Genomic DNA, 57671 nt, shown 5'->3' on the forward strand with positions numbered 1-57671 from the left:
TGAGAACACCCATACACCAAAAGGCTATGAAGTGCTAAATAGCAAACTTTGGACGCAATTTTCTACCAATATCAAAAACGAATTGGGCTTTTTAGACCGTGCCGAGTTTTTGGCTGACCAAACAGACCTATACCCTGATATCAACGAGCCTGTCAGTGATAAATTATTTATGCAAGAAGGGCGAAAAGTATTCCGTGAAGTTTGCCCTGCTGTGTCAAATCTGATTAACGAGCATTTGACCGAAAATCACATTGAACCACAATCGATAAAAAAATTGTGGCTACATCAAGCCAATATCAATATGATTGATTTAATTTTGCGTTCCGTCATTGGCAAAGATGCGGATAAATCACTCGCTCCAACCGTGATTGCTGAATTTGGTAATACCAGTTCTGCCAGTCCAATGATTGCCTTTCATCGCCACCAAGAAAATGTGCAAGCAGGCGATATCGGCGTGATTTGCTCATTTGGGGCGGGTTATTCTATTGGCTCGGTCTTGGTTAAAAAATGCTAAGCCTTACTAATCCCTATCAGCCCAGTATTCGCCATGCGATTTACAAACAACTGCCACAAGATTTTGTGGTTAACGAACAGCTAAACGTGGCTTTTGCTCAGCATGGCGAACACTTGTGGCTACACCTGCAAAAAACTAACTTGAACACGGCTTATCTTGTGAAATTATTGGCAAAATGGGCAAACATTAGCGAAAAAGACGTGGGCTTTTCAGGTTTAAAAGACCGTCATGCGGTAACGAGCCAATGGTTTAGCTTACGTTTACCCAAAAAAATTGCCCCAACCCAACCGCTCAATGATTTTTTTGCCGAACAATTATCAACCGATGAAAAAGTTGCGGTGTTAGATCTGGTTTGGCATGATAAAAAACTAAGCCGTGGTACGCATCATAGCAACCAATTTATCATCACCCTTAAACAAGTCCATGCCGATAAAATAGCGGTAGAAAATCAACTATTGTTAATCAAAAAACAAGGTTTTCCCAATTATTTTGGCGAACAGCGTTTTGGAAAAGAACAACAAAATTTAGAAAAATTTAACCAATTTTTGCAAAATTCTCAACAAAAATCCATTATTAAGCATAACAACAAAGACAAACAAAAGTTTAGTTTATATTTATCGTCGGCTCGTAGTGAACTGTTTAATGCGATTTTGGCAGAACGTGTCCGCCAGAACACGTGGCAAACCGCCCAACTCGGTGATGTGATGAATTTGGCAGGCAGTCAAAGTATTTTTGTACCTGACACGATTGATGATGCGTTACAGCAACGCTTAGCAAGCGGTGATATTCATGTGACAGGGGCGATGTGGGGTGCAGGCGAGCTAAAAAGTTTTGCAAGCATAGCACAGCTTGAGCAAGCGGTGATTAATGCAAATCCAGCCCATCAAACTTTAGCCAAAGGTTTAGCGAGCTTTGGCTTAAAACAACAACGCCGAGCGTTGCGAGTTATTCCACAAAATTTTACTTGGCAATGGCTTGAAGATGATAAGTTGGTGCTAGATTTTGTGTTGCCGACAGGTAGCTTTGCCACTGCATTGCTAGCATGTTTGGCAGAAGAATTGTTTATTTTTACTAAAAAAATTGATAAGTGAAATCAACCAACTCAATTTGCTGATGACGTTGCTCAATACCAATTACCGCTTGCACTTGGTTGTTGAATAATCGCCAATCGCCCAAAACCACCCTTTTCTTATCATCATAATTATGAACAAAAGGACGGTGCGTATGTCCGTGAATTAACACATCAAAGTCTTTTAACGCATTTTTGACCGCATTTTCATTTACGTCCATGATAAAAGGTAACTTTTTTTGATTGTCCGATTTGCTTTTTTGCCGAAGATTTTGGGCAATTTTTTCACGTTTTGTCATAGGCAATGCGGTTAAAAACTGTTTTGTCAAAGGGTTTTGAATTACCCTGCGAAAACGTTGATAGCTTTTATCATCAGTACATAGCTTATCACCATGCTCAAGGCGGATTTTTTGTTGGTTACATTCAATCCAAAACGGCTGTTTTAACAATTTTCCGCCAAACTTATCACAGAAACCTTGCCCCAATAAAAAATCCCGATTGCCGTGCATGACAAAAATTTCACAACCATTTTGCCGAATATTGTCAAGTTTTGCTAATATCGGTTGTAACCAATTTGCAAAATTTGGCGTATCTGCGATATCATCACCCAACCAAGCATCAAACCAATCCCCCAAAATAAACAGCGATGATAACTGCGGTAATGTGGCGATTTTATCCAAAAAAACCAAAAAAGCCTGCGTTAGAGCAGGCTCGTTTTGTGATAAATGCAGGTCGCTTATCAAAATATTTTGGATATCGTTGGGCTGATAAGCGATGATATCATCAAAATTTTGCATGATTTTTTGGATTATTTTTCAATCACTTTGGCATTTAAAATGACCACAGGGGTGGTTGGTACATCAGCATGAAAACCATATTTACCAGTGGGCACGCCTTTGATTTTGTTGACCACGTCCATGCCTTCGGTTACTTTACCAAACACGGCATAGCCCCAGCCTTGCATGGTTGGGCTTGAGTAGTTCAAAAAGCTGTTGTCTTTGACATTGATAAAAAATTGTGCGGTCGCTGAATGTGGGTCTGACGTGCGAGCCATGGCGATGGTGCCGACTTCATTTTTTAAGCCATTGTCCGCTTCGTTTTGGATTGGGGCTTTGGTGGCTTTTTCGTTCATGTTTGCGTCCATGCCACCGCCTTGAATCATAAAGCCGTCAATGACGCGGTGAAAAATCGTACCGTCATAATGCCCTGATTTGACATAGCTGATAAAGTTTTCTACAGTTTTTGGGGCTTTGTCAATGTTAAGTTCAATGACGATATTGCCCATCGTGGTTTCAAATTCAACGTATGGCATATCCATAACTTTCTCCGATTGTATTTACAAACTGTTTGTAAAATGGGTTTAACAAAATAATTTTATCTATAATAACGACAATTTTTTATTTATCAAGTTAGATTACAAAATTTTTATAAAAAAAAAGGCATTTTGATGATTTTTGCTTGTGAATATTTGACAAAAACTGCTAAAATACAGGGTTCAATCTTGATTTTGATAACGGAAAAATTTATGACCCACCCAACTGAAAACAGCGAAAAAAATGACTTTATCCGTGCTATTGTGCGTGAAGATTTAGCCGAGCAAAAATACCAACAAATCGTTACCCGTTTTCCACCAGAGCCAAACGGTTATTTGCATTTGGGACATGTGAAATCCATTTGCCTAAATTTTGGCTTAGCCAACGAATTTAACGGACTTTGTAACCTGCGTTTTGACGACACCAACCCAAGTGCCGAAGAGCAAGAATATGTGGACAACATCAAAGGAGATGTTAAATGGCTTGGCTTTGACTGGTCAGGCGATGTGCGTTATGCGTCAAGCTATTTTGAGCAACTATACCGTTGGGCGATTCAGCTGATTGAACAAGGCGATGCTTATGTGGATTTGCAAACGCCTGAACAAATCCGTGAAAATCGTGGGAATTTTGGACAAGCAGGCAAAAATTCGCCTTATCGTGATACGTCTGTTGCCGAAAATCTACAACGTTTTGATGAGATGAAAAATGGCAAATTTCAAGAAGGCGAAGCGGTTTTGCGTGCTAAAATTGACATGGCAAGCCCAAATATGAATTTACGCGACCCCGTCATTTACCGTGTCATGCACAAAGCGCACCACCAAACGGGCGATACTTGGTACATTTATCCAATGTACGACTATGCTCACCCATTGTCAGATGCCATTGAAAATATTACCCACTCGGTTTGCACACTTGAGTTTGAAGACCATCGCCCATTTTATGATTGGGTCGTGGAAAAAATTGGCTTTGAAAAACCGCCACATCAATACGAATTTGCTCGCCTAAATGTTAATCACATTTTAACCAGTAAAAGAAAATTAAAAAAACTAGTAGAAGATAAGCTAGTAACAGGTTGGGACGACCCAAGAATGCCAACCATCGCAGGAATGCGACGTCGTGGCTACACGCCTGAAGGCTTGCAAGATTTTTGCGACCGTGTTGGCGTGAGTAAGGCAGACGGCGTGGTGGATTTTGGCTTGTTAGAATTTAGCATTCGTAACTCGCTTGAAGATACCGCAAATCGTGCCATGGCGGTGTTAAATCCTTTAAAAATAACCATTACCAACTTTGATGAAGCGATAAAAGATGTAGAAACTCTGAAAAAACCAACTGTAAAAACAAAACTGGAAAATGGCGTTTTATGGTTAATCCAATCCAAAAACAGCCATGACGAATCGCAAGGCGTGCGTGATATTCCGTTTACCAAACAGATTTTTATTGATAAAAGCGATTTTGCAATCAATCCACCAGACGGTTACAAACGTTTGTCGCCACAAAATACCGAAATTCGTCTAAGAAATAGCTACATTTTAAAAGTGGCAGAGCATATCACAGACGAAAACGGTGAAGTTGTGGAACTAAAAGCCACAATTGACCCAAAAACACTGGGTAATAATCCAGAAGGTCGTAAAGTCAAAGGCGTGATTCATTGGGTATCGGCAAGTCATGGCGTACCTGCAGAAGTGCGTTTGTATGAACAACTGTTTACCCAAGAAGACCCTGCCAAAATTGATATTGACAATTTAGCCAATGAAATTAATCCAAATTCATTGGTGGTGGTGAATGCGATGGTTGAGCCGTCATTGGCAAAAGCCGAAAAGGGTGAACGTTTTCAGTTTGAACGAGAAGGCTTTTTTGTCGCTGATGAAAAAGACCATTCAACCGAAAAAGCGGTGTTTAATCGTATTGTCGGTTTAAAAGATGGTTTTAAATAATTGAATTTTAAACTTTTGTTATTTATCAATCATTTCTCAAAAGGTGGGCGAAATGTCCGCTTTTTTTATTGGCTTTTTAGATAGTTTTTTTTGTCAAAATTGGGTAAAATAGACAACCAAAAATTGTAATGTCTAACCCAAGGTCTATACCATTAATTTTTTAATACAATAAAATCAACAAAAAAAGAGAATACCATGCAAATCACCGTCATTGACCACCCACTTATCCAACACAAACTTACCCTAATGCGAGAAGCCGACTGTAGCACTTACAAATTCCGCACACTCACCAAAGAACTCGCCCGCCTAATGGCATACGAAGCAAGCCGTGATTTTGAAACCGAAATTTTTGCCATGCAAGGTTGGGAAGGCAACAAAATTGAAGGTATCCAAATCAAAGGCAAAACCGTAACCGTCGTACCCATTTTGCGAGCAGGACTTGGTATGTTAGACGGCGTGCTAGACATGATACCGACTGCCAAAATCTCGATAGTGGGGCTACAGCGTGATGAAGAAACCCTTGAACCTGTGCCATTTTTTGAAAAATTTGTCAAAGATATTCACCGTCGCCCTGCCTTAATCCTTGACCCAATGCTGGCGACAGGTGGTAGCATGGTGGCGACCATTGATATGCTTAAAAAACATGGTTGTAAAAATATCAAAGCCTTGGTGCTAGTCGCCGCCCCTGAAGGCGTGAAAATGGTTAATGATGCTCACCCTGATGTCACGATTTTTACCGCTGCTTTAGACAGTCATTTAAACGAACACGGTTACATCGTACCAGGTTTGGGCGATGCAGGTGATAAAATTTTTGGGACAAAACAAATTTAATCTTTACCATTTTTGGCAAAAAAATTGACAAAATAAAAGGGCTTTTTCACAAAGCCCCTTTTTTACAATCAACAATTTTGACAAAAACTTAAACCAATTCAGGCTCAACACCCACCATGTCCACAGGTGTATCAGCAATTACTTGCACGCCTGCTTTTTTCTGTTTTGCCATATCACTGCGTTTTTTCTGCAAAGCGTTCAGATAATTTTCATCAATGCCACCTGCGATATATTTCCCGTCAAATACAGAACAGTCAAACTGTTTGACATTGCTATATTCGGTGTCGCTTACCGCTTCAATCAAATCATCCAAGTCCTGAAAAATCAAACGGTCAGCACCGATAATTTGACGCACTTCTTCCACCGAATGCCCCGATGCAATCAGCTCACTTTTGGCAGGCATATCAATACCGTACACATTCGGGAATTTTACAGGTGGGGCAGCACTGGCAAAGAACACATTTTTCGCCCCTGCATCACGAGCCATCTGGATAATTTCGTTACAAGTTGTACCACGCACGATAGAGTCGTCCACAAGCAACACATTTTTATTTCTAAATTCTAATGGTACGGCAGAGAGTTTTTGACGCACTGATTTTTTACGTTGCTGTTGCCCTGGCATGATAAATGTACGCCCAATATAGCGATTTTTCATAAAACCTTCACGGTATTTTACACCCAGATGCTGAGCCAATTCCATTGCCGATGTACGCGATGTGTCAGGAATTGGAATTACCACGTCAATATCGTGGTTTTCACCCCATTCACGCAAGATTTTTTGTGCCAAAGTTTCACCCATTCGCATCCGAGCCTTATACACCGAAATATTGTCCATAATGGAGTCTGGACGAGCAAAATACACATATTCAAAAATACACGGCGTGAAATCTTTCGATTCAATACATTGATGCGTGAATAACTCATTGTTTTGATTAATAAAAATCGCTTCACCGGGATTAACATCCCGCACAATAGTAAAGCCTAATGCGGTCAACGCCACCGACTCCGATGCCACCATATACTCAAAACCACCGTCTTCGGCAAGGCGTTGCCCATAAATCAATGGACGAATGCCATTTGGGTCACGAAATGCCAAAATACCGTAGCCTGTAATCATCACAACCACGGCGTAAGCCCCTTCAATGCGTTGATAAACTTCGCTTACCGCCGAAAAAATATCGTCTGGCGTGGGATATTGTTTGCCGATTTTTTGCATTTCATGTGCCAACACATTGAGCAACACTTCTGAATCCGAATCGGTGTTAATATGACGCATATCTTCGCTAAATAACGAGTTGGCAATCGCTTCGGCATTGGTCAAATTGCCATTATGTGCCAACGTAATGCCATATGGTGAATTGACATAAAACGGCTGAGCTTCTGCTGAGCTTGACGTCCCTGCAGTCGGATAACGTACGTGTCCAATGCCTTGATTACCCACCAAACGTATCATGTGTTGGTTCATAAACACATCTCGCACCATACCGTTTTCTTTTCGCAAAAACAAACGATTATCTTGACAAGTGACAATCCCTGCTGCATCTTGCCCACGATGTTGCAACATGGTTAACGCATCGTATAACATTTGATTGACAGCACTATGACCTGCAATCCCAACAACTCCACACATAAAAACCCCTTAGGTTTGTTTAAAACGCTTTGTGAAAATTTTAACAATCTGTTTAAAAATGAAAAGAAAATTAATTTGGCGATGTTTCAAGGTTTTTACTCATTTTGTCCAAATGTCCAAAACCTTGTTGGCTATTATCTCGTACCTCATTGGCAATTTTTTTAGATAAATCCACCGCAAAAGGTGTCAATGGTAATAATTGATTGGCAATTGTGGCATTTTTCCAAAAACTGGCGTGTTGAATAAATGGTGAAATCGCACTTAACAACAACAAAATCATCAAAAAATTTTTACCAACACCAAAAAATGCCCCTGCTAATTTGTCTAAAATCCCCAATTTTAAGCCTTTTAACGTATGGCTCATCACCCACAACATCAAATGCAAGCCGATTAACACGAATAACGCCACCAAAATAAATGAAGCAAGTAACGTCAACACAGGCGTATCAAACAGCCCTGCCAACATCGGCGATAACGGTTTGGCGAAATAAGTGGCAAAAATCAACGCAAACAACCAGCCGAACAAACCAACCAAAGATTTAAGCAAACCTGCTGAAAAACCTTGCCACAGACCGATAACTAAACTCATCAAAATCAAAATATCTAAAATTGCCAAGTACTTATCCGTTTTTAAAATTTAGTTTAAATTAACTATATTTTAAGCGATATTGCTCAATCGCTTCCATACATTCACTAATTAACCTAGGGCCTTCATAAATCAGCCCGCTATATAACTGCACGAGCGACGCCCCTGCTTCCAATTTATTCACGGCACGTTGACCGCTGTCAATACCGCCCACACCGATTAATGTCACCGTTTCTGGCAAGCGTTCAGCAAACTGCGTTAACACTTGTGTGCTTAACACCGAAAGCGGACTGCCTGACAATCCACCTGCTTGTTCTGCCATTGGATAGTCTTTTACCCCATCACGGCTCAAGGTGGTATTGGTGGTAATCAAGCCGTCAATGTCAAAATTTACCAATTCTTTGGCAATAAAATCAATCTGTTCTTCGTCCAAATCAGGGGCAACTTTTAGTACCAATGGCACATAGTATTGATGTTGATTTGCAAGTTGGATGTGTCGATTTTTTAGCCCATGTAATAAGGCGGTTAAGGCATCACCGCTTTGTAAATCTCTTAAATTTTTGGTATTGGGCGATGAAATATTCACGGTGATGTAGGATGCAAACGGATACACCCGCTCAAGGCAATACAAATAATCGTCAAGGGCATTTTCCACAGGGGTGTTGGCATTTTTACCAATATTAATCCCCAAAATCCCTTGATAATGACTATGTTTGACCTGCCCAATCAGATAATCTACGCCTTTATTGTTAAAGCCCATGCGATTGATAATGGCTTTTTCTTTTTCAATGCGAAAAAGTCGAGGTTTTGGATTGCCATCTTGCGGTTTTGGCGTTACCGTGCCAATTTCCAAATAACCAAAACCCAATGCCGATAATGCATCAATGTACTCGCCATTTTTGTCAAGCCCTGCCGCCAAACCGACAGGATTGCGAAAATTTAAACCCATACATACCGTTGGCAGTTCTAATTGTTCATACAATAAACTTGCCACGCCCATTTTTTGCGATTTTTCTAGCAAGGATAGGGTCATTTCGTGGGCTTTTTCAGGGTCAGTATTTAACAAAATCGGACGAAGCAAAGCATACATAACGGCACATTCTCACAAATTTTTTGACCTACATATTATAACAAGACTTGCCAATAAAATACACCCACCACCAGTCTAAATTTAGTTAAGGGACGGCTCGCCCATGAATCAATGCTACCCAACCACGTACCATACGGTAAAAATGCCAAATCAGCACCACCACAAAAATCAATACACCAACAAGTCCCGCCAACCCACTACTGCCAAACAAAGTATCATTATTCATCAACATACTAATAAACGCCGTACCAAAGCCAAACAACATCAGCACCACACCAATCCCACCAAAAAAAACACTATACCAAAAGGTTTTAATTTGCCAATCAAAATGACTGTACAACCATGTGTTGCGAGCTTCATCTCGTTTGGCATAGTTCATCACAATCGGAATAATCCACGTCAGCCCTGCGGTCAAATAGCTAAACACCGCCAACGCATAAGTCGCATGATTATATATAATCAAATCCCGACTCACCACATCACGCTGAATGGTTGCCGAATTTTCTGGTAAAAATACAAGCGGTAGCTGATGATTGTCGGTCAAGTCATCTGTTAAATCAGCAAAGGGCTTAATCGTTGGAATGTCAGATTGTTTGGGTAAATCAGGCGGTACTAATGACATATCATTTTCCTAAAATCAGCAAAAAATCACACGATATTTCTCATGAACTTAGATTAAAATGGGGATAAATTTGCCAAAATTCAAGCGATTGGACTGAGTGACAATTTTCAATAATTATTTATAAATTTTAGTTTACTAAATTTATTTTGCTAACCAAATCACATCTTTAATTTGAGTATCGCTTGCCAAACTATTGATGTTAAATATATATTTTTTACCCAAATGATAACGCTGTGCCTTATCATATTCAATCGGCATTACCACCACTTGACGAGACATGGCATAAATCACAAAATCCGAATTTGGCGAAAAATTCACCACGCCTGCATCGGCATCATCACGTACAATTACCTGTTCTCCTGTACTTAAATCTAGCAGTCGATTGTGCCAAATTGTTTGGTTATTTTGCATAGACTTGGTAAAAAAACTAATCATCTTACCGTCAGGACGATAGCGAATATCGGATTGATAAGGTTGATTTTGGCTCAAGCCAAGCGGTTTGCCTTGTTTGGTTTGCCAGTCATACTGATAAATTTGCGGTTGATTTTTTATACCATTATCCGACACATACAAAAACGACTGTCCATTTGGCGACCAAATTGGGCTAATGTTCATAGCGTTGTTGGTAGTATTGGTTAAGCGTTGATATTTTATTTTAAAATCGTTTAAATTTTTAAGATTGCTTAGGCTATTATGCAAAGGATTATCAAGTAAATCTAACCAATAAATTTCAGGATTTTTGTCAAAATTTACCGAAAATAGCCATTGTTGCTGATTGTGCGAAAGACTTACCCCAAAGTAATTCATCGGCTTTTGAATAACTTGTTCTAACGGTTTCGTTAATTGCTGATTTGTTAAGTTATACTGATAAATGCTTGGATAATAATTCGCCTGTTGACTAAAAATTAAACTCGTGGCATCCGCCGTTGCCGATAGATTATCAATCCGCCCATCAAATTCCAATAATTTGCGTGGATTTTCCCCGCCAACATCGGTCATGACAAGGCTTGACGTGCGTTGATTACCTTGTTTTTGTTGGATAATTAGCACCCATTTTCCATGATTTGCAGTGGGATAATCTCGCAAAAACTGGGTTGTTTCATTGCTTAGGCTATTTTTAACATTATCAATTTCAATTTGTTGACTGTGAAAATATGTCTCGCTCGCTTTGACAAGTACTTTATGAGTATCCTTATGATGAGTTGACAAATTCTTGACTTGGGTTGGGATTCTGGTTTGACAAGCGGTTAAGCCAAATATTAAACTTAAACCGATAATTTGCCGAATAAAATATTTATAAAAAAGTTGCATAATTACTCTCAATAATTTATAAAATGCCAATCAAAGCCGATAAAAAAGGCAGATTAACCGTGTTAACCCACCTTTTTTTTACCAAAATTCAGCCTAAATTAGAACAAACGTCCAATTTCAAATTGTACTTGGTCAATTTTATCGCCCTCTTTTTTGTTCAGCGGTTTGGCATAACTTAGCGAGATTGGCCCAATCGGTGTAATCCACGTGACCCCAGCCCCTGCACTAAATCGCATATCGTTATCTTTTTGATTAAGAATTGGTACATTGTTACCGTTTACCATAACGGTTTGGTCATAGCGGTTGGTGGTGTCAAACACCTGAGCCCCTTCGACGAATAGCACTGGACGCACTTGGTCTGCCCAGTCGCCTTTAAACGGCATTGGGAAAATCAGCTCCGCACCGACTTGAGCCAAGGCGTTACCACCGACTTCTTCTGGGTCGATATCATTGCTAGCGTATTGATAACGGTTACTGCGTGGACCAAGTGTGTAGTTTTCGTAGCCACGCACCGAGCCGTAACCCCCTGCGTAAAAGTTTTCCCAAAACGGCAAATCATTACCATAACCCAGCTTGGTGTAACCACGCAATACGGTATTTTTATAAAATGGGTGGTAATAGTTACCTTGATACACGATTTTTTGGTATTTGGCATCGCCAAAGGCAAGGTTTAGATCCACATTATGCGACATCCCTTTGGTTGGGAAACGTCCACGGTCAAGCGTGTTCATGTTCCAACCCAAATTCAAGTTATAAGTGTTAAAACCTGCTTCAAAGCTTGGAATATTACCGCCTAACAACTTAGCTGATAACTCGCCTTCGTCCACTAAGTATTTGTAATTTGCCACCGCTAGGTTACGACCACCTTTAATCGTGGTTTTATCCACGTTAAGTCCTGCACTTAGGCTTTTGTTTTCGTCAATCGGATAGCTATAGCCGAGCGTACCGCCGAGCGAGTCAGTGACATAGTTGGAGATATTTTTATCATCATATTTGGTTTTACGCCAGTACACGCTTGCACTTTGCGAAATGCCGTCTGGGGTAAAATACGGATTAGTCACACCAATATTATAGCTGTCTAAGGTTTCTGAACGGGATAATTGCAAATTCACCCGATTACCTGTCCCCATAAAGTTGGACTGGCTTAAGCCTGCTTGGAAGGTTAGACCACCACTTTGCGAATAACCTGCAGCAATGGTACTACTGCCAGAGGGCTGTTCCACCACCGCAATGTTGACATCTACTTGGTCAGGTGTGCTAGTAACAGGTTTTACATCCACATTCACCGTTTTAAAAAAGCCTGTTCGCATGAGTCTAGCACGAGACAGTTCAATTTTTTCGTTCGAGGCCAACGCCCCTTCCATTTGACGCATTTCACGGCGTAACACTTCGTCAGCGGTTTTGGTATTGCCTGTAAAATTAATGCGACGCACATACACAGGACGCACAGGGTCAATGAAAAAGTCCATATCGACCACACGTCTTTTGTCATCAATGCGTGGCACAGGGCGTATTTGAGCAAAATAATAACCATCATTGCCGTATAAGGTGTTAAAATTTTGCAAGGTAGTGGTGATTTGGCGTTGCGAATATTGCTCGCCTGCCTTGAACGCCACTTGTTCTGTTAATTTAGCCAATTCATAATTGGGTTTTCCCAAAAAGTTAACTTGCCCAAACTGATATTGCTCACCTTCGTCCACACTAATTTCGACATAAACTTTGTCTTTTTCTGGACTAATGTTCAAAATCGCATCGTTAATATTAAATTTGACATAACCTGCATTTTGGTACATCGCTGTGACGTTTTCTAGGCTTGCGGTTAGTTTTTCTTTGGCATAACGGTCGGATTTGCTGATGATATTTTTCCACGAGGTTTCTTTGATATTCATCGCATCTTTAATCGCTTCATCACTAAAACGCTGATTGCCAAGCACGCTAATTTCCACGATACGAGCAGGTTTACCTTCCACAAAATCAAACGTTAACGCCACACGGTTGTTATCAAGTTCAGTTTTGGTAACTGTGACATCGCTATTATAGTAGCCTTGTTGGTTGTATTGTTGTTTAAGTTCGTTTTGGATTTGTTCAAGCGTGGCTTGTTTTAGCACATTGCCTTCGCTAATACCAATGCGTTTTAAGCCTTCTTGTAAGGCTTGTTTTGGAATTAATTTATTACCGTCAAAACTAACGCTTGCGATTACAGGACGTTCCACCACGTCAAATACCAAATTATTGCCGACTTTTCCTGCTTTGACATCAGAAAAATTGCCTGTCGCATACAAGGCTTTGATGCTCTCGGCGATATTATTATCAGTCGCCATTTCACCAGACTCTACCACCACCACAGGGTACAAACTATCGGCTGACAAACGGGTTAAACCGTTAAATTCAATATTAGCAATGGTAAAATCAACCGCTTGGGCATTGGTCGCCACAATCGCTAACGGAGCAAGGGCAATAACTGCTAAATTTCGCATAATTTTTCTTCCAAATTTTTAACCAGCAATTTTTTGATACTTTTTAAAAGTTTTCAACATTTTTTTAAAATCAACGTTTATAAAAAAACATTGGTTGCAATCAATGGTTATACCTAAAATAACGCCTATTGTAAGCGGTATGTAAAAATATCACAACAAAAAAAATCAGTTTTTTCTGACTTTTTGGTAATTGGTTACAATAATCAGGTGATTTTGTAAAATTTGAGTTATAATCCTTTGTATTAGATAAAAGCGGAGAACGCCAATAGCCCCTTGCTTAACAAATACACCACCAACGCACCGAGTGCTGTCAATGCCACCACGCCAAATGCCATGGAATAATCGATGTAGGGCTTTGGCACGACGATGTCTTCTAGGGTTTCGATATTCATGGCATCAACGTCATCTTTGAGCAAGTACATACTATAGCCCCAACCAAACAAATTATACACGATAAAAATGGTTGGAATAATCATGGCAAAACGTTCAAAATTAACATAATACAACGCCACCGCCGACACAATCAGCCACACCACGTCCAATAGTGATACCAAATGCACCCAAGAATCTTCAGAGAGCCTGCCTGCTGAGCCGTACAAATTTATCGCTTCGTAAATCACCAAGACCGCCATGACAAGCGAACCGAGCAAATAAGTGGCTTGCCAATCAATGTCTGCCCATGTAAAGCTAAACAAAGAAAGTGGGTTCAGTGGGTTCATGGATAAGGTGAATAAAACTGCGGTGGTCATAACATCTCATTGCCGATAAAATCAAGGTTGCCATTGTATCGTAAAATGGGTTGTAAAAAAACCCACTTTTGCTAAAAGATTGGTACAAAAGCTAATTATTACAAGTAATAAAATAAAACTTGTCATCAAAGTAATTTATGCTAAAATTTAGGGATTTTTGTTAAGAATATAGATTTTTATGTCAAAGTTACTAGATGATTATCCGCATTTCACCAAACAAATTCAAATCAATAATAGGCGTTATCTGGGTAATAAGTTTGCGTTGTCTGATTTTATTAAAAACACTGTTGAAAATCATTGCAAAAATATTTCCAGTGTTTGTGATATTTTTAGTGGAACAGGAGCTGTTGCCAATATTTTTTTAGATAAAAAAATAATTACAAACGATATCTTATATGCCAACTACATTAGCAATTGTGCATGGTTTTTGCCACAAGATTATGATAATCAAAAAATGATTGATCTAATTTATGAATTTAATAGTATTCATACCTCCGAAAATAATTATATGCGTAAGAATTTTGCCAATACATTTTTTTCGGCAGATAATTGTAGTAAAATTGGCTACATTCGTGAAAATATTGAAATTTTGTACACAAATAAAGACATTAATTTTAAAGAATATGCTATCCTGATAACATCTTTATTATATGCGATGGATAAAATTGCTAATACTGTGGGACATTATGACGCTTATCGCAAAAAGATAAAGCAAGATAAGCCATTGATTTTATCACTTATTTTTCCAAATAATAATTTAAATTTAAACAATCAATGCTTTAATAAAGATGCTAATGACTTAATTAAAAGTATAGAATGCGATTTATTATATCTTGACCCACCTTATAACTCTAGGCAATATAGCGATGCCTATCATTTGCTTGAGAATGTAGCAAAATGGCAAAAACCGGCTGTATTTGGGGTAGCTCGCAAAATGAACCGCTCACACATTAAAAGTGATTATTGTACTATTCAAGCAACAAATGCGTTTGAATACTTGATTATTGAAGCGAAGGCGAAATATATTTTATTATCATATAATAATATGGCAAATAAAGGTAATGAACGTTCAAATGCTAAAATTAGTGATGATGATATTTTAAGAATTTTAAGCAAAAAAGGTAAAGTTACTGTATTCGAACAAGATTATAAGCCTTTTTCTACAGGCAAAAGTGATATTAATGACAATACGGAACGCTTATTTTTGTGTGAAGTTTTTCAAAATAAGAAACAAAATTTTATTGCTAGTCCTTTGAATTACCAAGGTGGTAAATTTAAATTATTAAATCAAATTTATCCGTTACTACCAAAGACAACTTATTTCGTAGATTTATTTGCAGGTGGAGCCAATGTCGGCATTAATTCAGATGCTGATCAAATTATTTTAAATGATGTAAATAGAAAAATTATTGAATTATTTGAATTTATTAAAAATACAGATACACGTGATTTATTATTAAAAATTAGTAAAATAATTGAAAAATATCAATTATCAAACACAACTCGATATGGTTACAAATTTTATCATTGCGATAGCGATGCAGGTTTGTCAGCTTATAATAAAGATAATTTTTTAAAGTTACGTCAAGATTATAATCAATCAAAAGATATTTTACTTTTGTATATTTTAATTGTTTTTGCATTTAATAATCAAATTCGTTTTAATAAAAAAGGTGAGTTTAATTTACCTGTTGGTAAGCGTGATTTTAATGAAAAAATGCGTGAAAAATTAATTTTATTTTCTGAAATGCTGAAATCTAAAAATATCAATTTTGCTAATCAAGATTTTAGAAATTTTGATTTAACCATATTGCCAAAAGACACCTTGATTTATTGCGACCCACCTTATTTAATTACATTGGCAGGCTATAATGAGAATGGGGGTTGGCATGAACAAGATGAGAATGATTTGTTAATTTTTTTAGACAAAATTAATAAATTAGGTCTTAAATTTGCTCTTTCTAATGTACTTGTAGCAAAAAATAGAACCAATGATATTTTACAAAATTGGATAAATAACAACCATTATCACTGCCATTATTTAGAAAAAAGCTATACCAATAGCAATTATCAACGCAAATATAAAGAAAGTAAAAGCATTGAAGTGTTAATCACAAATTATTAAGGTGAAAAAATGACATTACCGAATATCGCTTATCAAAGTTTTTGTTGGGTATTGGGCACAACCAGTTTTCGCACTGCCCAACTAAATTTAAAGATTGAATTACAATTAGCCATGTTAGATGAACTACGTAAACAATATCAAACATGGCAATGGAATAGTGCTTTACAAAAAATCTATTATGATTTTATGCAAGAACAATCCTTTATCACAGGTGATGCAACTCGTAAAGATAAAGATGCTAGAGAAAAGACTTCAGGATTGGTCGATATTGGATTATTAACCAATAATCGTGAATTAACTGAAGCTGGACAAATATTGCTAAACACATCTAAGCAACATGATTTTACAACAAACAATTTTTTTGAATTAGAAACGGATAGTTATCTATATCTTAAACAGTTATTAAAAACCAGTTTAAAAGTAGATAATGGTATTGTTCGTCCCTACATTGTTTTAGCCAAACTTTTAACAGAATTTAATTATTTGAGCTATGCTGAATTTACCTATTTCCTACCTTTATGTATATCTGATACAACTACACAAACAATTATAGAACAAATTCCACTCTATCGCCAAAATAAAGTTGGTATTACAGAAGTAATCTATCAGACCTTAAGAAAATTAACTAATATACAAAGTACTTTGAACTTATTAATAAACAATGAAATTAGTGAAGATTTAATTTGTATTATCGGTATGAACCGTAAAAGCCGTACTTACGATAAACCCTATTATGATTTATTTTTAAATCTTGTAGAAGTTTTTGTTAAAAATAATGACAACAAAATTATTGAATTATACCAAGCTATCAAAAAAACCAAACAAGCGAAAAAATGGTTACCTTATATTTTTAAACACACCAATGAAAAATCCGTGAAAAAGTTAGGTAGAAGTGCATTAAATGACAAATCAGAATTTGCAAATTGTCAATTGATATCAGTAATAAAACCCATATTTTTTAAATATTTACATGTTTTTAAAGCCATGTCAACTTTAGAAGATTATTTTGACTTAAATAGACGCTATTTTAATTTAACCAATACACTTATTTTTGATGAACAAAAAGTACAGTTTGATATTTTGCCAAAATATTTTTTTGATGATGTTATTGATGAATTATATCAAGTAGCTTATGAAAAAAATATAAATTTGCATAACAATGTCGACTTAAATCAAATACATTCATCTTTAGTTATTAACAAAAAACAAATTTATAAACAAATTAGTCAAGACTACAGGGTTAAAGTTACAAATTCCAATCAGGTTCATTCTTTATTAAGCTATGAACGTTATCGGCGTTTTACAAAATTAATTAATGAAAGATTTGACAAAAAAACATTATTAAGTTTACTAGATTATTTTGAAAGTCGTAATGATAAAGAAATTCATAAATTAGTTACTGATGAGGCAGATATTCCAACGATTTTTGAGTATGTTTTGGGAATTATTTGGTATGAAATTAGTGAGCGAAAAGGCGACATTTTACAATTTATGAATTTGTCATTAGAAGCCAATTTATTACCAAAAACGCATGCTTCTGGTGGATATGCAGATATTATTTATAAATATGAGCAAACACCACATTATCCAAAGCATGATGTATTAATTGAAGCAACTCTAGCAACTGACAACAATCAACGCAGAATGGAACTTGAGCCTGTATCACGGCATTTGGGCGATTATTTATTAAAATACAAAGAATTCAATGATTATGCGATTTTTATCAGTACCTTTTTACATCGGAATGTTATCGCAGATTTTCGTTCCAGAAAAAATATGCCTTATTATGGTAAAAATGATGAATATTTAGAAGGTATGAAAATTATTCCTATTGATACAGCTTGGCTAAAAATCGCTTTACAGCAAGATAAAAAATATCGTGATTTGTATCGGCTTTTTGATAATTTTCACAATCAAGATATTAAACCGCATGAGTGGTCATCTCACATAAATTTAAATCTATGTGAATGAGTATTGTAAAGCCTTAATCTATTCTTAACTCTGGTTGTTTTTTAACACAACTTGCTAAATTGAATAAATTTGATGATAATAACTGATTAATTTTTGGAGATAACACCATGCAAACCCTGTATATTAGCACCACAAGCCCATACACTCGTATACTGTTAATGATTGCTTATTTACAAAAGATTGATTTGCAATTAAAGTTTGTCCTACCTTGGGAAAATCCGAGTGAATTAACCGCTGTCAATTCTTTTAGCCAAGTACCAGCCTTAGTCTGGAAAACTGGCGAAGTCATCACCGAAACACCAATAATCATTCAAGCAATCGCACCAGAAGTATATAGTACTAATCCTATTTACAATTTGCCACGCATTGCTAAAGCTCTAGGTATTATCGCTCAAGGAGTAAGAGCCTATTCTACGGAACGTTTTGGTGCTACAGGGCAGGCACCTCATCCTTTCGTCTCTCGTTCTACCAATTTATTAAAACAAACTCTGCCAAACCTGCCCAAACTCTCTGCTGATAGTAATGATTGGGGCGATAAAATCTTGTTATGTGGCTTAATTTGGATTAGTATTCGTTTACCAGAAGCATATCAAACGCTAAGTGTAGAAAACCAACAAGCTGTACAAGCCTTTGAAAATAGCGAGCTTATGCAAAAACTCTCAACCAAATCCCTAGAAAGACAACCTTCTTCTATACAACAGCTATAAAAGAAAACAACCGCCAACCAAAATAAGTTAGCGGTTATTTTTAACAAAGATGAAAAGCTAAAATTAATTTTTCTCTTTATCAATAATTTTGCTTTCGGTAATCCAAGGCATCATCGCACGCAGTTTAGCCCCTGTTTTTTCAATCTCATGCTCAGCAGTTTGACGACGGCGAGCGGTCATTGATGGGTAGTTTAACTGACCTTCAGCGATAAACATTTTGGCGTATTCACCAGATTGGATACGTTTTAAGGCATGACGCATCGCTTCACGGGACTTGTCATTGATGACCTCAATGCCTGTCACATATTCGCCAAATTCAGCGTTGTTAGAGATTGAGTAGTTCATATCAGCGATACCGCCTTGATACATCAAATCAACGATTAATTTTAATTCGTGTAAGCATTCAAAATACGCCATCTCTGGGGCATAGCCTGCTTCAACCAAGGTTTCAAAGCCCATCTTAACAAGCTCAACCGCACCACCGCACAGAACGGCTTGCTCGCCAAATAGGTCGGTTTCGGTTTCGTCTTTAAAGGTGGTCTCAATAATACCAGAACGCCCACCACCAACGCCTGATGCGTAAGATAAAGCTACTTGTTTGGCTTGACCTGATGCGTCTTGGTAAACAGCGATTAAGTCAGGAATACCACCACCGTTTACAAACTCTGAACGCACGGTATGACCTGGGGCTTTTGGAGCAACCATGATGACGTCTAAGTCTTTGCGTGGTACAACTTGGTTGTAATGAATGGCAAAACCGTGTGCGAATGCAAGTGTCGCCCCTTCTTTGATGTTTGGCTCAATCACGTTGGCATACAGTTGTTTTTGAAATTCGTCAGGCGTTAAAATCATCACCAAATCGGCACCTTTTACAGCGTCTGCCGTTTCAGCAACTTTTAAGCCTGCACTTTCAGCTTTTTTCCATGAATGTGAGCCTGCACGCAAGCCCACGGTCACATCAACGCCTGAGTCTTTTAAATTAAGAGCGTGGGCGTGACCTTGTGAACCGTAACCGATGATGGCAACTTTTTTGCCTTGAATGATAGACAAATCACAATCTTTGTCATAAAAAATATTTAAACTCATAAGGGTTTCCTTAAAATAATACCCGTCATAAACATAAGGGCGTGGGTTTGTGGTTAAAACAATACAAATATATTAGGTTCTTGGTGTGTTTTTAATGGTTTGGGTTATCATTATATGTCTTTACTCATACTCATCATCTTCCCAAAACTCATTATACACCACATCCAAAGGCAATCCCAACTCTAATGCCTTTTGATATACCGCAATCGGCTTATATACATAAAAAACCATTTGGTCAACTTGGGGTAAGATATAAAACGCCTTATCCACTCCTTGACTTGCCAAAAAGCGATTGGCATCATCAAATAACGCTTCTGGTGTTTCGTAAGCATCTTTAAAGGCATTCATAAATGCCTGTTCATCAACATCGCCAACCGCTAGGTTGTACATATCATTCAATGTATAATAAGGGTCGTACAAATTTTCCGAATCAAAACACCCTTCGGTCAATAGTAATACACCTGATTCGCCATTTGGGTTGGCAAGATTTTCTAAAATATATTGACGCAGGTCATTAACATTGGTATGTACACAACCATCACAATTAAGATTATCCAACCAACCACTCTCTATTAGGATTTGATGCATTGTGGCATTGTTCATAAAATACTCCTTAAAATAATGCCCATAAAACTAAGGGGCGTGGGTTGAATTAAATTTCACCATTTACTCTTTTTAGATAATTATTCACTTTTTTATCAAAAGAATAAATGGCATCATTATCAACAATATGATAAGCCAGCAATAAACAATCCATAAAATCCAATGAGGTTTCTTTAAAAATAGTCAAGGCTTTTATGGTAACTTGAGTATTCTCACTTTCAATAATACTGTTTTCAAACAATACTAATAATTTATCAGCAATGCGTTGGCGGTCAATCTGATACACACTTTGCAATACATGAATAACTTCATAAAGTACAGCATTTAAACAAATAGTGATATGATTATCAATAATATCTTTGGCTTGTAAGCTTAATGTTTCGTGGTCTTGTAATAAAAACCTAAGCACAATATTAGTATCAATCAATACCATACTTTGCCTTAACTGCCATTTCTACTGCTTGCTCTTCCAAAGAAATCAAGGTAGGATTGGCAAATTCAGCCAACCCACCCGCATAATCAGATTTTTTGACAACAGGTTTTACAGAATTGTTAGTAGATTTAAAACTTTGAAATAAATTTGCAAATACGACTTGTGGCTGTGTATTATTTTTTTGACAAAACTCCAAAAGCCAATAAGCATCTTGACCTGTAACTTTAAAATCTAAACTTAGATTTTGCGTTATCATCGTTATTTACCCATTATTTCATAATCACGACATCAAACTGCCAATGTCTTTTCGCCACGAGCGATACCAATCACCCCAGAGCGAACCACTTCCAAAATCTTATCTTTGCCCATGACATCAATAAAACCGTCTAATTTTTCTGAATCACCGACAATCTGAATGGTATAGATACTTGGGGTAACGTCCACGATTTGAGCCCGAAAAATATCCGCATTTCGCTTGATTTCTTCACGATTGACGCCTGTGGCACGCACTTTGATGAGCATAAGCTCTCGCTCAACGTGGACAATCTCTGACAATTCAATCACTTTGACAATTTCAATCAATTTATGTAATTGTTTGGTGATTTGTTCAATTTTCTCAAGGCTGACATTGGTCGTCAAGGTCAAGCGAGACAAGGTTGGGTCGTCTGTTGGGGCGACGTTTAGCGTTTCAATGTTATAGCCACGTTGAGAAAATAATCCGACCACACGAGACAATGACCCTGCTTCGTTTTCCATTAAAACTGAAATTAAATACCGCATTATGAACGCTCCCCTTTACCAAGCCACATATCACGCATGGATTGCCCTGCAATCTGCATAGGATACACGTGCTCATTCCTATCTACAATCACATCAATAAACACAAGCTTGTCTTTTTGTGCCAACGCCCACGCAAGCTGTTCATCAAGTTTTGCAGGGTCTGTGATTTGAATGCCGATATGCCCATAGCTCTCTGCCAATTTGATAAAATCAGGCAAAGAGTTCATATACGACTGAGAATGACGCCCTTCATAAATCATGTCTTGCCATTGTTTAACCATACCAAGTTGGGCGTTGTTTAAATTTAAAATCTTGACAGGCAAATTATACTGCAAACAAGTGGATAACTCTTGAATGTTCATCTGAATAGAGCCTTCGCCTGTGATACACACCACATCACGAGCAGGGCAAGCCAATTTTGCCCCCATCGCATACGGCAAGCCAACCCCCATCGTACCAAGTCCGCCTGAGTTTAGCCATTGGCGTGGCTCATCGTATTTATAATAAAGGGCAGCGAACATCTGATGTTGCCCCACATCACTTGTGATAATCGCCTTGCCATCTGTTAAAGCGTGCAGACGCTCCACGACGTGCTGGGGTTTTATGCCTGTGCTGGTGTCGGTATTGTAGCGTAAGCCATGGCGTTTTCGCCACTCATTAATTTGTGACCACCAGTCATGCAAAGCAGGCTCATCAAGCTTTTGACCGCTGTCTTTGACCATAGCGACCATGGCGGTTAGCACGGTTTTTACATCGCCCACGATTGGCACGTGGACATTCACCGTTTTTGAAATAGACGTTGGGTCAATATCAATGTGAACAATTTTAGCATTTGGGCAGAATTTTTGTACATTGTTGGTCACACGGTCATCAAACCTTGCCCCAACCGCCAAAATCACGTCGGCGTTGTGCATGGTCATATTTGCTTCATAAGTACCATGCATACCAAGCATACCCAAGAATTGACGGTCAGAACCTGCAAATGCCCCAAGCCCCATTAAAGTATTGGTCACAGGCAGATTCAAATGATGAGCAAGCTCTCGCAGTTCATGACTTGCATCACTGGCAATCACCCCACCGCCTGAGTACAGCACAGGGCGTTTTGCCGATAAAAGTAGCTCAACTGCCTTACGAATCTGCCCCACATGACCTTTGATAGACGGCTGATAAGAACGTAAACTCACATTTTCTGGGAAGTGGTAAGGATATTTTTCATTGGGTGCGGTTTTGTCCTTTGGAATGTCAATCACGACAGGACCGGGTCTGCCTGAGCTTGCGATATAAAAGGCTTTACGGATAAGGGTTGGGATTTCGCTGGCATGACGCACCTGAAAGCTATGCTTGACAATAGGGCGAGACACGCCAATCATGTCGCACTCTTGAAAGGCATCATCACCGATAAGACTGGCGGGCACTTGCCCTGCCAACACCACCATCGGAATGCTGTCCATAAAAGCGGTGGCGATGGCGGTAACGGTGTTTGTCGCACCAGGACCTGAGGTTGCCAAAACAACGCCTGTCTTACCTGTCACACGGCTATAAGCGTCCGCCATGTGCCCTGCCGCCTGCTCGTGGCGAACTAAAACATGCTCAATTTTATCTTGTTTAAAAAGGGCATCATAAATGTGTAGCACCGCCCCACCAGGGTAGCCAAAAATATACTCCACCCCTTCATCAATCAAGGCTTGAACCAAAAGCTCAGCCCCAGATAACATCACAGGCATTCCTTGCGAGGCGATATCAGTTTTTTTATCAAAATTGGGAGCGGCGTGGGCGGACTGATTTTCACCAGTCATATTAGGAGATTGCGTTGTATCTACCACTGTCTTCACCTTTTTAATTCCATATAAAATTTATCATAAAAACATTAGATTAGCAGGGTAAATGACAGCTAAAACCCATAAAGGCAAAGTAGAAGAATTTTAAAAAATCACTTGTCTGCTAACCGATAAGTCTAACATTGATTGTAATTCAAAAAATGACAACCATTAATAACAAAAAACGGTAATTTTTTGCTATTGACTAAGTAATGCCTATCATCGTTTTTTTTATTGATAAAGTCAAGAAAAAAATACGTTTGTTTTATATAACTTTTTTTTATGAATTAATTTAAAATAAAAAATTTAAGTTTTAATATAAGTGAGTTTTATCATTTTTTTGGGTTCATTTATCATCTTTTTTTGCGTTATTGTTAAAGTTATGTTAATCTAAGCCACATATTACCGATTTTAATCTTTTTTGGGTAGGAAAACTATGAAATATTTCGCTCTTTTATTGCTTTCTATGACCGCTTTATCAGCCAATTCAGCCACTTATTACAAGTGGACAGATGCCAACGGCACCCCACATTATAGCCAATACGCACCGACTAATGGTGTGGATTTAAACAAGGTTCAAGTGATAAATACCCGTGATATTATGCCGTCAAGCATGACTCAAACTGCAACCACAGGTGCAAACGGTCAACCAACTGCTCCGCTTAGCCCAGAACAACAACGTATCGCTGACCTAGAAGCCCAACAAGCCGAGCAAGACAAAGAGCGTTGTAAATCGCTACAAAATAACCTTGCGAACTTAAATGTTGGCGGTCGTGTCTATGAGATGGATGCTAAAGGCGAGCGTAAATACCTTGACGGACGTGAAATTGAGTTAAAACGTCAACAAGCTCAACAAGCAATTAATCAATATTGTAAATAACCTTGGTGAATTCGGTTAATTGATTAAACATATTCAAAAGAAATCCTTTAAATTAGCAAATAAAGTTGATTTATTTGCTAATTTTTTTAGTTTAAATTTTAAGTTTTTATGAAAATCCCCATCCAAACGCTTGATGCTTTAGATAATTCTGATAATAATTTACATCTTTTAAAAGCTTGGATTAAACAACAAGCGTTAGATTTAGGCTTTTCTGACTGTGGTGTGGTACATCCTGACAATCCGATTTTTCCCGAACAATTAGAAAAACTGCAACAATGGCTTGCTGATGGACATCATGGCAAAATGAAATTTTTTCATGAAAATCAGGATAAACGTGCCAATCCTGCCTTATTGGTTGCAGGCACGCAAAGTATTTTAAGTGTGCGTTTGGATTACTTGGTAACGCCACCACCAAAACGTGCCATTCCCGACAATGACCGCCCCAATCATGCGATTATCGCACGCTATGCTCGTGGACGAGATTACCACAAAATTATGCGAAGTCGTCTTAAAACATTGGCTTTACGCATTCATGAAAAATTAAAAAACGATTATCCATCATTTGCTGATGATTTTGTATTTCGTCCATTTAGCGACTCTGCACCAGTTTTTGAACGTCCTTTGGCTGAGCAAGCAGGGCTGGGTTGGACAGGCAAACACACGCTATTAATTAACCAAAAGAGCGGGTCATTTTTTGTATTGGGTGAGTTATTCACGAGTTTGCCATTACCTGCAGATAGTCCCGTTCAAGCTCATTGTGGTAGTTGTTCGGCGTGTATGGATATTTGTCCGACGGGGGCGATTATTGCTGAACAGCTCGTTGATGCTCGTTTGTGCATTTCATATTTAACGATAGAATTAGACGGTGAAATTCCTGTAGAATTGCGTGCAAAGATGGGCAATAAAATTTTTGGTTGTGATGATTGCCAGTTAATTTGCCCTTGGAATAAATTTGCTAAATTGGCAAAAATTGATGACTTTAACCCACGTCATGACTTGGATAACAGTACTTTGTTGGATTTGTGGGCGTGGGATGAAGCGATATTTTTGGCAAATACCGAAGGCAGTCCGTTACGGCGTACAGGTTATGATAATTTTATGCGAAATATTGCTATCGCTCTTGGCAATGCCCCTTTTGACCAAATAATTATTGAGAAATTAACAGAAAAACGCCCAACCTTAAGTGAAAATGCACAAATTCACATTGATTGGGCGATTAATGAGCAGACGAAAAAATCTAAAGGTTGAAGGTTGACTATTGGCGTTATTGCTCTGATGTACCTAGACTTTTTACCATATAACTCACCGATATTGGATTGGTCAGTTGATTATTATGGCTCAAACCGTTAAATAATTTTTTATGGCGTGCATCTAGCCCCATTGCCATGCTACTATTGGTGTTAACAAGAGCATCAAGCGTCGAGCCTTGCACCGACCAGTCAATGTCTGTCATACCATTAGGTTTAACATTGCCTGATAACCAGCGAAAGTCTGGATTAGTCGGTGATAAACTTTTACATTGAGCATAAATACAAAATGCAGAAACACTCGAACCTAAATGCGGTGTAGCGACCGTAACAGCATCTTCCACCAATATATTGGAAAAACCTGTTTGATATTCATAGCCACCTAAAATCGCACTACGCACGACCAAACCGCCCATAGAATGCCCTAAAACATCCACAGGTTGCCCAAAACGGCTATATTTATCAAACACATAATTGGAAAATACTTGCCCAATGTCACGCCAACTGCTATTTTTGCTTAATTTAGCATTATATTTTGCCAAATTAATATCACAGTTAGTACTATCTTGATAATAAGTAACGGTTAAAAATGGACCAGTAAAACCTTGGTTTTTTAACTCGTTGATAATAGGGCGAAATTTATTGGCACAATCCGTTTTAGCAACAGAATACATCTCCCAACCATGTACTAACAATACAGGGCGGGTTTTGCTTAACTCAACGGCATGAGCAACACTTGCCAAACTAAATAAAGAAATAAACAAAGCTAATTTTTTCATAAAAATCCTTCTTATTCAATTAATTACACATAAACCAAGCCAAAATATCGCATCAGCCAAAAGCCCAATGCAAAAATTGGCATCGCCGACAGTTGCGAGTCAATGCGGTCTAGCACACCGCCATGCCCTGGTAAAATCCGCCCAGAGTCCTTAATGCCTGCATGACGTTTCATCATGGACTCAAACAAATCACCAAATACCGACATCACAATGGTTATCACCGATAACAGCAAAAACAGCCCAATCGCCACGCCTGACCAATCATTTAACAGCCCAAAACTCACACCAAACACCACCAGTACGCCTGTTGCGATACCGCCGATTAAGCCTTCCACGCTTTTGTTGGGTGAGACATGGGGCGACATTTTGCGTTTACCGAGCTTACGACCAACAAAATAAGCACCGCTATCGGCACACCATACTAACACAAACACATATAACAGCCACCATGCCGACACTTGCCATAGGCTATACATGGCGGTAGCGGTAGCGGTAAGCATGATTAAACCCATTGCAATCAAACGTTTACCGTACCAATTTTCGGTTTTATTGGGGAAATTTGCCACCCAATTCACCGCAAACAGCCACAAAATACTTGCTAAGCCCCACCATATTAGCCAAATTTTTGGCAAAAATAAACTCACCAATGCCAATTTTAATACACATAACGCATACATGATATGATGTTTTTGTTGGCGTGGTAATGCCGTCTCGCCTGCCCTGTCACTATACAAAGAGCGATTTGGCAAGCCAGACAATGGTGGTAACATTTTTGCCCATTCGTAGCCTGACACCGTTACCATGATTAACAACAACGGCATAATCAATAGATTGGCACGGGTAGCAAACATTGCCGTTCCCACGATGATTAGCAAGACAATTGCGGTTCTAATGCGTTCCCACATGACCTTTCCTTTTAATCTTCTTCAGATGTTTGTGCGATTTGTTCCGATGTTTTACCAAACCGCCGTTCACGATTGACAAAGGTGGCTATCATCGTATCTAATTCATCACTGCTAAAATCAGGCCACAAGGTTTCGGTAAAAAAAAGCTCCGCATAAGCAGACTGCCATAACAAAAAGTTAGAAATCCGATAATCCCCCCCTGTTCTCACCAACATATCTACCGCAGGTAAATCCGCCAATGACAAATATTTTGCCAACTGGTGTTCATCAATCACATCTGCTGTTAACTGACCATATGCAACCGCTTTGGCTAATTGTCGGCTCGCATTGGTAATATCCCATTGACCGCCATAACTCACCGCAATCACCAACGTCATTTTGTCAAAATGGGCGGTTTTGGCTTCGGCATCTGCCATTAGGGTTTGCAAATGCGGTGCTAATTGACTTCTATCACCGATAAATCGCAAGGCAATTTCATGGCGAAACATGCGGGGTAGTTGGTCGTAAATGGCTTGTTCTAACAACTGCATCAACAACGCCACTTCATTGGGTGGACGTTGCCAATTTTCACTAGAAAACGCGAATACGGTTAACACACGCACACCAATTCTAGCACAATGTTCCACAATTGGGTCAAGGGCATCTTTCCCTGCCAAATGTCCACCACCAGTCGCTAAACCATGTGCTTTGGCATAGCGGTTATTACCGTCCATAATAATGGCAATATGTTTTGGCAGGGCAGATACATCCACAGAAGCAAGCACAGAAGTTGACACTGGGTTAAACTTCCATTAGCTCTTTTTCTTTAGTTGACAATTTTTTATCCACGCTATCAGTGTATTTGTCCGTCATTTTTTGGATAACATCGGTTGCACGGCGTTCGTCATCTTCGCTGATTTGCTTATCTTTTGCCAAGGCTTTTAATTCATTGTTTGCGTCACGGCGTGCATTACGAATAGAGACACGGCTATGTTCCGCTTCGGCACGAGCCAATTTTTGCATATCTTTACGTGTCTCTTCGGTCAATGCAGGTAATGGCACACGGATAACTTCGGCACTCATTGGGTTTAAGCCCAAATCCGACTCACGAATGGCTTTGTCCACCGCTTGCACCATGCTGCGGTCAAACGGTTGTACCAAAAGCGTGCGATTATCTTCCACATTAATACTGGCGACTTGGTTTAATGGCATCTCTGAACCATAAGCAGACACCATAACGCCTGATAAAATCCCTGGATGAGCCCGTCCTGTACGCAGTTTGCTAAACGCATTTTCTAGAGCTTCAATTGCTTTTTGCATTTGGGTTTCGGCTTTGGTTTGTACATCTTTCGTCATAAGATTTCCTTTTAATAAATAGAAATATAGATTAAAACAAATTCAACTGGGTAAAATTTGCAAATTAGTGATAAACTTTTGTACCTTCAGGCTCACCCATAACCACATTGAGCAAGGCATTGGCTTTACTCATATCAAACACTTGCAATGGCACGTTATGCTCACGGCACAAGGCAATGGCGGTCAAGTCCATCACCCCCAATTTTTGGTCAAGTACTTGGTCAAAGGTCAATTCATCATATTTTACCGCATCTTCATAGGTGTTTGGATCTTTATTATACACGCCATCAACTTTGGTCGCTTTTAAAATCAAATTGGCTTCAATTTCAATCCCACGCAAGCAAGCAGCGGTATCGGTGGTAAAAAACGGATTGCCTGTCCCTGCGACAAACACACACACTTCGCCATTTTTTAGATAACGAATGGCATTGCGACTGCTATAATTTTCACATACTTCACCAATTTGCATTGCAGACATCAGACGGCATTTGATATTACGGCGTTCTAGGGCATCACGCATCGCTAAACCGTTCATCACCGTGGCAAGCATACCCATTTGGTCACCTGTCACTCGCCCAACCAACCCCTGTTTTTGGAGCTGGCTACCACGGTACAAATTACCGCCACCCACGACAATACCCACCTGCACGCCAAGCCCAACCAAATGAGCAATGGACAAACTCATACTATCAAGCACGCCAGAGTCAATACCCATATCATTTGCACCTGCAAGGGCTTCACCAGAGAGTTTTAGTAAAATGCGATTATAACGGGGGGCTTTGTCGGACATACTTCACCTTTTTTTGTGGTTGTTAAACTTTAAAATCGGCTAATTTTACCAAAAGTTTGCTTTTTTTGATACCAATTTTCATAAAAAAACTTTTTTTCATCAAAAATTCATATAAACTTTGCCAAGTTTTAAGCTTTACAAAAAAAATTACATAAAAGTTGCATAAAACATTGGCTAAAATCACAAAACTAGGTTATACTTATCAGCGTTAGTTAAGTTAAAGCTTTAACATTTTAAATGTTATCAATTTTTGTAAATCAAAACCAAGTTAGCTTTGTTCAGTCTTTTTTTATCCATTTTGGCAAAAAATCCTGCAATAATAGTTACAATTTTTTTTACACCTTTAACGCAGTTCACGCTCGTTAAAACCTTGTAACTTGATTAATATATCATCAACTTTTTTAATTAGGATTTTCTTATGTCAGATAAAGTAACTGGAACTGTTAAATGGTTCAACGAAAGCAAAGGTTTTGGCTTCATCGCTCAAGACAATGGCGGGCAAGACGTATTTGCACACTATAGTGCTATCCAAGGTTCAGGTTTTAAAACCTTAAAAGAGAACCAACGTGTCAGCTTTGTTCTAAGCGAAGGTCAAAAAGGCCCACAAGCTGAACAAATTGAAGCTATCTAATTTTAATTAAAATTAGATAATAAAGATAGTAAGAAGACAAGTTTTATAGCTTGTCTTTTTTTTATGGCGAATTTTTGCTATCGTTTTGCGATGATTTTTTTACATGAATATTGAAAAAATAACAAGAAATATAGTATGCTAAGGCTCTGTTGATCATTTAAAAAACGGACACGCTGATGAGTTATCTACTTCCCACCTATAAACGCCAACCAATCAGTTTTGTCAAAGGACAAGGCAGTTACCTTTTTACCGCAGATAATACCGCTTATTTAGACGCTTTGACAGGTATTGCCGTGTGCGGTCTGGGGCATTGCCATCCACGCATTAACCAAGCGATTGCCGAACAAGTAAGTACACTTGTACATACTAGCAATTTATTTGGCATTGATTGGCAAGAAAAAGCAGGCGAAAAACTGTGCCAACGTGCAGGCATGGACAAAGTATTTTTTGCCAATAGTGGGGCGGAAGCCAACGAAGCAGGATTAAAAATGGCTCGCCTATTTGCCCACCAACGTGGACAACAAAAAGCCCGTGTGATTGTCATGGACAATGCGTTTCATGGTCGTACGCTTTTGACCGTTTCAGCAACCGCTAACCCGACCGCTCGTGCAGGATTTTTTACCTTAGATGATGATTTTGTGCGTGTGCCGTTTGGCGATATTGTAGCGATTGAACACGCCTTAAACGAATTTGACGATATTTGTGCGATTATGCTAGAACCTATTCAAGGTGAAAGTGGCGTACGCACAGCGGACAATGGTTTTGAGTTTTTGACCCAAGTCCGCCAAATTTGTGATAAGCATGATTTATTAATGATTTTGGACGAAGTGCAAACAGGCAACGGACGCACAGGCAAATACTTTGCCTATCAACACAGCCAAATAAAACCTGACATTTTGACAACCGCTAAAGGATTGGGCAATGGTTTTCCCGTTGGGGCGTGTATGACGTTGGGGCGTGCCAATGATATTTTTAGTTACGGCTCACATGGTTCAACCTATGGTGGCACACCGCTGGCGTGCCGAATTGTCAGTGAAGTGATAGATGTGATTCATGATGAAAATTTATTAGACAATGTGATTAAAACCCATGATATTTTAAAAAATTACTTATTAGACAATCTTGCCAAGGATAACGTCAATGTGCGTGGGGCTGGCATGATGCTCGGTGTGGTTTTGCCAACCGATAGAAGCATTGATTTTACCAGTTTGGTGGACAAAGCTCGTGATAATCATCGGTTGATTATTAATGTGGCAGGGGGCAATGCCATTCGCTTGCTACCACCGCTAAATTTAACGGTCAGTGAAACACAAGAAATAGGTGAACGTTTGGTTAAATTGATTAAAGGTGCACTAGATTAATATTAAAAATATGGGGAAAGCTGATGAGCATATGGCGATTATTGGCATATTTTGTGTTTATTTTGGCGATAATTTTGTCTATTATCAGTTTTTTACAACAAAGTTTTAACCTATTTTTGTGGGCATTATTAAGTTTTTTAAAATATATTAATCCATTTGATTAACAATTCACTTTTTCCAAAATTTTTCATCATTTTTTCATAAAACTTCCAAAATTTTTGCATATTCATTTTTTATACTGTGGCAAATTCACAAAAAAAGGAAAAGATTATGCAAAAAACCCTATTTTCCAAATTAATGACGATTGCCCTACTCTGCGGGCTATTTGCCATTGCTCTTGCATTTGTTAGCGGAATTATTGATGAACGTCAACAATATTACCACCAAGTGATGGATGACATCAAAGCAACCCACGTCAGCGACCAATATGTCATGACGCCATTTATTGCCGTCGCCAATTCGCAAGGCGTGCATATCCCAAATTTTGCGACACAAAGTGACATAAAATCTCAAGCCAACGTCAGCGATAAAGACTATCATCGCAGTATTTATCATGCAATTAGTTATAACAATAAATTAAGTATTAACCAACAATTTAACCTTGGCAAGTATCTACAACTTGCCCCACTTATTGAAAAAACTGAACAAGGCTATCAACTCATCACAGGCGGTAGCGTAGAATCAACAATAGAAGCAAAAAATAACGTTGAAGTGACAACCGTATCTGCCACGCCAGCCAACAGCCAAGCAGCCCCACAAACTAATCCACAAAACTTAGCCAAAGAAACACCAAAACAACCTGCTAAACCGACCCCACGTTTTTACGATTGGCAAACAGCAAAATTGATTATTCCGATTTCGGATTTACGTGGCGTGACTTTGCCAAAAGTGACGATTAACGGTAAAAAATACACCGCTGAATTTCCCAAGGTCCAAGAAATTCCAGAAATTAAATATGTAGAAGTCAGCCTTGCTGAGATGTTTAACAACGAAATACAACGTAGCCAATGGGCATCCAAGGCAGATTTAGCAGTTAATATAGAGCTTGAATTAGTAGGGATTGACAGTTTTCATGTAATGCCATTGGGGGATAATTTTGGTTTAAATTTACAATCCAATTGGCAAGACCCAAAATTTTTTGGCAAAGCCTTACCGACCAAAAATTTTAGCCCAACAGGTTTTGTTGCAAAATGGCAAAATCAGTTTTTAGCCACTGAAAACAATAAAACCGTTAGCGAATGCCTATATGTCAACGCCACCAACTGTTATTTTCTGAATGGCAATGATGGGAACTGGCTAAGTACCGCTTTTGTGGAAAGTAATGACACTTATACCCAAACAGATCGCACTTTAAAATATGCGTTACTGTTAATCGTGGTATCATTTGGCACCTTCTTTTTATTTGAAGTATTAAAAGATTTACGTATTCACCCCATTCAATACGGCTTGGTAGCGACTGGTTTATTGGTATTTTATGTGTTGTTATTATCCTTTGCAGAACACATCGCCTTTTGGCAAGCCTACAGCATTGCATCGCTGGCGTGCGTAGGATTGATTGGTTGCTATACGTTTTTTGTGTTAAAAAGTTGGCTACGAAGTGCGATTTTTTCGGCAATTTTAGGCGGTTTATACGCAGGATTTTATCTAATTTTGGCAAGCGAAGGCATGAATTTACTACTCGGTGCGGTATTCTGCTTTGTGTTATTAGCCATCGTCATGTTCTTAACTCGCAACATTGACTGGTATCAAATCGGCGAAACACGTGAAAAAACCCCTGAAACATTGGCAATGATGACAAACAATAACCCTGAATAAACCACCATGTATCAAGGAATAAAACCATGAAAAATCAGTACGTTAACCATCAATATTTTTTAGGTAAACATAAAACCCTTATTCTGGCAGAATTAGGCCAACAAAATTTGAATTACATTGAGTTTGTGCATTGGCTTGCCGTGCCTACATTGGGAATCTTAATCAATTTTCAACACCAAATTTGTGAAAAAATTGGGCAATTATAAAGGTAAATCAAGACAAATTTAAAAAAATGGTATTTGACAAAATCTTGTTAAATACCGTTTTTCTTTTTGCAACCGTTAAAACTATGTTACAATTAACAGCTACCTTTTTAATAAACAAACGAGCGAGTTATGGAAAATACAACCACTATTGCCATTTTTGGACATAAAAAACCCGACACAGACGCGATTGTTTCCGCTATTGTCATGCAAGATTGGCTAGCTCAACAACACATTAAAGCCACCGCTTACCGACTGGATAATACCAATCCTGAAACGCAATTTTTGTTAAATCTTGTCAATATTTCCGTACCACCTTCCCTGCCAGACTTACCACAAGGGCAAGCTATCGCCTTGGTTGACCATAATGAAAGCGGACAATCTATCGCCAATTTAAACGATTATCAAATACAATACGTCATTGACCACCACAAACTCGGTGACTTAACCACGAGCGAGCCTGTCTATATTCGCTTGCAACCTGTCGGTTCAACCTGTACGCTCTTGTTTTTGATGTATCAAGAGCTGACATTGACACCACCAAAAAATTTAGCAACCTTGATGTGTGGGGCGATTATTTCCGATACGCTAAACTTACACAGTCCAACCGCTACCGCACAAGACCGCTTTGCTCTAAAACAGCTTAGCAACATCGCTGATATCAAGGATTTAGATAGTTTTGCCAAACAATTATTTGATGCCAAAAGTCATGTTGAGCATTTAACTGATTTAGAATTAATTAATAGTGATTTTAAACAATTTAGTTTTGATAAAGACAAAAATCCGCTACACATTGGTATTAGTTGTATTGAAACGGTGAACCCAAGCCAGATTTTTGCTCGTAAAGATGCCTTGCAACAAGCGTCTATTCGCTTAAAAACACAAAGTAACTTGGATTATTTGTTGGTAATCGTGGTAGATATTCTCGCCCAGCAATCTTGGCTAATCGCCAGTGACGACACCCAAAATTCGTTCATGACTCAAGTGTTTCATAGTGAAATGCAGGATAATTTGTTAAGCATTGGCAATAAGGTGAGCCGAAAAAAACAAATCGTCCCTGCGTTAGAAAACTTTCTTGCCGAACGTTAGTTTTTATTGGATTTTAAAAAGAAAACCGTTCGTCTTGAGCTTGTCGAAGTGTCGGTTTCTGTTATGGTGTTATGGTTCAACAAACTCAAGACGAACGGAAGCATTTTATTTAACACCTAATTAATGCTTATTTGGTAAATCTACGCCTAACATTTCTAACAATGCCGACATGCTCGCCGAAACGGTGATGTTTGGATTGGTTACCAAACCAAGGTAGCGTTGCATTTCAATCGGTTCATTCATACTCACGATTTGCAAATCTGAGCTAATCAAGGTTTCGGGCAATACCGACCAACCAAGCCCCACTGATACCAGCATACGGATAGACTCTAGCGGATTGGTGGACATGGTTGCATAGGGCTTAAGATTATGTTTAGCAAATTCTGACAGCGTGATTTGACTAGTAAACGTATTTGCCGCAGGTAAAATCGCAGGATAATTTGCTAATAGTTCTAAGGTTACATTGCTTTTTTGTGCCAAAGATGACAAAGTTCCTGTTACAAAATGTAAAGGGTCAGACCACAATGTATGATAATTCAAACGCTTATCATAAACAGGCGGTAGGGTCAAAAACGCCATAGACAAATCACCGTCTAGTACCGCTTTGTGTGCCTGTTCGCTATCCACAAAATGCACTTCTAACTGTACGGTTGGGTAGTTTTGGATAAATTGTTTTAACACAGCGGGTAAATGGTGCAAACCGATGTGGTGGCTCGTACCGATGACGAGTTTACCCGAAACGGATTGTTGACGATTTTTTAAATTAATTTTTAGATTATCATAATCATCCAACCAGCGTCTAGCGTGTGGCATCAGGTCATGAGCGGCTTGGGTTGGAATAATGCCACGTCCCACGGTGTCAAAAAGAGTTACATTAAATTCATCTTCAAGATTTTTGATGCGTTTTGACACGGCGGGTTGCGTGATAAATAGTTTGTCCGCCGCTTGTGAGATACTGCCTGTCTGCATGACTGCCAAAAAGGTGTTGAGATTGGTGGTGTTCATCAACTGCGTCCTATTTTCGCATAAATAAAAGTTTGTAAAATTTTTGAATCTATTACATATTATTATATAGAAGTTGGGATAAATTGCAAGGTTTTGATAAGGATAATCTGTAAAAAATCTGAAAAAAACGCAAAATCTTTGGGTTATAAAAATTTTGCGTTGTGATGATAAGATCAAAATAAAGGTTCAGGAATATAAGGTATTCCGCCTGCTTCCAAAGTATCAAAATTGGTACAACTGCTTACAGGACGCTTATCTTCATAAACTAAATCCCCCAATTTATCTTTAACTGTATAAGAAATTTGAATTTGGTCTTCTTTGATTATTGTAGCAAGCATTTCTCGACCATACTCATTGGTTTTCGTACCCAGATCATAAAGTGCTTTGCAGGAGGAAATAAAGCCAACGGTTTTCATTTTCTTAATGATTTCTGGGGGATATTGTGATTTTGTGAAATTTTTAAGTTTAATTTGATAATTAATCACAGGATAATTATTTTCAATATTAAGTGACATTTCAGAGGCAACGTTGGCAGGCAATTTATCATAAATCGGTTTTTTCAATTCCGTACGAATTTGTTCCGCAAGTTTTTTATCTTGATATTTTGGATAACCGTAATACAACGCTCCAAAAATTGCAAGTAAAATTATCAATCTCATTTTATAACGCCTTTAATAACTCTAAAAAATAACAGCATATTCTACCCCCCATTTAAAATTTATCAATAAAAATTTCAAGAGTTTTTTGGTTAATAATTGTGAAAAACTGGCAATCGCTTTTATTTTTGCCAAAATTTTTGTTATAATCAAATTAAAAGTTGGGCAAAAATCATTCCAAAAAGTTATAAAATCAATAAAAATCATAAAAAACGCAAAATCTTTGGGCGACAAAAATTTTGCGTTTTTAAATTTTCAAAAATTCATTAAATTAGGTAAAATAACCGTTTAATTCTTCAGTTTCATACGCTTCAAGTAATTCATCATAACCAACCGTCCAACTATCAAACATCACCACAGGTAATTCTAAGCCTTCTTTTTTAAATTCTGCTAAAATATCAGCATCTTCATTGATTTGGCTTACCGCATCGTTAGAATATTTAGCCATTTCTTTGTCAATCTCTCCAAAAAAAACAACGTCATCAATTCCACCGTTTTCCGCAACCATTTCAAGGGCTTTTAGGGATTTTTCACAGTTAGGTTTTACAAAAACCTGTACAAGAGCAGACATACTATCTCCTATCCTTTGTCTATTAAGTTAAAAAGTAAAATACTTGCTCATTTTACCCCCCCCACACCCAAAAAAGCAATAGCCTGTCAATTTATTTTTTGTTACCATTGTCAAAAAAAGCCTAACATTCCGAAATGTTTTTAAATTTATAAAAATCATCAATTAAATTTATAAAAATTTTCTGTTATAATGACACTCTAAACGTAATTTGATAACAAATTTTTTACAAAACTTTTAAAGGATACCCAACGCATGACAGGCAAAACCCTTTACGATAAACTTTGGGACGACCATTTGGTCAAAGAGCGTGATGACGGCTCGGCACTGATTTATATTGACCGTCAATTATTGCACGAGGTAACCAGTCCGCAGGCGTTTGAGGGCTTGACTTTGGCAAATCGTACCCCTTGGCGTTTGTCGGCAAATATTGCCACGCCTGACCACAACGTACCAACATCGGCTAAAGAACGCTCACAAGGTATTTCAGGCATTGAAGACGACACTTCTCGCATTCAAGTCAAAACGCTTGATGATAATTGCAATGCCTTTGATATTGTGCAATTTGGCATTAATGACGAACGCCAAGGCATCGTTCATGTGGTTGGACCTGAACAGGGGCTGACCTTACCTGGTATGACGGTGGTCTGTGGCGATAGCCATACCGCAACGCATGGGGCATTGGGCTGTCTGGCTCACGGCATTGGCACATCTGAGGTGGAACATGTGCTTGCGACCCAATGCCTTGTCGCCAAAAAAATGAAAAATATGCTTGTGTGTGTGGACGGCAAACTTGGCAAAGGCGTAACGCCCAAAGATGTGATTTTGGCGATTATTGGCAAAATTGGCACGGCAGGCGGGACGGGCTATGCCATTGAGTTTGGTGGACAAGTGTTCCGTGATATGTCCATTGAAGGGCGTATGACTGTGTGTAATATGGCGATTGAAGGCGGTGCAAGGGTCGGGCTTGTGGCAGTGGACGACAAAACCATAGACTATGTCAAAGGTCGCCCCTATGCACCGACAGGCGATGAGTGGGACAAGGCGGTTGCCTATTGGAACACCCTAAAATCGGATAATGACGCTCATTTTGATGCGGTGGTGGTGCTAAATGGCGATGAGATTGAACCGCAAATCTCGTGGGGGACTTCGCCTGAAATGGTGGTTGCTGTGTCGCAAAATGTGCCAACACTGGATATGGCAAAAGATGAAGTGCAAAAAAGCGACTGGGAGCGTGCTTATCGGTATATGGGCCTCTCGGCAGGTCAGTCGCTGTCGGACATTCGCCTTGACCGTGTGTTTATCGGCTCGTGTACCAATTCTCGCATTGAAGATTTGCGAGAAGTTGCTAAAATCGTGGCAGGTAAAAAAGTCGCCCTAACCATTAAACAAGCGATGATTGTGGCAGGTTCGGGTCTTGTCAAAAAACAAGCCGAAAAAGAGGGTTTGGATAAGATTTTTGTGGACGCAGGTTTTGAGTGGCGGCAGCCGGGCTGTTCTATGTGCCTTGCGATGAACGCCGACAAACTGCAAGCAGGCGAGCATTGTGCCAGTACATCAAACCGTAACTTTGAAGGTCGTCAAGGTAATGGTGGTCGCACGCACCTAGTGTCCCCTGCCATGGCGGCAGCGGCGGCGATAGCGGGGCATTTTGTAGATGTGCGATTGGTTTAATATCATTCTAATTATCTAAATTTTGTTTGACTTGATTTCTTAACTTGTTGTAGTATTATGTTTTTAAGTAATTTTTTGTTAGAGGAACTGCTATGGTGAAAAAAATTTTCTATATGCTTATTTGTTTAAGTTTTGTTTTGTTTTCTTCTGTTTCTTTTGCTGGTAAAAAAACTCCAAAAAAAAATTGGTCGAACAACAACAGTTCAAACTACCAAAGCATCCAGTGTAGCTAATAGTACACCTGCTAGGGTTACTAACGGTGCTGTTTATAAGACTGATGCTGAGGCTACCAAAGGTGCTACTGCGTTGGGGTATACTAAAACTAATTATAGAACCAAAAGTGGTGCAGTTGTATTTAAAAAAGGTAATAGTTATATTTCAAGAGATGTAGATGGGCATAATGGCGGTGCTTGGAAAGAAGCATCGTCACCTGAAAAATTAAATAGCAAAGATACAAGAAACGGTACTTTTGATGTTAATATGAACAGAATTGGAGATTAAGTGATGAATGATTTTTTTGATTTTTATAGAAATGTAACATTCTCTCAAAATTATGATGAAAATTCCTTTATTGGTAAATGGATTGATTACAGTATTTGGTCTGATGAAGAGTATTTGAAGTTAGAAAATTCACTTCTTAATATTCAAAAAGAATATCCATACCCCAATGATTTGCCAAGAGAAATAGTTGTATGCCTATTTCGAATTATCGAACTAATGATAGTGCCAAATTGGTTAGATTTTAACATTGAAAAATCTAATCCAAATGATAGCAGTGATATTTTTGATAGATTTGAGCGATTAAAAGTTATTTCTTGGTGTATATTATCTGGTAATGATATAAAGGAAATAGAATTTGGCTACAATCCTAGTTGATGTATTTTTATTTTATTCAAAAATAAGGCAGTCTATTAAATAGGCTTTGCCTTATTTTTAAAATCAAAAAAAATTATAATAAGTTAAGATTTTTTAATTTTAAAAGTTCAATAAACGGAGTATATAATGCCTTTTACAGTCGCCCAAATTGTGGGAGTGGCACAACAATTAGACACAAGTCATCAATTGTAAATTATTGAGCAGTTACAAAAATTGGTGGAACAAAAACCGCTTGACGATTTTTCGCAATACACCAAATTATCACGATTAAAATACCGTCCAGATGTTGTTGTTGGAAATTCTGATGATTTGGAAATTAAACTTGGAGCTTTTATGAAAAAATTATTATTAGTACTACCGATGTTAAGTCTTTTAAGTGCTTGTGTTATTACAGACCCTACTGGCAAGGTTGTACCGATTGTCATACAAACGCCAAGCCCCCAAGCGGTGATTATCAATGGTCAAATCAAAGACCCCAACGCACCGATTTATGTGTGTCAAATTAAGCCGTTTATAGATACTTTTAAAGCCGAAAACACAAACCGTGGCAAAGCGATTTTGGACACCCAAAAACAATGCCTTGCCAAAAACAATGCAATGTTTTGTGAAGTCAAAGACATTGAATGCACCGAATACAAATGATGAGTTATGGTGAACTTGTTAAAACTTTAAATTTAACTGATTTTTTTTGTTTAAAAGGAAAACTGTATGAACGATTTAGCCCAAAACACCTACCTAGATGTACGCAATCCCACCCAGCCAAAAGGCGATATGGTGCTAACTTGTGATGATATTGGCGAAGGTAGCACGCTGTCCAATGACTATGTCGCCAATATTTGGGGTTATAAAGGGGGCAATATCAGCCCTAATCTGAAATGGCAAAACGCCCCAAAAAACACCCAAAGTTTTGTGCTAACAATGTACGACCCAGACGCCCCAACAGGCTCGGGCTTTTGGCATTGGAATGTGTTTAATATTCCTGCTGAGTGGAGTGAATTACCAAAAGGTAAGTCCAATGATTTTGGCAATGGTATTATTGAGCTAAAAAATGATGCAGGACTGGACGGTTTTATGGGGGCATTTCCCCCAAAAGGCGATAAACCGCACCGCTATATTTTTACGCTGTATGCCTTAAATCAAAAATTGGATTTGGACAATAACATTAGCCCTGCGGTTTTGGGATTTAATTTAAATGGCAAAGTGTTGGCAACAGCAAGTTTGACGGCTTATTATAGTTGGTAAATGGGAGCCTAAAATGCCTATTGAAATTGTGGAGCATTATTATCAAATGATACAGCATTTAAACAATGCCGATAAAATGGTATTGGTTGAAAAAATCATTCATTCGGTTAATAATCCATTACAGTCATTAAATGCAAATAATCAAGACGGTTTATTGGGTTTTTTGGAAGATAAAAAAAATTCCCAAGACATTCAAAGTTTTTCCAATGATGTGATATTACAAAAAGATATTGATGAATATTCGTCTTTGGATTATTTGGCGGTGAGCGAAGATAAAACCGATAAAGATTGGATTACCAATTTTTTGGCAATGACCGAAAAGGCATCGCAAAATATTGCCACGCATTTACCACAAAATGAGCGTGGTTGGACACGAGATGATATCTATGAGCGATAAAGTATGAGCGATAAAGCCTTTATTGATACCAACATTTTGGTTTATACGGTTGATGGGCGGTTTCCAGAAAAACGCCAAATGGCTTTGGATTTAATCACAAATTTGCAAATCAATCAAAATCTTGTGATTTCTACCCAAGTTTTGCAAGAGTTTTATAATGTTACCACCTATAAACTTAAATTAGACCCAGTCCAAATGCAAAATACGGTTGCTAATTTGAGTAAATTGCCCATTGTATTGACCGATGTTTCGCTAATTGAACAAGGTATTAAGGTAAGCATTCATCATAAATTAAGATTGTGGGACGCTTTAATGATTGTCGCTGGATATAGAGCCGATTGCAAAATAATGTATTCCGAAGATTTAACGCACGGGCAAATCATTCAAGGCATTCGCATATTAAACCCTTTTAAACTCTAATAAGGCAAAAATTATGAAACAATACACCACCGAAATTGGCATTGTTGCCCCATTAGACCGTGCCAATGTGGATACGGATTTGATTATTCCTAAGCAGTTTTTAAAATCGATTAAACGCACAGGCTTTGGCGATAATTTGTTTGATGAACTGCGTTATTTGGACGAAGGCTATTTGGGGCAAGACATCAATGCACGCCCCAAAAACCCTGATTTTGTGCTAAATCAAGATCGCTATCAAGGGGCAACGATTTTGCTTGCTCGCACCAATTTTGGCTGTGGGTCAAGCCGTGAACACGCCCCTTGGGCATTGAATGAATATGGCTTTCGCACCGTGATTGCCCCAAGTTTTGCCGATATTTTCTTTAATAACTGTTTTAAAAACGGAATGCTCCCTGTGATATTGTCAGAGGCACAAGTTGATGAACTCTTTAAAGAGTGTTTTGATACTGTCGGCTATCAATTAACCGTAGATTTACAAAATCAAAAAGTGATTAGCCCAAGTGGTAAAGAATATCATTTTGAAGTGGACGCATTTCGCAAGCATTGTTTATTAAATGGGCTTGATGATATTGGACTAACTTTGCAAAATGCCGATGATATTAAAGCCTTTGAAGAAAAAACCAAAGCGGATAGACCGTGGGTGTTTAGAGAGTTAAATGCTTAATTGCTCATTAAATATTTGATTGTGTAAGGTGCGTATCACGCACCAATTTAAAATACTGTTTATAATTTTAAATGGATAAGTTTTTATATAAAAATATCATTGTATTTTTATATTATTTATATTAAAGGGTGCGTAATACGCACCTACAGTAAGTATTTAAATTTAAAAAAGGAAATCCCTATGAAACACATTGCAATCCTAAATGGCGACGGTATAGGACCTGAAATTGTCGCCCAAGCCGTTAAAGTTTTGGATAAACTCATTGAACAAGGCTTACAAGTTTCTTATGAATACGCCAAATTGGGCGGAGAAGCCTATGATGCTTATGGCTCACCATATCCTAATGAGACCCAAGAAATCGTGAGAAAAGCCGATGCGGTGCTATTAGGGGCGGTGGGTTCTCCGCAATACGACAATTTAGACCGCCCCTTACGCCCAGAGCGAGGGCTTTTGGCAATTCGCAAAGATTTAAATTTATTTGCTAATTTACGCCCTGCCATTTTATATAAAGAACTTGCTAATGCCTCTACTTTAAAACCAGAAGTGGTGGCGGGACTTGATATTTTAATCGTACGAGAATTAACGGGCGATATTTATTTTGGCGAACCACGGGGCATTATTACCAACGATAAAGGCGAGCGTGAAGGCTTTAATACCATGCGATATAGCGAGAGTGAAATTCGCCGTATTGCCAAAGTGTCCTTTGAGTCCGCCCAAAAACGGGGTAAAAAATTGTGTTCGGTGGATAAAGCCAATGTGCTGGAGACGACCGAACTTTGGAAAGAAATTTTTAATGAAGTCGCCAAAGACTATCCAGATGTCGAGCTTAGCCATATGTATGTGGATAATTGTGCGATGCAACTGGTCAAAAACCCCAAGCAATTTGATGTGGTGGCGACAGGCAATATTTTTGGCGATATTCTCTCCGACCAAGCGTCAATGCTGACAGGCTCTATTGGAATGCTCCCGTCAGCAAGCCTTGATGAAAATGGCAAAGGACTTTATGAGCCAAGCCACGGCTCTGCTCCTGACATTGCAGGTCAAAATAAGGCGAATCCACTCGCAACCATTTTATCGCTTGCGATGATGCTTCGGTATAGCTTAAACGATGAAAAGTGTGCCAAGCAAGTGGAGAATGCCGTGCAAGCGGTATTGGCGGACGACTATCGCACCAAAGATATTTATGAGGACGGCACAACGCTTGTGGGCTGTGAGCAAATGGGGGATTTGGTGGTGGATAGGTTGTAACTGATAGCACTCAAAAATAAGTTTGTTCCATAAATTTCTCCTAAACATCAGATTGATTAAACCAATCCGTCCGCCTTAAATCCTGCTTACATTGCCGTCTTTGTTTTTTGCGGGCAAGGACGACATCGTCTTTATCGTGCAATCCGCCTTTTTGCAATAGTGGATTTAGGGCGAGATAGTTTCTGGGTTTAATGGGTTTTTGCGATTGGGCAATTAAATTAGGATTTTTTGCTAATTGTTTGCCAAGTTTAATGAGGGATTTTTGGGTTTTAGATTTCATTTTTATACTCACTGAATTTATTCTGTATAATTAGCAATATATTTCAACAGTTCATTTAACAAAGCAACATACTCATCAACAGTAATTTGAACTGTTAAAAATTCTGCATTGTCATCAATTTTACCAAAAAATAACAAGTCGTTATCTTGTTTAATAACGGCAATATCCGCATTTTTGGTTGATAAGTCATAACTAAAAAAGTCCAATTTATTATCAATATATTGATAAATTGGCATTTTTTGTTCAGTCATCACATCAAATAAATTCTCAACTGTTTCGCCTTGATAATTTTCTTTTAAACGAAATAAACTTTCATTGTTAAAATCATCAATTTCTTTTTGAATACTATTAACAACCATTGCATAATAATGAAAGCAGTCATTCACAGTCAAACAATGGTTGGCAAAATAAACATTCATTTCAATTAAGCCATTATTGGTAGATAAAATTTCATAAGCAATTTTATTTTTATTGCCAATCATTTTCATCATTTACCCCTTAATACACATCACTTGTTTGAGCGTATGCACCACCTCCACCAAATCATTTTGATTTGCCATGACCGCATCAATGTCTTTATACGCCTGTGGAATTTCGTCCATGACGCCTTTGTCTTTTCAGCATTCAATGCCTACTGTTTGGGCTTTTAAATCATCAAGTGTAAAAGAACGAATCGCCTTACCACGACTAAGCCTACGCCCAGATCCATGTGAACAAGAACAAAAACTCTCGCTATTACCCTTGCCTTTGACAATATAGGACTTTGCTCCCATAGAGCCTGGAATAATCCCAAGTTCACCGTCATAAGCACTAATCGCCCCTTTTCTGGTAATATAAACTTGACTATCAAAATGTGTCTCTTGGCTGACATAATTATGATGACAATTAATCGCTTCTTTTGTTGGCACAAAATGGGGCAATTCATTTTTTAAGACATTTAAAATAAGTCGCATCATCTCACGCCGATTTTCAAAGGCATAATCCTGAGCCCATTGTACCGCTTCCATATAATCATCAAAACTTTGTGAGCCAAGGGCAAAATAAGACAATTCACGATCAGGGATAAAACCAAGCCGAGTTTCACATTCTTTTTTGGCAAGCGTAATAAAATACTCGCCAATACACGCCCCAATGCCACGACTTCCCGAATGGAGCATTATCCAAACATCATCATTTTCGTCCACACACAATTCAATAAAATGGTTACCACCGCCAAGCGTGCCAAGTTGTTTTGCCCAAGTGCGGTCAAAATTACGGAGCATTTTGGTTAAGCCTTTGTGCTTATCAGTAATTTTTTTTAGACGAATGGCAAGGAGGTCAAGCGTACTCATTTTCACCGAAATGCTTTGATGACAATTAAAGCCAACAGGGACTTTTTGCTCAATAGCAGAGCGAATTTTACCAAGGCTATCAGGTAATTGTGAACCTTTAATGGATAATCGCACTGCATTCATGCCACAACCAATATCCACCCCAACCGCAGACGGAATCAGGGCGTCTTTGGTCGGAATCACGCTACCGACTGTTGCCCCTTTGCCAATATGCACATCAGGCATCACGGCAATGTGTGAATGAATAAAAGGGAGCTAGCTTAATGTGCGTAATTGGCGAATGGCATCGTCTTCAATGTCATTGGTAAAAATTTTAACAGGCACACCTTTTGCAACGGCATTTTTATTTAAAGTTAATTGGATTGGCATATATTTTTCCTAAAATTGGTTGGTCTTTTAATTTTTTTTGGCATAACAAAGCCTGTATTATTTTTTAATAATAAAAAATAATAAATGAAGCAAAAAACACAAATATTATTAATAAATTTTAAACAATAAAAATCCTTTGTCCAATTTACCAAATCAAAAATTTAGCAAAAAAGATAAAAATTGTTTGATTAAAAAGAAAACAACAACAAGAAATGACCAAAAATTTGGCAGGTGATGTGATAAAAATGGATAAGCATAAAAAACCCAAGTTTATTCATCACATAATTTTTACCAATAAAGTAACTATTTTTGGCAATGGCTTGATGAATTTAACTTAGGTTTTGTGAAAAAATAGCGTAAAACCAGTCTATTAGCGAGATAAAACCAATAAGTTAGAATCATCAGGTTTTGTTGTTGTGTAAAGATGTACAGTCATGATGTCTCTCCCATTGGTTGTGGTTTTAGCGGTCTGTAGCAACCTTTTTTGCTAAAACGAAGTTGAAAAGTAGTTGAATTTTCCAATTATTAACTTTCACTAATGATTGGATATGCGTAATATAATTCTTTATTTTTAAAATTGCAAGCGATTTTTTGCTAAAATTATTTATTTAACATAAAAATATTTTCTTTTTAGGGTAATTTATGTTAGATTAAATTTAACCAATTTTAAAAGGAGTTTATCATGAATCTATTGAAAAGTCGTAAAAATCTTGCCAGATGGTTGTCGGATTATGCTGTGAGCCACCGCAACCCCACCAATAAAAAAATCCATTTTGTCTGCGTGCCTGTGATTTTTTTGACGATAGTCGCCATGTTGTGGCTGATTAGTCCGTTTTTGTTGTTAGTGGTGGCGGTCGGTGTGTTGTGGTTTTACGCACATTTGTCTTTGGCATTATTTATCGCTATGTCGGCTTTTGTGGCGGTGTGCGTTGGATTAGCGGTCGTTGTGCCGATTGGGTTTGGCGGTTGGATTGGTGTGTTTGTGTTGGCTTGGATTGGTCAATTCGTTGGTCATAAAATTGAAGGGGCAAAGCCGTCATTTTTTGAAGATTTGCAATTTTTATTGATTGGACCTGCGTGGGTGTCGTTAAGTCTAATGGGAAAAACCAATCAAATAGCAACCCATGTTTAATTTTTTTAAATCAATAAAAAATTTGGGTTAACAAAAAATTAACCCAAGTTTTTTAATATTATAACTAATTTTTAACAATTATTTTAATAATAATTTCTCACTCCAAAAATCGCCGTCCCTACTCTCACCATACTTGAACCTGCGTCAATCGCTTGTTCAATATCGCCACTCATCCCCATGGATAAAGTATCCCAATCGCTTGGATTGGCGTGAAACTGCTTGACATTATCAAAAAGTTGTTTGGTTTTAACAAAGGCAGTTTCGCTATTTTTAGCAGGAATAATCATCAAGCCCCGCAAGCGTAAATTGGCTAATTGGCTGATTTTTTCAACTAATATTGGTAATTCTTCAGGTTGACAGCCTGATTTTGTTTCTTCGTCATCAATGTTGATTTGAATACAGATATTGAGTTTTGCCAAATTTTTGGGGCGTTGTTCGCTAAGACGCTCAGCAATTAACAGGCGGTCAACCCCATGCACCCAGTCAAAATATTGAGCCAAATCACGGGTTTTATTACGCTGAATATGTCCGATATAGTGCCAAATAATCGGCTCGCCATTGATTTTGATATCTTTTAATTGTTGGATTTTGGCAATGGCTTCTTGTACATAATTTTCGCCAAAATGCTGTTGTCCCTGCTCTGCCAACACTTGTATCATGTGGCTTGGTTTGGTTTTTGACACCGCTAATAAGGTAACGTGGGGTGGTATTTTTTGTTTTATTTGTTCGTAATTTTGAATTAATTGTTTATCACAAATAAATTCTGAAAAATTTTCGTGAGTTGACATCATAAGTTCTCAAATCAAAGCCAAAATCATGTGTTAATTTTAACAATTTCGGCTATAATAGCAACCATTAAACCCATTTTTTTTGACAAATTTTGGCAAAAATCTGAAAAGTTGGCATTTTGTCGGTTTTCACTCGTATTTTTAGCAAATTTTGTTTATAGTGGGACAAATTTTTAACCAAACTGTTTCAGCAAAAGATAGGCAAAATTATGTCAAAAAAACTCAGCATTGATGATTTATTGCGTTTTTCCAACAAAAACAAAGCGTCGGACTTGCATATTTCTGCAGGTTTGCCACCGATGATTCGGGTGGACGGTGAGATTACCAAAATCAATATGCCACCACTTGACCATCAAACGGTTCATGGCTTGATTTATGATATCATGAATGATAAACAGCGTGCGGATTATGAAGAGTTTTTGGAAGCTGACTTTTCGTTTGAAATTCCTGAAGTGGCACGTTTCCGTGTGAATGCGTTTAACCAAAACCGTGGTGCAGGTGCGGTATTTCGTACCATTCCGTCTGAAGTTTTGACGATGGAACAGCTTGGCATGGGCGAAGTATTCAAAAAAGTGTCCAGTTTTAAACGTGGTATTGTGTTAGTAACTGGTCCGACAGGTTCTGGTAAATCAACCACGCTTGCAGCGATGATTAACTATATTAATGAAAACCGTAAAGAACATATTTTAACCATTGAAGATCCGATTGAGTTTGTACATCAATCCAAAAAATCGCTGATTAACCAACGTGAAGTACACCGTGATACCTTGTCATTTGATGCAGCCCTGCGTTCGGCTCTGCGTGAAGACCCTGACGTTATCCTAGTTGGTGAGATGCGTGACTTGGAGACCATTCGCCTAGCTTTGACCGCTGCCGAAACAGGACACTTGGTCTTTGGTACACTACACACCACATCTGCTGCCAAAACCATTGACCGTGTGGTGGACGTTTTTCCTGCAGCTGAAAAAGACATGATTCGTGCGATGTTATCAGAGTCTTTACAAGCAGTAATTTCACAAGCCCTGTTAAAACGTCAAACAGGCGGACGTGTGGCGGTACATGAGATTATGCTTGGCACGCCTGCCATTCGTAACCTTATCCGTGAAAACAAAGTCGCACAAATGTACTCAGCCATTCAAACCAGTGCAGGTGAAGGCATGACCACGCTTGACCAAAGTCTGCGTGAATGGCTCAACAAAGGCGTGATTAGCAAAGAATCTGCCCGCCAATACGCCAAACAACCTGAAGCGTTTATGTAAATTGATATACTTATTGTTAAACAAATTAAAATTAACAAATTAACCGAGAATTGTTATGGATTTTGATAAATTATTGCAGTTAATGGTGCAAAAAAACGGTTCGGACTTGTTTATTACCGCCGACGTACCGCCGTCCATGAAAGTAAATGGCGTCATTATGCCTGTTGCTAAAAACAACTTAACACCTGAACAATCGATGGCGTTGGTTAAAAGTGTGATGACCCCAAATCAAATCAAAGAATTTGACGAAACCCACGAATGTCAGTTTGCGATTAGTGATAAAAACAAAACGGCTCGTTTTCGTGTCTCTGCCTTTATCCAAAAAGATGCGGCAGGCATGATTTTGCGTAAAATTGAAACCAAAATTCCTAAACCTGAAGATTTGAATTTACCGCCCATTTTAAAAGAAGTTGCCATGAAAAAACGTGGTATCGTGCTGTTGGTGGGGGCGACAGGTACAGGTAAATCAACCACGTTGGCGGCGTTGATTGGACATCGCAACGAAAACTCTCGTGGGCATATCATCACCATTGAAGACCCGATTGAATACGTGCATGAACACAAAGGCTGTATTATTACCCAACGTGAAGTTGGCATTGATACCATGTCCTTTGAAGCAGGACTAAAAAATACCCTGCGTCAAGCCCCTGACGTGATTTTGATTGGGGAAATTCGTACCAAAGAAACCATGGACTATGCAGTGCAATATGCCGAGACGGGACACTTGGTATTTGCCACCCTGCACGCGAATAACGCCAACCAAGCGATTGACCGTATTATTCACTTTTTTGAAAGTGAACAACACGAACAGATTTTAATGGATTTGTCATTAAACCTACGTGCGATTATCGCTCAACAACTTATTCCAACCCCAGACGGTAAAGGTCGCCGTGCTGCCCTTGAAATCTTGCTAAATACACAATTAATCGGGGACTTTATCCGTAAAGGTGAAATCCATGAGATTAAACCTGTAATGAAACGTTCGCGTGAATTAGGGATGCAAACTTTTGACCAAGCCTTATTTGACTTATACGAAAACGGTGAAATCACTTATCAAGATGCGATTAAATCTGCCGATAGCCCGAATGACTTGCGTCTATTAATCAAATTACAAAGTAAACATGCAGGCGAAGTGGATGATGAAGACAGCAACTTCTCATTGCAAGCCGATGAGGACTATAGCAATAAAAGTAGTGGACTATTTGGTTAATTGTAAAAAACCCATTGTTATCAAAAAATTAGGGCGTGAGTGATTACGCCCTAATGTTTGCTTTTATTATCAAAAATTAAAATAATTTGTTAAAATAATCAATGATGCGACGTTTTTTTTATGCCAATCCAAATGTACTAGCGATTGGCAAACAAGTTGAGTTAGACGATAACATATTTCAACATTGGTGCAAAGTATTGCGAGCAAATGTTGGCGATACGGGGATTTTATTTGACGGTCAAGGTGGTGAATATCTTGTTACGTTAAGCGATATTGACAAAAAAACCGCCAGTGTTTTGGTCAATAATTTTTCACCGATTAACCGTAATTTGCCGTTTAAGGTTAGCATTGGGCTAGTAATGAGCCGTGGCGAACGCATGGATTACGCCATTCAAAAATCCTGTGAAACAGGCGTACATCAGATTCAACTACTCACCAGTCACCATGGCGAGGTACGCCTAAAATCCGACCAAATCGCTAAAAAACTCGCCCATTGGCAAGGCGTGGCAAATTCCGCCTGTGAACAATGTGGCTTAAACCTTGTGCCAATGATTTTACCCCCAATAAGCATTCAAGACTTTATCCAAAATTTTTCACAAGATGCATTGCAAAAAAACACGCTAAAATTAGTGCTTGCTGTCCCTGAACGCTTAAGCAGTTCCCAAATTTTTGATGCGACAAAATTTGATAAGAATGCTGACTATTGTTTGTTAATTGGTGCAGAAGGTGGCTTATCCGATGACGAGTTGACATTGGCATATAAGCATGATTTTTTGGCATGGCAAATCGGTGAGCGGGTTTTACGCACCGAAACCGCCCCTGTTGTCGCTTTGACAGCGTTGCAAACGCTATATCATATATAATATATTTTTAATTAATATTTTAAAAAAGGTGAATTATGTCATATCCTGTTTTCAAAGAAATTGATGGCAAACATCCGTTGATTTTTGACCGATTTTTTTTTGAAAATAGCTTAAGTATTAAAAAGAATGTTGCCAATGTCGAACAAATTTTGGCATATTTGCTTAATCATATTTCAGACGGTGTGTGTTTATTAGATGAAAACCTGAATTTTGTTGCATTTAATCAACGTTTTGCACAAATTATTCACCTTGAACCAAGCGAAATTTTGGGAAAATATTTTTCTATTAATCCGATTGAAAGTTTTGAGCCAAGCCGTCAGCAAGTTTTTTTAAACATCGAAGAACAACTTAAAAATCACACCCAACTTGACGAATTGATGATTATTTTGCCGCAAAATAGCCAACAAATTTTTGCCCGCGTTCAAGCTATTCCGCTACAACTTCACCCAGACGCTAATATTTATTTGGGTGTGTTAAGCGATATCAGCCACCAAACCCACATGGAACAGTCACTGAAACATGCATTACGCTATGATGCGTTGACAGGTTTACAAAATCGAGAAACTTTTTTTACGATTATGTCCGTGGTGATGCAAAATTTTTTAAATCATAAAGTAGATTATCTTGATAAAAATATTGCATTAGTTCGACTAAATATTGATAAATTACAAATTCTTAACGCCAGTATTGGCAACTGGGCGACTGATATGTTGCTCAAAGCCTTTGTTACCCGCATACAAGATTTTAATGAAAAAAACTGTCAAGTTAAAGGTTTTTCTCGACTCGGTGGTGATGATTTTGCCCTACTTTTGTTGACAAATAACTTAGAAAATATTGATAGTTATTTAGCTAACTTACAACAATCAATTCAAAAACCCTTTACTATCAATGATACACCGATTTATATCAATGTATCTATCGGCGTGGCATCTTATCATGAATCAAATACCGAAGCACACAATAACGCAGACATTTTAATTAGCCAAGCAGAAAAAGCCTTACGCCAAGCCCGTGGTAGCGGTGGCAATCAGCTTGTTTGGTTCGACCGCCTGAATTTTAGTCCTGTCTTTGATAAAATTCATGTTCAAAGTGCGTTTATTTATGCCTTAAATAACTCGCAAATCGTGGCATATTTTCAGCCAAAAATCTATTTTGAACAACCCACAGATGACGATGGTCAACCGATTTATCACTTTGAAGCCCTGATGCGTTGGCATCATCCTATATTGGGGATTTTGTCACCGAAAGATTTTTTAGATGAAGTTTTAGATAGTTTTTCACAACCATTATTTGAAAATATGGTTGAGCATTGCATGACGCAAGCCTTGGCGTGGCAACAGCAGGGCTTTTTGGTAAAACTTGGCATTAATATTGATGTTCGTCAATTATTACATGATAATTTTTTAAGTTTTATGAAACAAAGTCTTTTGAAATACCCAAATTTTGCCAAGTTTATTGAGTTTGAATTAACCGAAACCGCACCGATTGCCAATAATCATGATACCTTAACTATATTAGATTTTTTGCGTGACAATGGCTTTTGCATTGCAATTGATGATTTTGGCACAGGCCATGCATCGCTAGGTTATTTAATCCACTTTCCAATTAATTTGTTAAAATTTGATAAATTATTTATTCAAAATATCAACACGAAACCACAAAAAATCCAAATTGTTAAAGCCATTATCCAAATGGCTCACAACATGAATATCAAGGTAATTGCCGAAGGGGTGGAAAATCAAGCCGAATATCAATGCCTAAAACAACTCGGCTGTGATGCCACGCAAGGATTTTTTCATGGCAAACCGATGTCGGCGGATGAAGCGACAACTTGGCTACAACAACAATCAAGTGTGGTGTATGACTGATTAGTCATAGCAAAGACCTTGTAAGTTTGCAAGTTTTTCCCTATCTTATTATCAATTATTTTTAATGCTAATTTTTAGCAAAATCATTTGATAAAAAGGAAACCGCCATGCAATATACCGCACCACTTCGTGATATTAAATTTGTCATGCACGAGTTGCTTGACTTTGAAAATCATTACAAAACCATTCCTGCCTATGCTGAGGTGGACAAAGACACGTTGGATAGCTTTGTCGAAGCTGGGGCAGATTTTGCTCAAAATGAACTTTCGCCATTAAATCGTTCTGGCGATGAAGAAGGTTGTACTTTTGACAACGGCATTGTTACCACGCCAACAGGGTTTAAACAAGCCTACAAGCAATATTGCGAATTGGGCTTTACTTCTTTATGTGGCGATGTGGAACATGGCGGTCAGGGTATGCCAATTTCGCTAGGCTCTGTGATTAGCGAAATGATGGGTTCGGCAAACTGGTCGTTTTCTATGTACCCCGGTTTGTCCGAAGGGGCAATCCGCACCATTGAACATCACGGCACACAGGAGCAAAAACAGTTATATTTAACCAAACTTATCACAGGTGAATGGTCAGGTACGATGTGTTTGACTGAAGCTCATGCAGGTTCGGATTTAGGCATTATCCGCAGTAAAGCTGAACCAAATGCGGACGGTTCTTATGCTATTTCTGGGCAAAAAATCTTTATTTCTGCTGGTGAACACGACATGGCGGACAACATTGTTCACATCGTATTGGCTCGTTTACCAAATGCCCCACAAGGCACAAAAGGTATTTCATTATTTATCGTACCTAAATTCAGTGTAAATGTAGATGGTACAATGGGTGACCGCAATACAGTAACTTGTGGCTCGATTGAACACAAAATGGGTATTAAAGCATCAGCAACCGCTGTGTTAAACTTTGACAAGGCAAAAGGTTTTTTGATTGGCCCTGAAAATAAAGGTCTAAACTGTATGTTTACCTTTATGAATACTGCTCGTATCGGTACGGCAATTCAAGGTTTGACCGCATCTGAAGTCGCTTTCCAAGGTGGTTTAAACTATGCCAAAGAACGCCTTGCCATGCGTGCACTAAGCGGTGCGAAAGCCCCTGAACAAGTCGCCGACCCTATCATCGTGCATCCTGCGGTACGTAACATGGTACTAACCTGTAAAGCCTTTGCCGAAGGTGGTCGTGCCTTGGTGTATTATTTGTCGCAATTTGCAGACGTGGTTGCCAAAGGCGAAGACAAAGACCAAGTGGCATATGCCGACCAAATGTTGTCGCTATTAACACCGATTGCCAAGGCGTTTTTGACCGAAACGGGTTACGAATCTGCTAACCACGGCGTGCAAGTTTACGGCGGACATGGCTTTATCCGTGAGTGGGGCATGGAGCAAAACGTGCGTGATACTCGTATTGCTTGCTTATATGAAGGTACAACCGAAATCCAATCGCTTGATTTATTGGGTCGTAAAGTCTTGGGTTCGCAAGGCAAAATGCTGGCGAACTTTACCAAGGTTATTCATCAATTCTGCCAAGAACACGCCGATAGTGACGAAATGGGACAATTTATCCGTCCATTGGCAAAACTCAACAAAGATTGGGGCGATTTAACCGCTCGTATCAGTATGCAAGCAGCTGCTAATCCTGATGCGGTTGGGGCGAATGCGGTAGATTATATGTATTTTAGTGGCTATGTGACTTTGGCGTATTTATGGGCAAAAATGGCGTTAGTCGCAGGGCAAGCTCTAGCCAACGGCACAAGTGAAGAAAAATTCTACACCGCTAAAATCAAAACTGCTCAATTCTATTTTGCTAAACTGTTGCCACGCACACTGACGTATGTGAAACGCATTGACAGCGGACTTGAGCCGTACATGGCAATGGAAATTGATGAGTTTGTGTTTTAATTTCACTTATTGAAAATTAAAGAAAAATTTAAAAATCCGTTAATTGATTAGCGGATTTTTTTTGTATTATTTATTTAACTTGTTTCGCCTTTTCAACTTCCCTTTTATCTAACACTTGGACAACAAATTGTTTATCTTGATAAAACACCACCACTTTTTGAGCATATGGCAAAAACAACTCAGTCAATATTCTATGTTCAATTGCTGTTAAGCCGTCCACAATGTCTTCTTTAACATTAGCCAAAATTATCGGTTTTCCCAAATACCATTTTTTGGGTAACTTAGCCAACATCTCTTTGACATTTAACAAGGCTTTTTCAAAATCCGCTACTAGCATGCGTGAGTTAGAAAACACAGGATTGGCAAGGTGTTCAAGCTCGCACTGCTTACCATCTGCATTTTGATAATAGATAACAAAACGATTTTCATAAATTGCTATTTCCACCAAAGAATTTTGCAAAAAATAAAACGTTTTTTCAATAATATGTTTACGTAGTTGATTGATTTTCATTGTTTTTTTATTAAAAAATTAGCAATTCATTTTTAAAATATTGGTGAATATTTGAAGTTTTATCATAATAACTTTTTATTTTTTCTAAATTAATTTAAGATTAGTTTAAACGATTGATATCATCAATATCTGTCATTTTGTGACTATTGGCATCATTATTAGTGGTTGATTTCATCTCGGTTTGCAGTCTATTTTCATGATGATCATGTAAATGACAACCACAATTTGGGCAAAAATTGAGTGAATAATGTATATTTTTTTGATTAATTTTTAACTCTTGCTTAATTTCTTCTACCACACGGATAGCTTGTTCTTGTGATAAATTCAGGTCACGGCGTAGACGTTCAATCGCTTCAGATTCTTCATGCACGTCCAAATTTTTATCCATAATACTTTGCCGAAGCAAATCTTCCGTACTTTTTCGCCGATGTTCAAGCTCGGTTGCCAAACCTGATGCCAAAATACCTGCAGGCAATGCTGCTAAACCCACACCCAAAATCGTAATCATCGCACCTAAGAATTTACCAATCATGGTGACAGGTGTTACATCGCCATACCCCACAGTCGTCAGCGTAACCACCGCCCACCACATGGCTTTTGGAATGGACTCAAATTCGTCAGGTTGTGCTTTATTTTCTACCGCATAGATACCACTTGCTGACAAAATAATCAAAATCAATAAGATAAAAATCACCGCTTTAAACGACTCTTTTTCACGTTTTATCACATTTAACAAAATGCGTAACGCTAAAAAATAACGAGTAAGTTTAAATAATCTTAACAAACGTAACACGATTAACAAGCGTAAATTCATCGGCACGAAAAAATTGAGATACGCAGGAAAAATTGCAATAAAATCAATTACTGAACCTGTGCTAAACAGCCACGCTTTACGGTTTTCCCAAGCAGATTTGCTATCGTCAACTTCGGCAATAACCCAAAATCGCACAAAATATTCAAGGCTAAAAATTGCTAAGGAAAATTTTTCAAAAAAATCAAAATGACCTTGATAACGCAAATACCATTCGTTGATTGATGATAAAATCACCGCCAACACATTGAGCAAAATTAAAAAAATTAAAAAATACTCGGTATAACGACTGATAGGGCTATCGTAATCGTCATTTTGTAAAATATGATAGATTTTTTTGCGAATATGAGCGATGGTTGGCATAGGTATTGTGTGACTGGTTAAACCAAGTTTGGCAAAGTTTGTGAGATGGGTTGCGATAATGTCTGGAGAATTTTTTGGCACAAATTATCATAACAGATTTTATCGTAATCTGCTAATGGCAGACGTCTATCAATGCCATACCAATTATTTTCTAACTTGATAAAGGTTTGATTTTTCTCATCTTTTTGTGTATTAAGTACATTTTGGGTTTTAACCGCAATAATGTCAATATCTAGGCTAACCAAGGGCTTGGTAAAATTTTGGCGGTCGTGTTGCTGTTCTAACTGTTTGCTTAAGCTCAATAAATCTTGATAAAAGACTGGCAAGGCAAAATTTAGCCATAGCATTTGATTATGATAAGTATTATTATGCATATCTACAGCAATACTTTGATAAATATCACTAACACATACCTCACCAAGCGTCACAAAATAGTGGCTGACATAGTACAGATAGCGATTATCGACATTGGTCGCCAGTGAAAAAAGGACCTGCTCTACGCTAAAATCAGCTACGGTGGGCTTTGACATACTAAGAACCTATAAATTTTAAAAAACCCAATGGTAAAATTGGGTTTTTTAGCAAAACGAATGATTATTCTTCCAATAAACCGTCTTCTTGTAAGGCTTCGGTCAGTTCCATGGTTTGCGTCTCGTCATTTTCGCTAAAATCATCATCTTCCTGTACCGCTTCGGCTGAGACGATACCAACTAAGGTTTCATTTTCACCCAAACGGATAAGCTTCACGCCTTGAGCGGTACGTCCTGCAGTCGCAACTTCGGACGCGCGTGTTCGTACCAACGTGCCTGTATTTGAAATTAATAACAAATCTTTTGTTTCATCAATTTCAATGGCACTGACCAACTCACCATTACGCTCACTAGTGCGAATGGCAATCATGCCTTGTGAGCCACGTTTACGCAGGGTAAAATGTTTAACAAGGGTACGTTTGCCATAGCCGTTAGCACAGGCACATAGCACTTCACCGTCTTCAGGGGCAACCACTAGCGACACCACACGACTAACAACATTACTCTCTTCTTCATCATCATTTTCTTCAATGATTTCTTCATCATCGCTAACATTGGCAAGCAGCGAAACCCGCATACCACGCACGCCACGAGCGGTACGCCCCATCACTCGCACATCATTTTCTGAAAAACGAATAGCTTTACCTGCATTGCTAAACAGCATGATTTGTTGGTTACCGTCTGTCAAATCCACCCCAATCAGGCTGTCACCATCGTGCATTTCAAGGGCTTTTTTACCGATAGATAATACATTGGCAAACTCTTTTAATGCCACACGTTTAACCGTTCCGCCTGCAGTTGCCATAAAGACATAGTGATTTTCAGGGAAATCTTTTAATGCCAAAATCGCCGAAATCGTCTCATTTTCTGCCAACGGCAATAGATTTACCATAGGGCGACCTTTGGAACCACGAGATGCCACAGGCACTTCATAGGCTTTTAGCCGATATACTTTGCCAATATTGGTAAAGCACAATACAGTGGCATGGTTAGAAGTTACCACCAAATGTTGCACCACG

At 38.4% G+C, this 57671-nt stretch carries 59 protein-coding genes and 1 pseudogene (2 of these 60 running past the window's edge); 29 read left to right on the forward strand and 31 right to left on the reverse strand.

The window, feature by feature from the left end:
* On the forward strand, window positions 1–514 hold the end of the coding sequence (locus A3G3_RS0100570; RefSeq protein ID WP_019518595.1) for a beta-ketoacyl-ACP synthase III. It extends 644 nt beyond the left edge of the window; only the last 514 of its 1158 coding nucleotides appear in the window; its start codon lies off the left edge, out of view; the stop codon is at window positions 512–514.
* The gene (truD, locus tag A3G3_RS0100575; protein WP_019518596.1) at window positions 508–1605 is read left to right on the forward strand and encodes a tRNA pseudouridine(13) synthase TruD; all 1098 of its coding nucleotides are present in this window, start codon (window positions 508–510) and stop codon (window positions 1603–1605) included. The genes A3G3_RS0100570 and truD overlap by 7 nt, the downstream gene beginning before the upstream one ends.
* Here the strand turns inward: truD and A3G3_RS0100580 are convergent.
* Both A3G3_RS0100580 and A3G3_RS0100585 read right to left on the reverse strand, forming a co-directional pair.
* Window positions 1586–2380: a UDP-2,3-diacylglucosamine diphosphatase gene (locus tag A3G3_RS0100580; protein ID WP_019518597.1), complete on the reverse strand. Its 795-nt coding sequence runs from the start codon at window positions 2378–2380 to the stop codon at window positions 1586–1588. The genes truD and A3G3_RS0100580 overlap by 20 nt on opposite strands.
* An 11-nt stretch (window positions 2381–2391) precedes the next feature.
* Complete coding sequence (locus A3G3_RS0100585; protein ID WP_019518598.1) at window positions 2392–2901, reverse strand: peptidylprolyl isomerase; 510 nt, start codon at window positions 2899–2901, stop codon at window positions 2392–2394.
* Window positions 2902–3108: 207 nt separating this feature from the next.
* On the opposite strand from A3G3_RS0100585, the gene A3G3_RS0100590 reads away from it, so the two are divergent.
* Window positions 3109–4830 carry a glutamine--tRNA ligase/YqeY domain fusion protein gene (locus A3G3_RS0100590; protein ID WP_211207534.1) on the forward strand — a complete coding sequence of 574 codons (1722 nt, stop codon included), beginning with the start codon at window positions 3109–3111 and terminating at the stop codon, window positions 4828–4830.
* A 195-nt stretch (window positions 4831–5025) separates the two neighbouring features.
* Entirely contained in the window at window positions 5026–5661 is a 636-nt protein-coding gene (upp, locus tag A3G3_RS0100595; RefSeq protein WP_019518600.1) for a uracil phosphoribosyltransferase, read from the forward strand.
* 88 nt (window positions 5662–5749) lie between these two features.
* Here upp and purF read toward each other — a convergent pair whose 3' ends face one another.
* From purF to A3G3_RS0100630, 7 genes are all read right to left on the reverse strand, one after another.
* Window positions 5750–7291 (reverse strand): amidophosphoribosyltransferase, encoded by a 1542-nt coding sequence (gene purF, locus A3G3_RS0100600; protein WP_019518601.1) that lies wholly within the window; start codon window positions 7289–7291, stop codon window positions 5750–5752.
* Window positions 7292–7361: 70 nt separating this feature from the next.
* Window positions 7362–7907: a CvpA family protein gene (locus tag A3G3_RS0100605; RefSeq protein ID WP_019518602.1), complete on the reverse strand. Its 546-nt coding sequence runs from the start codon at window positions 7905–7907 to the stop codon at window positions 7362–7364.
* Window positions 7908–7938: 31 nt separating this feature from the next.
* Complete coding sequence (locus A3G3_RS0100610; protein WP_019518603.1) at window positions 7939–8967, reverse strand: quinone-dependent dihydroorotate dehydrogenase; 1029 nt, start codon at window positions 8965–8967, stop codon at window positions 7939–7941.
* An 85-nt stretch (window positions 8968–9052) separates the two neighbouring features.
* The gene (locus A3G3_RS0100615) at window positions 9053–9589 is read right to left on the reverse strand and encodes a DUF4870 family protein (RefSeq protein WP_019518604.1); all 537 of its coding nucleotides are present in this window, start codon (window positions 9587–9589) and stop codon (window positions 9053–9055) included.
* Window positions 9590–9730: 141 nt separating this feature from the next.
* A complete protein-coding gene (locus tag A3G3_RS0100620; protein WP_019518605.1) occupies window positions 9731–10900 on the reverse strand; it encodes a PD40 domain-containing protein in 1170 nt (389 codons plus the stop codon).
* A gap of 98 nt (window positions 10901–10998) precedes the next feature.
* Entirely contained in the window at window positions 10999–13377 is a 2379-nt protein-coding gene (gene bamA, locus A3G3_RS0100625; RefSeq protein WP_019518606.1) for an outer membrane protein assembly factor BamA, read from the reverse strand.
* Window positions 13378–13619: 242 nt separating this feature from the next.
* Window positions 13620–14126 carry a hypothetical protein gene (locus A3G3_RS0100630; protein WP_019518607.1) on the reverse strand — a complete coding sequence of 169 codons (507 nt, stop codon included), beginning with the start codon at window positions 14124–14126 and terminating at the stop codon, window positions 13620–13622.
* 178 nt (window positions 14127–14304) lie between these two features.
* Here A3G3_RS0100630 and A3G3_RS0100635 point away from each other — a divergent pair, with 178 nt between their 5' ends.
* The 3 genes from A3G3_RS0100635 (at window position 14305) to A3G3_RS0100645 (ending at window position 18929) form a co-directional block, all read left to right on the forward strand.
* Entirely contained in the window at window positions 14305–16251 is a 1947-nt protein-coding gene (locus A3G3_RS0100635) for a Dam family site-specific DNA-(adenine-N6)-methyltransferase (protein ID WP_019518608.1), read from the forward strand.
* Between the two features lie 9 nt (window positions 16252–16260).
* Window positions 16261–18222, forward strand: coding sequence for an AlwI family type II restriction endonuclease (locus A3G3_RS0100640; protein WP_019518609.1), 1962 nt, complete (start codon window positions 16261–16263; stop codon window positions 18220–18222).
* Between the two features lie 107 nt (window positions 18223–18329).
* Window positions 18330–18929: a glutathione S-transferase N-terminal domain-containing protein gene (locus tag A3G3_RS0100645; protein ID WP_019518610.1), complete on the forward strand. Its 600-nt coding sequence runs from the start codon at window positions 18330–18332 to the stop codon at window positions 18927–18929.
* Window positions 18930–18992: 63 nt separating this feature from the next.
* On the opposite strand, the gene ilvC is transcribed toward A3G3_RS0100645, so the two are convergent.
* The 6 genes from ilvC to A3G3_RS0100675 form a co-directional block, all read right to left on the reverse strand.
* A complete protein-coding gene (ilvC, locus tag A3G3_RS0100650) occupies window positions 18993–20015 on the reverse strand; it encodes a ketol-acid reductoisomerase (protein ID WP_019518611.1) in 1023 nt (340 codons plus the stop codon).
* 120 nt (window positions 20016–20135) lie between these two features.
* Window positions 20136–20618: a hypothetical protein gene (locus A3G3_RS0100655; protein ID WP_019518612.1), complete on the reverse strand. Its 483-nt coding sequence runs from the start codon at window positions 20616–20618 to the stop codon at window positions 20136–20138.
* A gap of 49 nt (window positions 20619–20667) precedes the next feature.
* A complete protein-coding gene (locus A3G3_RS0100660; RefSeq protein WP_019518613.1) occupies window positions 20668–21051 on the reverse strand; it encodes a PIN domain-containing protein in 384 nt (127 codons plus the stop codon).
* A complete protein-coding gene (locus A3G3_RS0100665) occupies window positions 21038–21307 on the reverse strand; it encodes a hypothetical protein (protein ID WP_019518614.1) in 270 nt (89 codons plus the stop codon). The genes A3G3_RS0100660 and A3G3_RS0100665 overlap by 14 nt, the downstream gene beginning before the upstream one ends.
* Window positions 21308–21339: 32 nt before the next feature.
* Window positions 21340–21831: an acetolactate synthase small subunit gene (gene ilvN, locus A3G3_RS0100670; RefSeq protein WP_019518615.1), complete on the reverse strand. Its 492-nt coding sequence runs from the start codon at window positions 21829–21831 to the stop codon at window positions 21340–21342.
* Window positions 21831–23546, reverse strand: a complete 1716-nt coding sequence (locus A3G3_RS0100675) for an acetolactate synthase 3 large subunit (RefSeq protein WP_026212764.1) — start codon at window positions 23544–23546, stop codon at window positions 21831–21833. The genes ilvN and A3G3_RS0100675 overlap by 1 nt, the downstream gene beginning before the upstream one ends.
* 538 nt (window positions 23547–24084) lie before the next feature.
* Here A3G3_RS0100675 and A3G3_RS0100680 point away from each other — a divergent pair.
* Window positions 24085–24528, forward strand: coding sequence for a DUF4124 domain-containing protein (locus A3G3_RS0100680; RefSeq protein WP_026212765.1), 444 nt, complete (start codon window positions 24085–24087; stop codon window positions 24526–24528).
* A 108-nt stretch (window positions 24529–24636) separates the two neighbouring features.
* Entirely contained in the window at window positions 24637–25776 is a 1140-nt protein-coding gene (queG, locus tag A3G3_RS0100685; protein ID WP_019518618.1) for a tRNA epoxyqueuosine(34) reductase QueG, read from the forward strand.
* Window positions 25777–25792: 16 nt separating this feature from the next.
* Here the strand turns inward: queG and A3G3_RS0100690 are convergent, their stop codons facing one another.
* From A3G3_RS0100690 to pyrH, 5 genes are all read right to left on the reverse strand, one after another.
* A complete protein-coding gene (locus A3G3_RS0100690) occupies window positions 25793–26554 on the reverse strand; it encodes an esterase/lipase family protein (RefSeq protein ID WP_019518619.1) in 762 nt (253 codons plus the stop codon).
* Window positions 26555–26577: 23 nt separating this feature from the next.
* The gene (locus tag A3G3_RS0100695; protein WP_019518620.1) at window positions 26578–27459 is read right to left on the reverse strand and encodes a phosphatidate cytidylyltransferase; all 882 of its coding nucleotides are present in this window, start codon (window positions 27457–27459) and stop codon (window positions 26578–26580) included.
* Between the two features lie 11 nt (window positions 27460–27470).
* Window positions 27471–28235, reverse strand: coding sequence for a polyprenyl diphosphate synthase (gene uppS / locus A3G3_RS0100700; protein WP_019518621.1), 765 nt, complete (start codon window positions 28233–28235; stop codon window positions 27471–27473).
* Window positions 28236–28239: 4 nt separating this feature from the next.
* Window positions 28240–28794 (reverse strand): ribosome recycling factor, encoded by a 555-nt coding sequence (gene frr, locus A3G3_RS0100705; RefSeq protein ID WP_019518622.1) that lies wholly within the window; start codon window positions 28792–28794, stop codon window positions 28240–28242.
* Between the two features lie 64 nt (window positions 28795–28858).
* Window positions 28859–29584: a UMP kinase gene (pyrH, locus tag A3G3_RS0100710; protein WP_019518623.1), complete on the reverse strand. Its 726-nt coding sequence runs from the start codon at window positions 29582–29584 to the stop codon at window positions 28859–28861.
* Window positions 29585–30002: 418 nt separating this feature from the next.
* On the opposite strand from pyrH, the gene A3G3_RS0100720 reads away from it, so the two are divergent.
* The 5 genes from A3G3_RS0100720 to A3G3_RS0100745 all read left to right on the forward strand — a co-directional run bounded on the left by A3G3_RS0100720 (window position 30003) and on the right by A3G3_RS0100745 (window position 34683).
* Complete coding sequence (locus A3G3_RS0100720) at window positions 30003–30215, forward strand: cold-shock protein (protein ID WP_019518625.1); 213 nt, start codon at window positions 30003–30005, stop codon at window positions 30213–30215.
* Between the two features lie 176 nt (window positions 30216–30391).
* Window positions 30392–31576, forward strand: a complete 1185-nt coding sequence (locus A3G3_RS0100725; RefSeq protein WP_019518626.1) for an aspartate aminotransferase family protein — start codon at window positions 30392–30394, stop codon at window positions 31574–31576.
* Window positions 31577–31599: 23 nt separating this feature from the next.
* Window positions 31600–31740: a hypothetical protein gene (locus A3G3_RS14410; RefSeq protein WP_019518627.1), complete on the forward strand. Its 141-nt coding sequence runs from the start codon at window positions 31600–31602 to the stop codon at window positions 31738–31740.
* Window positions 31741–31846: 106 nt separating this feature from the next.
* The gene (creD, locus tag A3G3_RS0100735) at window positions 31847–33391 is read left to right on the forward strand and encodes a cell envelope integrity protein CreD (RefSeq protein ID WP_019518628.1); all 1545 of its coding nucleotides are present in this window, start codon (window positions 31847–31849) and stop codon (window positions 33389–33391) included.
* A 335-nt stretch (window positions 33392–33726) separates the two neighbouring features.
* A complete protein-coding gene (locus tag A3G3_RS0100745; RefSeq protein ID WP_019518630.1) occupies window positions 33727–34683 on the forward strand; it encodes a manganese-dependent inorganic pyrophosphatase in 957 nt (318 codons plus the stop codon).
* Window positions 34684–34803: 120 nt separating this feature from the next.
* Here the strand turns inward: A3G3_RS0100745 and A3G3_RS0100750 are convergent, their stop codons facing one another.
* The 3 genes from A3G3_RS0100750 to A3G3_RS0100765 form a co-directional block, all read right to left on the reverse strand.
* Entirely contained in the window at window positions 34804–35688 is an 885-nt protein-coding gene (locus tag A3G3_RS0100750; protein WP_019518631.1) for a LysR family transcriptional regulator, read from the reverse strand.
* Between the two features lie 173 nt (window positions 35689–35861).
* On the reverse strand, window positions 35862–36347 hold the full coding sequence (locus A3G3_RS0100755) for a hypothetical protein (protein WP_019518632.1): 486 nt from the start codon (window positions 36345–36347) through the stop codon (window positions 35862–35864).
* Window positions 36348–36615: 268 nt separating this feature from the next.
* Complete coding sequence (locus A3G3_RS0100765; protein WP_019518634.1) at window positions 36616–36915, reverse strand: hypothetical protein; 300 nt, start codon at window positions 36913–36915, stop codon at window positions 36616–36618.
* A gap of 252 nt (window positions 36916–37167) precedes the next feature.
* Between A3G3_RS0100765 and leuC the strand changes: the two genes are divergently transcribed.
* From leuC to leuB, 9 genes are all read left to right on the forward strand, one after another.
* Complete coding sequence (gene leuC, locus A3G3_RS0100770) at window positions 37168–38586, forward strand: 3-isopropylmalate dehydratase large subunit (protein ID WP_019518635.1); 1419 nt, start codon at window positions 37168–37170, stop codon at window positions 38584–38586.
* Window positions 38587–38742: 156 nt separating this feature from the next.
* Window positions 38743–39087 (forward strand): toxin C-terminal domain-containing protein, encoded by a 345-nt coding sequence (locus A3G3_RS0100775; RefSeq protein WP_228702691.1) that lies wholly within the window; start codon window positions 38743–38745, stop codon window positions 39085–39087.
* A gap of 3 nt (window positions 39088–39090) precedes the next feature.
* On the forward strand, window positions 39091–39462 hold the full coding sequence (locus A3G3_RS0100780; RefSeq protein WP_026212766.1) for an Imm41 family immunity protein: 372 nt from the start codon (window positions 39091–39093) through the stop codon (window positions 39460–39462).
* A 333-nt stretch (window positions 39463–39795) separates the two neighbouring features.
* Entirely contained in the window at window positions 39796–40104 is a 309-nt protein-coding gene (locus A3G3_RS0100785) for a hypothetical protein (protein WP_026212767.1), read from the forward strand.
* 66 nt (window positions 40105–40170) lie between these two features.
* A complete protein-coding gene (locus tag A3G3_RS0100790) occupies window positions 40171–40704 on the forward strand; it encodes a YbhB/YbcL family Raf kinase inhibitor-like protein (protein ID WP_019518639.1) in 534 nt (177 codons plus the stop codon).
* Window positions 40705–40717: 13 nt separating this feature from the next.
* Window positions 40718–41101: a hypothetical protein gene (locus A3G3_RS0100795; RefSeq protein ID WP_019518640.1), complete on the forward strand. Its 384-nt coding sequence runs from the start codon at window positions 40718–40720 to the stop codon at window positions 41099–41101.
* 3 nt (window positions 41102–41104) lie between these two features.
* On the forward strand, window positions 41105–41521 hold the full coding sequence (locus A3G3_RS0100800; protein WP_019518641.1) for a PIN domain-containing protein: 417 nt from the start codon (window positions 41105–41107) through the stop codon (window positions 41519–41521).
* A gap of 13 nt (window positions 41522–41534) precedes the next feature.
* Window positions 41535–42185, forward strand: coding sequence for a 3-isopropylmalate dehydratase small subunit (leuD, locus tag A3G3_RS0100805; protein ID WP_019518642.1), 651 nt, complete (start codon window positions 41535–41537; stop codon window positions 42183–42185).
* A 180-nt stretch (window positions 42186–42365) separates the two neighbouring features.
* On the forward strand, window positions 42366–43433 hold the full coding sequence (leuB, locus tag A3G3_RS0100810) for a 3-isopropylmalate dehydrogenase (RefSeq protein ID WP_019518643.1): 1068 nt from the start codon (window positions 42366–42368) through the stop codon (window positions 43431–43433).
* 40 nt (window positions 43434–43473) lie between these two features.
* Here the strand turns inward: leuB and A3G3_RS12820 are convergent, their stop codons facing one another.
* The 3 genes and pseudogenes from A3G3_RS12820 to A3G3_RS12825 all read right to left on the reverse strand — a co-directional run bounded on the left by A3G3_RS12820 (window position 43474) and on the right by A3G3_RS12825 (window position 45413).
* The gene (locus A3G3_RS12820; protein ID WP_019518644.1) at window positions 43474–43713 is read right to left on the reverse strand and encodes a hypothetical protein; all 240 of its coding nucleotides are present in this window, start codon (window positions 43711–43713) and stop codon (window positions 43474–43476) included.
* A gap of 17 nt (window positions 43714–43730) precedes the next feature.
* On the reverse strand, window positions 43731–44201 hold the full coding sequence (locus A3G3_RS0100820; protein WP_019518645.1) for a hypothetical protein: 471 nt from the start codon (window positions 44199–44201) through the stop codon (window positions 43731–43733).
* Window positions 44202–44204: 3 nt separating this feature from the next.
* Window positions 44205–45413: pseudogene (locus A3G3_RS12825) on the reverse strand (RtcB family protein).
* Between the two features lie 682 nt (window positions 45414–46095).
* Here A3G3_RS12825 and A3G3_RS0100835 point away from each other — a divergent pair.
* Window positions 46096–46545, forward strand: a complete 450-nt coding sequence (locus A3G3_RS0100835; protein ID WP_019518647.1) for an Mpo1 family 2-hydroxy fatty acid dioxygenase — start codon at window positions 46096–46098, stop codon at window positions 46543–46545.
* A gap of 83 nt (window positions 46546–46628) precedes the next feature.
* On the opposite strand, the gene A3G3_RS0100840 is transcribed toward A3G3_RS0100835, so the two are convergent.
* On the reverse strand, window positions 46629–47336 hold the full coding sequence (locus A3G3_RS0100840) for a YggS family pyridoxal phosphate-dependent enzyme (protein WP_019518648.1): 708 nt from the start codon (window positions 47334–47336) through the stop codon (window positions 46629–46631).
* Between the two features lie 206 nt (window positions 47337–47542).
* Between A3G3_RS0100840 and A3G3_RS0100845 the strand changes: the two genes are divergently transcribed.
* From A3G3_RS0100845 to A3G3_RS0100865, 5 genes are all read left to right on the forward strand, one after another.
* Window positions 47543–48592 (forward strand): type IV pilus twitching motility protein PilT, encoded by a 1050-nt coding sequence (locus tag A3G3_RS0100845; protein ID WP_019518649.1) that lies wholly within the window; start codon window positions 47543–47545, stop codon window positions 48590–48592.
* 55 nt (window positions 48593–48647) lie between these two features.
* Window positions 48648–49802: a PilT/PilU family type 4a pilus ATPase gene (locus tag A3G3_RS0100850; RefSeq protein WP_019518650.1), complete on the forward strand. Its 1155-nt coding sequence runs from the start codon at window positions 48648–48650 to the stop codon at window positions 49800–49802.
* A 104-nt stretch (window positions 49803–49906) separates the two neighbouring features.
* The gene (locus A3G3_RS0100855) at window positions 49907–50665 is read left to right on the forward strand and encodes a 16S rRNA (uracil(1498)-N(3))-methyltransferase (RefSeq protein ID WP_026212769.1); all 759 of its coding nucleotides are present in this window, start codon (window positions 49907–49909) and stop codon (window positions 50663–50665) included.
* 35 nt (window positions 50666–50700) lie between these two features.
* Complete coding sequence (locus A3G3_RS0100860; protein ID WP_019518652.1) at window positions 50701–52533, forward strand: sensor domain-containing protein; 1833 nt, start codon at window positions 50701–50703, stop codon at window positions 52531–52533.
* 107 nt (window positions 52534–52640) lie between these two features.
* Complete coding sequence (locus tag A3G3_RS0100865; protein WP_019518653.1) at window positions 52641–54437, forward strand: acyl-CoA dehydrogenase C-terminal domain-containing protein; 1797 nt, start codon at window positions 52641–52643, stop codon at window positions 54435–54437.
* 70 nt (window positions 54438–54507) lie between these two features.
* Here A3G3_RS0100865 and A3G3_RS0100870 read toward each other — a convergent pair whose 3' ends face one another.
* The 4 genes from A3G3_RS0100870 to gyrA form a co-directional block, all read right to left on the reverse strand.
* Window positions 54508–54948: a hypothetical protein gene (locus A3G3_RS0100870; RefSeq protein ID WP_019518654.1), complete on the reverse strand. Its 441-nt coding sequence runs from the start codon at window positions 54946–54948 to the stop codon at window positions 54508–54510.
* A 100-nt stretch (window positions 54949–55048) separates the two neighbouring features.
* Window positions 55049–56122 carry an ion transporter gene (locus A3G3_RS0100875; RefSeq protein ID WP_019518655.1) on the reverse strand — a complete coding sequence of 358 codons (1074 nt, stop codon included), beginning with the start codon at window positions 56120–56122 and terminating at the stop codon, window positions 55049–55051.
* Between the two features lie 17 nt (window positions 56123–56139).
* Entirely contained in the window at window positions 56140–56652 is a 513-nt protein-coding gene (locus tag A3G3_RS0100880) for a 2-amino-4-hydroxy-6-hydroxymethyldihydropteridine diphosphokinase (RefSeq protein WP_019518656.1), read from the reverse strand.
* 64 nt (window positions 56653–56716) lie between these two features.
* Window positions 56717–57671, reverse strand: the final stretch of a protein-coding gene (gyrA, locus tag A3G3_RS0100885) for a DNA gyrase subunit A (protein WP_019518657.1). Its footprint extends 1754 nt past the window's final position; the window shows 955 of its 2709 coding nt (coding positions 1755–2709); its start codon lies beyond the right edge, outside the window; the stop codon is at window positions 56717–56719.

Origin of the sequence: Moraxella boevrei DSM 14165 (assembly GCF_000379845.1) — a bacterium.
In the GTDB taxonomy this organism is placed as follows: domain Bacteria; phylum Pseudomonadota; class Gammaproteobacteria; order Pseudomonadales; family Moraxellaceae; genus Faucicola; species Faucicola boevrei.

Excerpts from the sequence above, each read along its gene's own strand:
- truD (WP_019518596.1), top strand. The coding sequence starts at position 508 with ATGCTAAGCCTTACTAATCCCTATCAGCCCAGTATTCGCCATGCGATT.
- A3G3_RS0100580 (WP_019518597.1), bottom strand. The coding sequence starts at position 2,380 with ATGCAAAATTTTGATGATATCATCGCTTATCAGCCCAACGATATCCAA.
- A3G3_RS0100585 (WP_019518598.1), bottom strand. The coding sequence starts at position 2,901 with ATGGATATGCCATACGTTGAATTTGAAACCACGATGGGCAATATCGTC.
- A3G3_RS0100590 (WP_211207534.1), top strand. The coding sequence starts at position 3,109 with ATGACCCACCCAACTGAAAACAGCGAAAAAAATGACTTTATCCGTGCT.
- upp (WP_019518600.1), top strand. The coding sequence starts at position 5,026 with ATGCAAATCACCGTCATTGACCACCCACTTATCCAACACAAACTTACC.
- purF (WP_019518601.1), bottom strand. The coding sequence starts at position 7,291 with ATGTGTGGAGTTGTTGGGATTGCAGGTCATAGTGCTGTCAATCAAATG.
- A3G3_RS0100610 (WP_019518603.1), bottom strand. The coding sequence starts at position 8,967 with ATGTATGCTTTGCTTCGTCCGATTTTGTTAAATACTGACCCTGAAAAA.
- A3G3_RS0100615 (WP_019518604.1), bottom strand. The coding sequence starts at position 9,589 with ATGTCATTAGTACCGCCTGATTTACCCAAACAATCTGACATTCCAACG.
- A3G3_RS0100620 (WP_019518605.1), bottom strand. The coding sequence starts at position 10,900 with ATGCAACTTTTTTATAAATATTTTATTCGGCAAATTATCGGTTTAAGT.
- bamA (WP_019518606.1), bottom strand. The coding sequence starts at position 13,377 with ATGCGAAATTTAGCAGTTATTGCCCTTGCTCCGTTAGCGATTGTGGCG.
- A3G3_RS0100630 (WP_019518607.1), bottom strand. The coding sequence starts at position 14,126 with ATGACCACCGCAGTTTTATTCACCTTATCCATGAACCCACTGAACCCA.
- A3G3_RS0100635 (WP_019518608.1), top strand. The coding sequence starts at position 14,305 with ATGTCAAAGTTACTAGATGATTATCCGCATTTCACCAAACAAATTCAA.
- A3G3_RS0100640 (WP_019518609.1), top strand. The coding sequence starts at position 16,261 with ATGACATTACCGAATATCGCTTATCAAAGTTTTTGTTGGGTATTGGGC.
- A3G3_RS0100645 (WP_019518610.1), top strand. The coding sequence starts at position 18,330 with ATGCAAACCCTGTATATTAGCACCACAAGCCCATACACTCGTATACTG.
- ilvC (WP_019518611.1), bottom strand. The coding sequence starts at position 20,015 with ATGAGTTTAAATATTTTTTATGACAAAGATTGTGATTTGTCTATCATT.
- A3G3_RS0100655 (WP_019518612.1), bottom strand. The coding sequence starts at position 20,618 with ATGAACAATGCCACAATGCATCAAATCCTAATAGAGAGTGGTTGGTTG.
- A3G3_RS0100660 (WP_019518613.1), bottom strand. The coding sequence starts at position 21,051 with ATGGTATTGATTGATACTAATATTGTGCTTAGGTTTTTATTACAAGAC.
- A3G3_RS0100665 (WP_019518614.1), bottom strand. The coding sequence starts at position 21,307 with ATGATAACGCAAAATCTAAGTTTAGATTTTAAAGTTACAGGTCAAGAT.
- ilvN (WP_019518615.1), bottom strand. The coding sequence starts at position 21,831 with ATGCGGTATTTAATTTCAGTTTTAATGGAAAACGAAGCAGGGTCATTG.
- A3G3_RS0100675 (WP_026212764.1), bottom strand. The coding sequence starts at position 23,546 with ATGTTATCTGGGGCTGAGCTTTTGGTTCAAGCCTTGATTGATGAAGGG.
- A3G3_RS0100680 (WP_026212765.1), top strand. The coding sequence starts at position 24,085 with ATGAAATATTTCGCTCTTTTATTGCTTTCTATGACCGCTTTATCAGCC.
- queG (WP_019518618.1), top strand. The coding sequence starts at position 24,637 with ATGAAAATCCCCATCCAAACGCTTGATGCTTTAGATAATTCTGATAAT.
- A3G3_RS0100690 (WP_019518619.1), bottom strand. The coding sequence starts at position 26,554 with ATGAAAAAATTAGCTTTGTTTATTTCTTTATTTAGTTTGGCAAGTGTT.
- A3G3_RS0100695 (WP_019518620.1), bottom strand. The coding sequence starts at position 27,459 with ATGTGGGAACGCATTAGAACCGCAATTGTCTTGCTAATCATCGTGGGA.
- frr (WP_019518622.1), bottom strand. The coding sequence starts at position 28,794 with ATGACGAAAGATGTACAAACCAAAGCCGAAACCCAAATGCAAAAAGCA.
- pyrH (WP_019518623.1), bottom strand. The coding sequence starts at position 29,584 with ATGTCCGACAAAGCCCCCCGTTATAATCGCATTTTACTAAAACTCTCT.
- A3G3_RS0100720 (WP_019518625.1), top strand. The coding sequence starts at position 30,003 with ATGTCAGATAAAGTAACTGGAACTGTTAAATGGTTCAACGAAAGCAAA.
- A3G3_RS0100725 (WP_019518626.1), top strand. The coding sequence starts at position 30,392 with ATGAGTTATCTACTTCCCACCTATAAACGCCAACCAATCAGTTTTGTC.
- A3G3_RS14410 (WP_019518627.1), top strand. The coding sequence starts at position 31,600 with ATGAGCATATGGCGATTATTGGCATATTTTGTGTTTATTTTGGCGATA.
- creD (WP_019518628.1), top strand. The coding sequence starts at position 31,847 with ATGCAAAAAACCCTATTTTCCAAATTAATGACGATTGCCCTACTCTGC.
- A3G3_RS0100745 (WP_019518630.1), top strand. The coding sequence starts at position 33,727 with ATGGAAAATACAACCACTATTGCCATTTTTGGACATAAAAAACCCGAC.
- A3G3_RS0100750 (WP_019518631.1), bottom strand. The coding sequence starts at position 35,688 with ATGAACACCACCAATCTCAACACCTTTTTGGCAGTCATGCAGACAGGC.
- A3G3_RS0100755 (WP_019518632.1), bottom strand. The coding sequence starts at position 36,347 with ATGAGATTGATAATTTTACTTGCAATTTTTGGAGCGTTGTATTACGGT.
- A3G3_RS0100765 (WP_019518634.1), bottom strand. The coding sequence starts at position 36,915 with ATGTCTGCTCTTGTACAGGTTTTTGTAAAACCTAACTGTGAAAAATCC.
- leuC (WP_019518635.1), top strand. The coding sequence starts at position 37,168 with ATGACAGGCAAAACCCTTTACGATAAACTTTGGGACGACCATTTGGTC.
- A3G3_RS0100780 (WP_026212766.1), top strand. The coding sequence starts at position 39,091 with ATGAATGATTTTTTTGATTTTTATAGAAATGTAACATTCTCTCAAAAT.
- A3G3_RS0100785 (WP_026212767.1), top strand. The coding sequence starts at position 39,796 with ATGAAAAAATTATTATTAGTACTACCGATGTTAAGTCTTTTAAGTGCT.
- A3G3_RS0100790 (WP_019518639.1), top strand. The coding sequence starts at position 40,171 with ATGAACGATTTAGCCCAAAACACCTACCTAGATGTACGCAATCCCACC.
- A3G3_RS0100795 (WP_019518640.1), top strand. The coding sequence starts at position 40,718 with ATGCCTATTGAAATTGTGGAGCATTATTATCAAATGATACAGCATTTA.
- A3G3_RS0100800 (WP_019518641.1), top strand. The coding sequence starts at position 41,105 with ATGAGCGATAAAGCCTTTATTGATACCAACATTTTGGTTTATACGGTT.
- leuD (WP_019518642.1), top strand. The coding sequence starts at position 41,535 with ATGAAACAATACACCACCGAAATTGGCATTGTTGCCCCATTAGACCGT.
- leuB (WP_019518643.1), top strand. The coding sequence starts at position 42,366 with ATGAAACACATTGCAATCCTAAATGGCGACGGTATAGGACCTGAAATT.
- A3G3_RS12820 (WP_019518644.1), bottom strand. The coding sequence starts at position 43,713 with ATGAAATCTAAAACCCAAAAATCCCTCATTAAACTTGGCAAACAATTA.
- A3G3_RS0100820 (WP_019518645.1), bottom strand. The coding sequence starts at position 44,201 with ATGAAAATGATTGGCAATAAAAATAAAATTGCTTATGAAATTTTATCT.
- A3G3_RS0100835 (WP_019518647.1), top strand. The coding sequence starts at position 46,096 with ATGAATCTATTGAAAAGTCGTAAAAATCTTGCCAGATGGTTGTCGGAT.
- A3G3_RS0100840 (WP_019518648.1), bottom strand. The coding sequence starts at position 47,336 with ATGATGTCAACTCACGAAAATTTTTCAGAATTTATTTGTGATAAACAA.
- A3G3_RS0100845 (WP_019518649.1), top strand. The coding sequence starts at position 47,543 with ATGTCAAAAAAACTCAGCATTGATGATTTATTGCGTTTTTCCAACAAA.
- A3G3_RS0100850 (WP_019518650.1), top strand. The coding sequence starts at position 48,648 with ATGGATTTTGATAAATTATTGCAGTTAATGGTGCAAAAAAACGGTTCG.
- A3G3_RS0100855 (WP_026212769.1), top strand. The coding sequence starts at position 49,907 with ATGCGACGTTTTTTTTATGCCAATCCAAATGTACTAGCGATTGGCAAA.
- A3G3_RS0100860 (WP_019518652.1), top strand. The coding sequence starts at position 50,701 with ATGTCATATCCTGTTTTCAAAGAAATTGATGGCAAACATCCGTTGATT.
- A3G3_RS0100865 (WP_019518653.1), top strand. The coding sequence starts at position 52,641 with ATGCAATATACCGCACCACTTCGTGATATTAAATTTGTCATGCACGAG.
- A3G3_RS0100870 (WP_019518654.1), bottom strand. The coding sequence starts at position 54,948 with ATGAAAATCAATCAACTACGTAAACATATTATTGAAAAAACGTTTTAT.
- A3G3_RS0100875 (WP_019518655.1), bottom strand. The coding sequence starts at position 56,122 with ATGCCAACCATCGCTCATATTCGCAAAAAAATCTATCATATTTTACAA.
- A3G3_RS0100880 (WP_019518656.1), bottom strand. The coding sequence starts at position 56,652 with ATGTCAAAGCCCACCGTAGCTGATTTTAGCGTAGAGCAGGTCCTTTTT.